Below are 53,629 nucleotides of genomic sequence, written 5' to 3'. Positions count from 1 at the left end.
TTCATGCCGCCCGAGTAGGTGGCCACGCGGCGGTCCTGCGCGGCCAGCAGGTCGACGCGGCGCAGGAGGTCCTGGCCCCGCTCGGCGACGCTGGAGGCGCGGATCCCGTGCAAGGTCGCTTGCAGCTCGACCAGCTCGCGGCCGGTCATCAGGCCGTCCAGCGCCGCCTCCTGCAGGGCGACGCCGATGCGCCGGCGGACCGCGTCGGGCTCGCGCGCCACGTCGTGGCCGGCGACCAGCGCGCGACCGCCCGTCGGGCGCAGAAGCGTGACCAACATGCGGACGGTGGTGGTCTTCCCGGCGCCGTTGGGGCCCAGGAAGCCGTAGACCTCGCCCGGTTCGACGCTCAGATCGACCCCGTCGACAGCCTTCAACCCACCCTTGAACTGGCGCTCCAGCGCGTGCGTCTCGATCGCAGCCATGCGACTGCGGGAGTCTACGGACCGCAACACCCCGGCCCTGTTCGTGTTGAATGGCCTGATGTTCCGCTCCCATCGAATGCTCATTGCCGCCGCCGCTGTGGCTGCCGGTTTGGTGTTCGCGTCGCCCGCGATGGCGACGATCACCGAGATCGGACCGACCGGCGACGCCGCTCCCGGCGTGCCGGCCTGCCCCGATGACTGCATCGCGGTCACCCGCACCACCGGCTACCAAGAGACGACTGCCGCCGGCAAGGACGTCTTCGTGATCCCCAAGAACGGCCGCATCGTGGCCTGGACGATCAGCCTCGGAAACCCGAGCGCGAAGCCGACCACCGACCCGGACACCGGGAAGAAGGGCAAGTCCCAGGTCCAGTTCTTCACCGACAACTACGGCGGCGCCGCCTCGGCCGGGATCTCGATCCTGACCACCGGCATCAAGCGCCGCGCCCGGGTGGTCGCGCTCAGCCCTGTGATCACACTGACGTCCTACTTCGGCAAGACGGTCCAGTTCGCGCTGGAGACGTCGATCGCGGTCAAGAAGGGCGACCTCGTCGCGCTCAACGTCCCGACCTGGGCGCCCGCGCTCGCCGTCGGCCTCCCGAGCACGTTCGCGTGGCGGGCCAGCCGCACGGAGAACTGCTCGGACCCGTCGGTCAACCAGCTGCAGACCTCACAGGCGCTCAACCAGCTGACGCAGTACAACTGCGCCTACAAGACCGCGCGGCTGACCTACTCGGCCACGCTGGTCTCGACGCCCTAGTGCTCTAGACCGTCAACCGCCCGGGCGGCTGCTGCTCTAGCAGGCGCCCGGGTTCTGGTTGCAGAAGTCCTCGAACCCGGCGCCCCCGGCGGTTCCGCCGCCGGAGCTGGTGTCGCCGGTGGTGCCGCCGCCGGCGCTCGTGCCGCCGCCGCTGGACGTGCCGGTGCCGCCCGTGGCGGCGCCGGTCGTGTCCGACGAGGTGCCGGTCGCCGCGCCGGTGGTCCCCGACGAGGTACCGGTCGCGCCGGTCGTGCCCGACGAGGTGCCGGTGGCGCCGGTCGTGCCCGACGAGGTGCCGGTGGCGCCCGTGGTGCCCGACGAGGTGCCGGTCGCACCGGTGGTCGCGGGCGTGGTCGACGTCGTGGTGGTGGAGGTCGTGCTGCCCGACGTGTCGGCCACGGCGACGTCCTCGCCGCTCAGACCGGCCGCGTCCGCCTCGGAGACGGTGATGACCGGCAGGGCGGTGGGGACGTCCTCGGAGACCTGTGTGCCGCCGCAGGCGGCGACGCCCGCGCCCAGGCCGAGCGCGGCGAGTGCGACTGCGAGGTTGCGCGCTCGCATCCGCCGATCCGTCCTAGGAGGCGAGCGGCGCCATGCGGCGGCCGCAGGTGGGGCATTCGTTGAGGTCGAGTTGCGCGAGCTGGTCGCACCAGTTGCAGAAGCGCAGGTTCTCGACCGCCCAGGGCAGTCGCGACTTGCTGGGCGGCAGCGGCAGGACCTTGGCCAGGACCTCGAGCTCCTCGCCCGTGTCGCGATCGACGTAGATCTCGTCGGGCTCGGCCTCGATGATGACTTCACGGCCCGTGGAGGGCGTGCGCATGCGATAACGGGTCAGGCTCATACGGGTCCGGATGATACTCGGACCGGTCAGACGCGCGCGTCGGTGACAGGAAGCACCCACGACGCCGCCGCCTCGGTTAGCATGCCGCGCGTGAGGAGAGGACTTCCCCTGGGGAGGGTCGTCGCGGCGATCGCCGTGGCCGGCGCCAGTGCGTCGCTGGTCGCGTGTGGCAGCCAGTCGGCGGTCAGCTCCAGCGACAACGTCGTGGTCGGCAAGCAGCTGTTCGTGTCGAAGTGCGGCTCGTGCCACACGCTCGCGCGGGCCGGCACGAAGGGCACCGTCGGCCCCAATCTCGACGCCGCGTTCCGCCAGTCGCTGTCGGACGGCTTCGGCCGCTCCGTCGTGCACGGCGTCGTGGCCGACCAGATCCAATATCCGGGCCGCACGTCGCAGATGCCCGCGGACCTGGTCACCGGGGACAACGTCGACGACGTCGCCGCCTACGTGGCCATCGCCGTCGACAAGACCGGCGAGGACTCGGGCCTGCTGGCCACCGCCGTCAAGGCGGCCGGCAGCGGCAAGCCCGCCGTCGAGGCCAACGGCGAGCTGCAGATCAACGCCGACCCGGGCGGCCAGCTCGCCTACGTGACCAACAAGGCCGAGGGCACCGCCGGTCCGATCACCGTGAAGATGGGCAACGAGTCCTCCGTCCAGCACGACATCGCGCTCGAGGGCAACGGCGTGAGCGCCAAGGGCGAGGTCGTCGGCAAGGGCGGCACGTCCGAGTTCACCGTCGACAACCTGGCCGCCGGCACCTACCAGTACTACTGCACCCTGCCGGGCCACCGGGCCGCGGGCATGGAGGGCACGCTCACCGTCAAGTGAGCGCCACGTGTGGCGAGGCTGCCCGTCAGGCGGCGGTGAAGCCGCCGTCGGCCATCAGGATGGCGCCGGTGATGAAGCTGGCCGCGGGCGAGGCCAGGAAGACGATCGCCTGGGCGATCTCGTCGGGCGTGCCCATGCGGCCGAGTGGGTGCTCGGCGGCGATCGCGGCCGCGCGGGCCGGATCGGGGCCGCCGGCCACCCGGTCGACGAAGGCGGTGTCGACCGCGCCCGGGGCGACCGCGTTGACGCGCACGCCGTCGGCGGCGTGCTCGATCGCCAGCTGACGGGTGATCTGGGCGATGGCGCCCTTGGTGGCGGCGTAGGCGCCCTGCTGGGGCAGCCCGATGACGCCGGAGATCGAGCAGGTGTTGACGATCGCCGCCCGGTCGCTGCCGATCAGCGTGGGGAGGGCCGAGCGGCAGTGCACGAACACGCTGCGGACGTTCGTGCGCATCAGCCCGTCCCACTCGTCGTCGGTCGTGTCGACCAGCGCCTTGATGAGAAACCGCCCGGCGTTGTTGACGATCACGTCCAGGCCGCCGAAGCGCTCGTGGGCCAGCGCGACGGCGGCGTCCGCCGTGGCCGCCAGCGTCGCGTCGGCGCACAGCGTGGCCACGCGGTCGCCCTCGAGCTCCCCGACGGCCGGATCCAGGTCCTCGGCCACGACCGCGACGCCCGCGGCGCCGAGCTGGCGCACCACTGCCGCGCCGATGCCCCCGGCCGCACCGGTGACGATCGCCACCGCACCCCCGAGGCCCTCGTGCGCGCGGTCCATGGAGGCGGACCGCCTAGAAGATCGCGCGGCCGAGCAGGACGAGCAGCACGAGCGCGACGACGACGACCAGCGTCCCGATCAGGAACTGGAACGCCTCGCCCTCGGAGCGCAGCGGGTTGATCACAGCAGGTAGACCGTCGAGTACACGACGACCCACATCACGTCGACGAAGTGCCAGTAGATGCCCGGGACCTCCAGGCCGCGGTGCTCCGCGGGGGAGAAGTGCCCCTTGTACACGCGCACCATGACGATGCCCAGCAGGAGCAGGCCGATGAACACGTGCGCGCCGTGCAGCCCGGTCAGCCCGTAGAAGATCGACGCCTGGGCCGATTCCGACGGGGAGAACCCGATGTGGACGTACTCGTTGACCTGGATGAACAGGAAGGTCAGGCCGAGCAGGAACGTCGTCGCGATGCCGGCCTTCATCGCGTTGCGGTTGCCGCGCTTGGTGGCCTCGACCGTCCAGTGCAGCGTGATCGAGGACGACAGCAGGATCGCCGTGTTGACGCCCGCGATCAGCTTGGGCAGCTCGTCGCCCTTCGCCGGCCATTCGTCGCCCGCCACCACCCGGATGAAGAAGTAGGCGGTGAAGAAGGCGCCGAAGACCATCACCTCGGAGACGATGAACAGCAGCATCCCCAGGACCTGCGGCTCCACGCGCGAGGACTGGTTGGCCTCGGGCGGGCCGTGGTGATGCGCGTCGTGCGCGGGAAGGGCGGCGGCTTCCATCAGGCGGCCGCGGTCTCTCGATCGGAGGCGGTGACGTGCTCGACCGGCGCGTCGGTCGCCTTGCGGATGCGCCCGACCAGATCGGCGCGCAGCCAGCCCGAGCGCTCCGGGCCGAGCGTCGACACGACGACCTCGTCGACGCGGAACAGCTGCAGCGCGTTCTTGGCCGCGGTGAACGGATCCGGGTCGGCGACCATGCCGGCGGTCAGCAGCCCCGCGGCCCGCGCCCGGTCCAGGTACTGGCCGAGCTGCCCGCGCGCGCGGTTGACGTGCACGCCCTGGCCGCCCTCCAGCGGGATCACCACGATGAACAGCTTGGGCCGGTCACCGGAGACCTTGGACTTGAGGTGCTCGAGCAGCGTGTCGCTGGACGCGGTGCGGTTGGCCAGCACCAGCACGACGTCGAAGGGGAGGCCCTCCTGGTCGAGATCGGTGACGACGTGCTCGACCGGCAGGCCCGACGCGTCCGACAGGCGCTCGATCAGGTCGCGGCGCATCCAGCCGGAGACCGTCACCGGCTTGGTCGAGACGATGATCTCGTCCGGCGAGTACTCGCGGACGGCGTCCATCGCGGCCGTGTAGGGATCCGGGTCGCCGACCTCGCCGATGACCTCGAGGCCCATCTGGTCGCGCATGAACTTGCGCGCCAGGTCCACGCGCACCTGCGCGGCCTGGTAGACGAAGTCGTCGTAGATGATGTTGCCGTCGCGCGGCGTCGTGCGCGGGACGCAGACGATGAACTCGGCGTCCCCGGCCTCGGCGCGCTTGCGCACGGCCTCGATCAGGTTCGCCCCGCCGATCGTCTCATTGGCAACGACGAGATACCTGGCCACGATCAATCACCTCCCGCAGGCGCCACGGTGGGTGGCGCTGCCGTCGTTTTCACGTCGGCGCCCTTGAAGACACCGTGTACCGCACCAGGTACCCCGTACTCGTACGGGCCGCCCACCACGGTGGGGATCGTGTCGAAGTTGAAGATCGGCGGCGGGGAGGACACCTGCCACTCCAGGGTCATCGCGCGCCAGGGGTTCGCCGGTGCGCGCACGCCCGCCCGCCACGAGGTGACCATGTTGTAGACGAAGATCAGCGTGCTCACGCCGACGACGAACGAGGCGATCGAGATGAACAGGTTCCACCCGGCGTACTGCTCGGCGTAGTCGGCGACGCGGCGCGGCATGCCCTCGATGCCGATCACGTGCATCGGGCCGAAGGTCAGGTTGAAGCCGATGAACGTCGTCCAGAAGTGCCACTTGCCCAGGCGCTCGTCGTACATCCGGCCCGTCATCTTCGGGAACCAGTAGTAGACGCCGGCGAAGATCGTGAACAGCGATCCGCCGAAGAGCACGTAGTGGATGTGGGCGACGATGAAGTACGTGTCGCTGACGTGGATCGTGAACGGGATCATGGCCAGCATCACGCCGGAGATCCCGCCCAGCGTGAACATGGTCAGGAAGCCGAGCGCGAAGAGCATCGGCGTGTCCAGGTGCAGCACCCCTCGCCACAGCGTGGCCAGCCACGAGAAGATCTTGATGCCCGTCGGGATCGCGATGATCGCCGTGGTGATCATCATCGGGACGCGGATCCACTCCTGCATGCCCGAGACGAACATGTGGTGGGCCCACACGGTGAAGCCGAGCACCACGATGGCCAGCAGCGAGAAGGCCATCATCCGGTAGCCGAAGATCGGCTTGCGCGACTTGACCGCGAGGATCTCGGAGATGATCCCGAAGCCCGGCAGCATCATGATGTACACGGCCGGGTGCGAGTAGAACCAGAAGACGTGCTGGTACATCAGCACGTCACCGCCCTTGGCCGCCTCGAAGAAGTTGAAGCCCAGCGCGCGATCCAGCAGCACGAAGAACTGCGACGCGGCGATGAACGGCGTGGCGATGACCACGAGCAGCGAGGTGGAGAAGTTCGCCCACACCAGCAGCGGCATGCGGAAGAACGACATGCCCGGCGCGCGCATCGTGATGATCGTGACCAGGAAGTTCAGCGCGGTGGCGATCGATGACGCGCCCGCGAACTGCACGCCGATCGTGAAGAAGATCTGCCCGGTCGGCGCCTCCGTGGACAACGGCGCGTAGGCCGTCCAGCCGGTCGAGAACGAGCCGCCCGGTGCCAGGAAGGAGAGCAGGAACATCGTGCCGGCCACCGGCAGCAGCCAGAACGACAGCGCGTTCAGGCGCGGGAAGGCCATGTCCGGCGCGCCGATCATCAGCGGCAGGACGTAGTTCGCCAGCCCGGCGAACACCGGGATGATGAACAGGAAGATCAGGATCGACGCATGGACGCTGAACAGCCCGTTGTAGGCGTTCGGGCTGACGAACTGCATCCCCGGCTGCGCCAGCTCCGCCCGCACGAGCATGGCGAACATGCCGCCGACGAGCAGGAAGAAGAACGAGGTCACCGTGTACTGGATGCCGATGACCTTGTGGTCGGTGTTGACGCGGAAGTAGTCCTTCCACGAGTGCGCCCCGTGGCTGGAGTGATCCTCCGGCCGCGTCGGGCGCCCGGCGGCCCAGTAGAACCAGTAGTCGAACGCGCCCAGGCCGATCAGGAAGCCGAACGGCGCACCGATCAACGCGACGGTGAGGACGGCGGTGCCGTCGAGCACCGGGTCCCAGCCGTACAGCGCGCGCACCGCGCACGTGAGGCCGTAGGCGAAGGCGACGCCGAGCAGGATGCCCAGGCCGGCGCGGGGGAATCCAGGGGCGCGCAGGCTCACTGGGTGGCCTCCTTGAGGTAGGCGACGAGCGCGTCGAGGTCCGTGGGGGAGATCGTCTGGCCGAAGTTGCCGGGCATGATCCCCGGGCCGTAGCCGGAGGCGATGTCCTTGTCGGGATCGACGATGTCCTCCTTGATCTCCGCATCGGTGACGCCCTTGAGGACGTCATCGAGGTTCGGCCCGATCTGGCCGTTGGAGTTCGCGGCGGCCAGGGTGTGGCAGCCGCCGCAGCCGTTGGCGTCGAAGATCTGCTTGCCCGCGGCGGTCGTCTCCGACGGGGACGCGCCGGCCGGCGTGGTCGGCTGCTGGGCCTTCTTCAGCCAGGACTGGAACTGGGCCGGCTCGACGACGCGCACGGTGGAGCGCATCACGCTGTGACCCAGGCCGCACAGCTCGGCGCACACGACGGGGTAGGTGCCCAGGCGGTCCGGCGTCACGCGGTAGCGCGTGGTGATGCCGGGCACCGCGTCGATCTTCATCGAGAAGTCCGGCACCCAGAAGTCGTGGATGACGTCGTCGGAGTGGATCGAGAACTGCACCGAGCGGTCCTTGGGCAGCACGAGCTCCGTCGTGCTGAGCGGCTGGGCGCCCGTGATCTCCTTGGGATAGGTGAACGTCCAGGCGAACTGCTGGCCCTTGACGTCGACCTTCAGCTCCTGCGCCGCCGCGGCGGGCGCCTTCTCGATGTCCTCCAGGACGATGTAGGCGTAGACGCAGAGCCCGAGGATCAGCAGTGCCGGCAGCGCCGTCCAGATGACCTCGAGCCGCGTGTTGCCGTGGATCGGCGGCCCGTCCATGTCCTCCTGGCCCGGCCGCATCCGGAAGCGGATGACGGCGGTGATGACGACGGTCATCACCAGCACGAAGATGGGCACGGACGCGATGATCAACACGTCGTAGAGCGTGTGGATCTCGTGCGCCTGGGTCGACGCGATGGTCGGGAACCAGTGGATGCTCAGCCCAAGCGCTATGCCGATGGCGCTGGCGAGCACACCAGCGGCAACCATGATGACAACCGGGTGTCTACGCACAGTGGCAGACCCTCGGGGCCCTCTCTCCCCTCATGGAACGGCACCCTATCTGTCCCTCGCGATGGATGCCAAGTGGCGCAGCCGCGTCCCGATCAGACGGGGGCCAAGCTGCGCCCCATCCGCTGGGCGCGGTACGTCGACGGGGAGGTCCCGTGATGGCGCCGGAACGCCTTGGCGAACTGGGCCGGCTGGCGGTATCCGACGCGACGTGCGACGTCCCGCACGGTCAGCGACCGGCTGGACAGCAGGTCGGCGGCGCGGTCCATCCGCACGCCCGTGAGGTGCTCGCGGAAGGTGGTGTCGCCGATCTCCTTGTAGGCCCGCTGGAGTTGTCGCCTGGATGACGCCACCCGGCGGGCGATGTCGTCCAGTGACAGGTCGGATCCATATTCGTCGGCGACGATGGCCGTGGCGTCGTCGTAGAGGCTCGTCCGGAGCTCGATGGTGGCTGTGCGCTGCATTCGACGGTTCCTACGTCCCCAGATATGGGGATGGATGAATCCGTGTGCGCCACAGGACAACCTTGGCGCGTAGGCACTCGTGTCGAGGATGATACCCTCGATTGGCGAGATCGTGACAAACGATACGAGAGGAGCTCGCGAATGCAGGTGCGCGATGCGATGAGCAGTGTTGTCCTGACCGTCGGACCGGGTCACTCGCTGCGCGACGCAGCCCGGCTGATGTCCGAGCGGCGCGTCGGTGCGGCCGTGGTCATCGACCCCGACGGCGGAGGGCCCGGCATCATCACCGAGCGCGACGTGCTCATCTCGATCGGAGCGGGCCAGGATCCCGACGCCGAGCGCGTCGGCGAGCACCTGACCGCGGAGATCGTGCACGCGAGCCAGACCTGGTCGCTGGAGGAGGCGGCCGCGACGATGGTCCAGCGCGGCTTCCGCCACCTCGTGGTGATCGAGGGCGGCGACGTCGCCGGTCTCATCTCGATGCGCGACATCGTGCGCTGCTGGACGGACGACGGCTCGATCTGCGACGTGCCGGCCGAGGCCCAGCGCTTCGCCAAGGCTGGCGGCTGATCGAGGACGCTCGCGCGGGCGGGTTGCAGCCCGCCCGCGTCAGTGGTGCTCGAGCGGAAGCTCGTTGATGTCGCGGCGGGTGTCCAGCACCCAGCGCACGAGCACCCAGACGGTGATGATCCCGCCCGCGATGGTGAGGATGTGCGTCGTCGTCAGACCGATCAGCGTCATCGTGATGCCGACGGTCAGAAACAGCGGCAGGAACGTCCCGCCAGGAAGGTGGATGTCCTCGCCGGGCGGCGGGACCTCAGGATCGACGCTCATGCTCAGGAACCCACGTAGAGCGCGGCGGCCACGAAGGTCATGCCGAACATGAACACGACGACCGCGGTGGCGATGAGCGCCGTGCGGATGTTCTTGCGGGCGAGTTGACGGTCCATGCGGGTTCAGATCCTATCGGTCTAGCGGCTACAGCCGAACGTCGACCACCATGGCGACGAACAACAGCGCCAGGTAGGCCAGGGAGAAGAGGTAGAGCGTCAGCGCGGAGCGGCGATCGGCCCGGCGCCACAGGCGCACGGCGAGGTAGATGAAGGCGCCGCCCAGGACCAGCGACGAGACGAGGTAGAAGACCCCGAAGCCGTCGCCGCAGAAGACCAGCTGGCTGACCGCGTACAGCGCGAACGTGTAGATCAGGATCTGGCGGCGCGTCTCGCGCTCGCCGCGGGTCACCGGCAGCATCGGGATGTTGACCGATGCGTACTCGTCCTTCATCAGCAGCGCCAGGGCCCAGAAGTGGGGGACCTGCCAGAAGAAGACGATCGCGAACAGGTAGATCGTCGTGCCGTCGATGCCGTTCGTCACCGCGGTCCAGCCGACCACCGGTGGGATCGCGCCGGCGATGCCGCCGATCACCACGTTCTGGGCCGTGCGGCGCTTGAGCCAGATCGTGTAGACGAGCGTGTAGCCCAGGAAGCCGCTGAACGCGAACGCCGCCGTCAGCGGGTTCACCAGCAGCGTCAGCCAGACCAGGGCGAGCAGCTCGAGGCCGAGCCCGAAGGTCAGCGCCGCCCGGGGCGAGATGCGCCCCGAGGGGATCGGCCGGTCCGCCGTGCGCTCCATCGCGCCGTCGATGTCGCGGTCGTACCAGTGGTTGACCGCGCCCGCGCCGCCGGCGCTCATGTAGCCGCCGATCACCGTCGCGGCGATCAGGCCGACCGACGGATCGCCGGCGATCTCCATCGCCGCCACCGTGGTCAGCAGCAGCAGCGACTGGACCTTCGGCTTGGTCAGCGCGACGTAGTCGGCGAGGACGACCTGCCAGTGAGGCCGCGCCGCACGCGCGGCGTTGCGAGCGGCGGCAGCGGCTGCTGGGGAGACCCGGGACGACACGACCGCGGGAAGACTATCCGCGGACGAGCGACTCGGGGGCCGGGACGGACTCCTCCTGGCCCGAGCCCGTCCGGCGCGCGACTTCGCGGCGGATGTCCTTCATGGGCTCGACCGAGCGGATGCGCGGCACCGAGTCGAAGTTGTTCACCGGCGGGGGCGACTCGGTGTACCACTCGAGCGTGTTGCCCTTCCACGGGTCGGGACCCGCGACCGGACCGGTCTTCAGCGAGCGCAGGATGTTGATGACCGTGACCAGGATGCCCAGGCCGAGGATGAACGCGCCGATCGTGGAGATCAGGTTGTACAGACCGAGGTGGCCGACGTCCGGGTACTCGTAGATCCGCCGCGGCATGCCGTCCATGCCGATCGAGTGCTGGATCAGGAAGGTCACGTTGAAGCCGATGTACATCAGCGCGAACGAGACCTTGCCCAGGCCCTCGTTCATCATCCGGCCCGTCATCTTCGGGAACCAGTAGTAGATGCCCGCGAAGATCGCGAAGACCGCGCCGCCCATCAGCACGTAGTGGAAGTGGGCGACCACGAAGTAGGTGTCCTGGAGCTGCCAGTCGACCGGGAAGATCGCCACGATGACGCCGGTGATGCCGCCGATCGTGAACTGCGACAGGAAGCCGATCGCGAAGATCAGCGGCGTCTTGAACTCGATCGTCCCGCGCCAGAGCGTGGCGATCCAGTTGAAGATCTTCACGCCCGTCGGTATCGCGATGAGGAACGAGCTCATCATGAAGAACACGAGCACCACGGTCGGGCTGGGCGTCGTGAACATGTGGTGCGCCCACACGAGCAGGCCCAGGAAGGCGATGACCACGGTGGCCGCGGCGATCGCCTTGTAGCCGAAGATGGGCTTGCGGGCGAAGACCGGGAGGACCTCGGAGATGATGCCGAAGGCCGGCAGCACCATGATGTAGACCTCGGGGTGCCCGAAGAACCAGAAGAGGTGCTGCCACAGCAGCGGCGAGCCACCCTCGGTCGGGTCGTAGAAGTGCGTCCCGAAGTGGCGATCGGTGAGCAGCAGCGTGACCGCGCCCGCGATCACCGGCAGCGCCAGGATCAGCAGGATCGCGTAGACGAGGATCGTCCACACGAACAGCGGCAGGCGGCCCCAGCCCATGCCGGGCGCGCGCATGTTGGCGATCGTCACGTAGAAGTTGATCGCGCCGACCAGCGACGAGATGCCGGTGAGGTGGATCAGGAAGATCCAGGCGTCGACGCCGCCGCCGGAGGAGAAGACGTCGTTGCTCAGCGGCGTGTACATCGTCCAGCCGGCCTCGGGCGGCGAGAAGAACAGCGACGCGTAGAAGACGATGCCGCCGGACAGCAGCAGCCAGTACGACAGCGCGTTGAGGCGCGGGAACGCCATGTCGCGCGCCCCGATCATCAGCGGCACGAAGTAGTTGCCGAAGCCGGCCATGATCGGCACGACGAACAGGAAGATCATCGTCGTCCCGTGCATCGTGAACAGCGCGTTGTAGGTCTGCGGATCCAGCAGCGTGTTCTCGGGCGTGCCGAGCTGCAGCCGGATCATCAGCGCCTCGACGCCGCCGATCAGGAAGAAGACGAACGTCGTGACCAGGTAGAGGATCCCGATCTTCTTGTGATCGGTGGTCGTCAGCCAGTCGAGCAGGCCCGTGCGCTCACGGGACACACCATGCGCCGTGATCTGGGGGACCGGGGCGAGGGTGGGCGTGGTTGCGGTGTCAGTGGCCATTCAGATTCAGGGAGTTGCTTGAGGATCGGCGTCGAGCTTCTTGCGCGAATCGGCAGCTGCCTCGTCCGCGGCGGTGATGCTCGTCTTGAGACGCTCGATGTACGACTCGTACTCGTCCGCGGGGACGGCACGCACCTGGGCGACCATGTTGGCGTGGTTGCGCCCGCACAGCTCGGCGCACTGCCCGGTGAAGACCCCGGGCTTGGTCGCCTTGAACCAGGTGTAGTTGGTGTAGCCCGGGATGGCGTCCATCTTGCCGCCGAGCTGGGGGATCCACCACGAGTGGGCCACGTCCACCGACTGGATGTCGAGCGTGACCGTCGCCCCGACGGGGACGACCATCTCCTCGTAGGAGAAGGGGTTGTTCTGGTTGTTGTCGTCGCCGTCGGGATACGTGTAGCGCCACACGTACTGCTGGCCCGTGACGATGATGTTCAGCGCCTTGCCGTCCTCGGGGACCTTCTTCTCGCCGGTGGCCTGCACGGGGGCGACGAAGGCGGCGGCCTCGGGGTCGGAGTTCTCGGGGTCCCGGATGCCGGGGAGCGCGACGAACGTGACCACCGCGAGGATGACCAGGATCACCGCGGCGCCGACGGTCCAGCCGATCTCCAGGCGCGTGTTGCCGTGGATCTGGGCGGCCACGGCGCCCTTGCGGGCCCGGAACTTGATGATCGTGTAGAGGAGGACGCCCTCGACCGCGAGAAAGATGACGACGCCGATCGCGAACACGATCAGGTACAGCGTCTTGATGCGGTCGGCGTTGGGCGAGCCGCCGGCCTCGGGCCACAGCAGGGCGGCGAAGGCGTTCTGCGTGACGAGCAGGCTGGTCACCGTTGCGGAGAGCAGCGCGGCGGCGAAGGTATGGGAACGATTGAGACGGGCCATGGAGCGGCGGCGATGTTACTGGAGGATCGGCTGGAGAAGCGCCGCGGGTAGGCCGCGTCACTCCCCCCGAAAGAGGGGAATTCGCTTCTGCAGGAAGGCGGTGACGCCTTCTGCGAAGTCCTTGCTGGAGGCCATCTCCTGCTGGATGTCGGCCTCCAGTTCGAGCTGCTCGGCCAGCCCCGCGAACACGCGCGCGTTGAGCTGGCGCTTGCTGCCGGCGTAGGACCGGGTCGGGCCCTGGGCCAGGCGGTGGGCCAGCAATTCGGTCTCCTGGACCAGCTCGGCGTCCGGCACGACGCGGTTGATCAAGCCCCACTCGAGTGCGGTACGGGCATCCAGCCGCTCGCCCAGCAGCGCCAGCTCGGCCGCGCGGGTCACGCCGATGCGCGCCGGCACCAGCGCCGAGGAGCCACCGTCGGGCACCAGGCCGATGTTGACGAAGGCCAGCAGGAAGTAGGCCGACTCGGCGGCGACGATCAGGTCGCAGGCCAGCGCCAGCGACAGGCCGATCCCCACCGCGGGGCCGTTGACGGCGGCCACGACGGGCTTGTCCATGTGCCGCAGCCCGAGGATGATCGGGTGGTAGACCTCGCGCAGGACCTTCTGCAGGTCGGGCAGGCCCTCGGGCGTCGTGTCGCGCCCGGCCAGATCCTTGAGGTCGGCCCCCGAGGAGAACGCGCGCCCGGCGGCGCGCAGCAGCACCGCGCGGACCTGGGGGTCCTCGGCGACGGACAGCACGGCGGCGTTGAGCTCGTCGCCCAGCGCGGTGTTCCACGCGTTCAGCGCCTCGGGGCGATTGAGCTCGATCGTCGCCAGCCCGTCGGCGACCGTGAGGGTGACAGCGGCCATATGCGCCACTCTATGGGGGATGCGACCGCTGATCGGCATCTGCGCCGCCCTCGAACGCGCCCGCTGGTCGGTCTGGGACCTCCAGGCCTACCTGCTTCCGCGCATGTACGTCGACGCCGTGCAGCGCGCGGGCGGCTCGGCCGTCCTGCTGCCCGTCGATCCGGGCTGGGTCGAGGACCCCGACGAGCTGCTCGATCGCCTCGACGGCCTGATGCTGGCCGGGGGCGCCGACATCGACCCGTCGACCTACGGGGCCGAGCGCGATCCGATGACGATCGGCACCGTGCCCGAGCGCGACGCGTTCGAGCTGGCCCTCACGCGCCGCGCGCTGGAGCGCGACCTCCCGTTCCTGGGGATCTGCCGCGGGATGCAGCTGATGAACATCGCCGCGGGCGGCACGCTGATCCAGCACCTGCCCGACTCCCACGGCCACGAGGACCACCGGCGCGTGAGCGGGACGTTCGAGGGCGCCGACCACGACGTGCGCCTCCAGGCGGGCACGCTGGCCGCGCGCGCGGCCGGGGAGGAGCTGCACGCGACCAAGAGCCATCACCACCAGGGCGTCGGGGCGATCGGCGAGGGCCTGCTGGTCAGCGGCCGCGCCACGCTGGACGATCTGCCCGAGGCGATCGAGCAGCCGGACCGCCGCTTCGCGCTGGGCGTCCAGTGGCATCCCGAGGCCGACGAGACCAGCCGCCTGATCGGCGCCCTGGTCGAGGAGGCCGCCGCAGCCCGCCGTGCCTGAGGCGACGTATCCGTTCGGGCGGGCCGTCGCGTCCTTCTACCTGGGCGACGGCGAGGCGAACCTCCCGCAGGCCCGCCCGCTGCTGGCCTACGGCGCCAACGGCTCGCCCGAGCGCCTGGCGGCCAAGCTGCCCGGGATCGCGGTGGCCGCGCTGGCCGCGACGCTGCACGGCTGGGCCGTCGTGCACTCCCGCCACGTCTCGCCCTACGGCCAGGTGCCGGCCACGCTGGTCGCCGCGCCCGGCGCGCGGGCCGCGGTGCACGTGCTGCTGATCGCCGACGCCGACCGCGCAGCCCTGGACGCGACCGAGCCCAACTACGACCTGGTCACGCTGACCGGGCTGGACCTGGAGGTCGAGCGGCTCGGCCGCCTGGACGCCGTCGAGGCCTACGTCGCCAAGTGGGGCCCGCTGCTGATCGACGGCGCGCCCGTCGCGCTGGGCACGCTGGATCAGCCCGCCCTCATCGCAGCAGTCCGCTCGTCCTAGCCCACGCCTCGGTCCGCCGCATGCCCTCGTCGAGGTCCACGCGCGGCGCCCAGCCCAGCAGCTCGCGGGCGCGGTCGTTGGGGTAGGCGGCCCGGCGCGAGACGTACTGGATGGCCTGACGCGAGACGGGCGGCGTGCGGCCGCGCAGCCGGGCGATCGTCTCCACCGCCAGCGCTCCGGCGGTGACCAGCGGCCGCGGCGCGGTCGGGATCCGCCGGCGGCCGAGCATGCGCGCGTGGTGGGCGAAGAAGTCGCGGGCCGCGATCGGGTGTCCGTCGTGGATGGCCAGGCCGAGCCCGGCCGCCGCGTCGGGGGCGCTCACCGCGCGCACGATCGCGTCGACCAGGTCGTCGACGTAGATCGGCGTCATCACGCCGCCGCCGTCCCCGGGCAGCGTGAACTGGCGGGCGCGGATCGTCTCGAGCGGCCGGATCACCCACGGCACCGAGCCCGGCCCGTAGACGTCGCCGGGGCGGATGACCGTGGCGCCACGGCGGCGGGCGAGCTCGTCGGAGGCCGCCTTGGTGTCGACGTAGGGCGCGCCGGTGCGCCGCGTGGGCGCGTCCTCGGCCACGTCGGCGGCGAACTCGTAGCCCCAGGCGGCGACGGAGGAGACGTGCACCACGGGCCGGCCGTCGGCGGCGTCGAACACATTGCGCGTGCCGCCGACGTTCACGCGCACGAAGTCGGCCATCGCGCCCCAGTCGGTGACGACGGCGGCGGTGTGGACGACCGCGTCGACGCCGTCCAGCGCCGCGGCCAGCCCGGCGGCGTCGGTGACGTCGGCGGCCAGGGGCGTCACGCCGGCCGACGGGGCCGGGGCGCGCAGGTCCAGGCCGACGACGGAATGGCCGTCGGCGACCAGGCGCGCGCACACCGCGGCACCGATGAAGCCGGCGGCGCCGGTGACGGCGACACGCGGAAGTGAATCGGTCATGTGCGACAACTATGCTCCCTCGCGCCGTGCGCCTGTCCACTGCCATGAAGGGCGTCGCGTGGGGCGCCGTCGCCGTGGGCTTCGCCGCCCCGCTCGTCAGGCGCAAGCTGCGCCTGAAGCCCCCGGTGGTGGCGGGCCTCGCCGCTACCGCCCCGTTCGCCCTGTGCGTGGTCCTTCCCCGGTCGCGCAAGCGCGACGCGGCCGTCTGCGTGCTGCAGATGTGGGCCTATCTCTCGATGTACGAGATGCCCAACGACGACCCGGAGAAGCTCGAGGCGCGCGTGCACGTGCGCTACCCGGTGGTCATCGATCGGGCGATCGGCCTGGGCGAGCTGCCCGGCGTGCGCCTGCAGAAGCTGTTCTCCAAGCCCGCCGGCCTGCGGCGGATGGACGCGGTGCTGGTCGGCGCGCACTGGGTGTGGTTCCTGGTGCCCCACTCCGTGGTGGCCTACATGCTGATCTTCCGCCGCTCGCGCTTCGAGCGCGCGGCGCTGATGGTCTACGCGGTCTTCGACCTGGGCGTGCTCGTGTACTGGGTGCTGCCCACCGCGCCGCCCTGGTACGCGGCCAAGCACGGCGTGATCGCCGCGCCCGAGGCGGCCGAGCCCGCGCTGCGCCGCCTGATGGTCGAGCAGGGCGAGGCGTTCTGGCGCGACCGCTGGGAGCCGATGTACGACTCGCTGGCCGGCAACCCGCTGGCCGCGATGCCGTCGCTGCACTTCGCCACCTCCGCGATGGCCGCCTTCGTGCTGGCCGACGCGGGCCCGGTCGAAGGGGCGATCGGCTGGACGTATGCGCTCACGTTGGGCTTCGCGCTCGTCTACCTCGGGGAGCATTACGTCGTGGACCTGTTGGCGGGCATGGGGCTGGTGCTCGGCGTGCGCGCGATGGAGCGCCCGCTGACGCCGATGCTGCGCTCGATCAGCCGCGGGGTGAACGCCCTCGAGGCAAGGGTCGCTGGCTGATGGCCGACGAGACACGCGTGCGCGAGCAGCGCCACCAGGAGGAGACGGTCAAGCCGTGGTCGGCCGAGGCCTTCGTGGAGCTCGAGCAGGAGGCCCTCGACGACGAGGAGATGCCGCGGGTCCACATCTCGCGCAAGATGATCGCCGTCGGCGTCCTGTTCGTCGTCACGGTCGTCGCCTTCTTCATCTTCGTCCTGCCGCAGATCAGCGGCCTGGAGGACACCTGGCACCGCATCGAGGACGGCGACCCGTGGTGGCTGGCCGCCGCCGGGGTGTTCGTGATCGCCTCCTTCGGCGGCTACGTGATGCAGTTCGTCGGCGTGTTCGGCCCGGGCGCGCCGCGCAAGCTCACGCCGGGTGAGGCCTACCAGGTGACGATGGCCGCGCTGGCCGCCACGCGGCTGTTCGCCGCCGCCGGGGCGGGCGGCCTGGCGCTGCAGGCCTGGGCCATGCGCCGCTCGGGCATGTCGCGGCGGATGGTCGCCGACCGCACGATCACCTTCCTCGTCGTGCAGTACTGGATGTACACGGGCGCGCTGGTCGTGTTCGGGCTGGGCCTGGACATCGGCCTGTTCTCCGGGCCCGCGCCGTTCGCGGTGACCACGCTGCCGGCGATCCTGGCCATCGTCGCCATGACCATCGCCGGGCTGATCGCGCTGACGCCGACCGACGTCGAGCGGCGCCTGCAGGAGTGGCACGCGCGCGGCAAGGGCGGGCGCCTGTCGCGCCTGGCCGGCAAGCTGGCCACCGGTCCGGCTGCCGCGTCGGCGGGCATCCGCGGCGCGATGGCCCACATGCGTCATCCCGACCGCGCGGTGTGGGGCGCGGCGCTGTACTGGGCCACGCAGATCGCCGTGCTGTGGGCCGCTTTCCACGCCTTCGGCGACCCGCCCTCGCTGGCCGTCCTGGTGATGATCTACTTCGTCGGCATGCTGGGGAACCTGCTGCCGCTCCCCGGAGGCGTCGGCGGGGTGGACGGGGGCATGATCGGCGCCTCGCTGGCCTTCGGCGTGCCCTCCAGCCTGGCGGTCGTGGCGGTGCTCACCTACCGCGCGTTCGCCTTCTGGCTGCCCACCGTTCCGGGCATCATCGCCTACTTCCAACTGCGTCGGACCGTGGCTCGCTGGAAGGCCGAGCCGGTCGTCGAACCGGCCTGAGGTTCGCTACTATACAAAGTGAAGTGACACCCATGAGCGACACCACAGACACCCCCATCGAGAACGTCATCATCATCGGCAGCGGGCCTGCCGGGTACACCGCTGCGCTGTACACCGCGCGCGCGAACCTGAACCCGCTGGTGATCGAGGGCTTCGCCTGGGGCGGCCTGCTCCAGCAGACCACCGAGGTCGAGAACTTCCCCGGCTTCCGCGACGGCATCATGGGCCCGGAGCTCATGCAGACGATGCGCGACCAGGCCGAGCGCTTCGGCACGCGCTTCATCACCGATCTGGTCACCAACGTCGAGCTGGCCGACGAGCCCGGCGGCGTCCACAAGGTGTGGGTCGACGAGGACGAGCTGCACCTCGCGCGCACCGTGATCCTGTCGATGGGCGCCGAGCACAAGAAGCTGGGCGTGCCCGGCGAGGAGGAGCTCGGCGGCCGCGGCGTGTCCTACTGCGCCACCTGTGACGCGGCGTTCTTCAAGGACGCGCACACGGTGATCGTGGGCGGCGGCGATTCGGCGATGGAGGAGGCGATCTTCCTGTCGAAGTTCGCCAGCCACGTCGACGTGGTCCACCGGCGCAACGACTTCCGCGCCTCGAAGATCATGCTCGACCGCGCCGCCGCGATCGACAACATCCACTTCAAGACGCCGTTCACGATCGAGCGCTTCGAGGCCGTCGAGGGCGACAAGCTGCCGACCGCGCGGCTGATCAACACCGAGACCGGCGAGACCGACTCGCTGCCCAACGTGGGCACGTTCATCGCGATCGGCCACGAGCCGCAGTCCGACATCGTGCGCGGCCAGATCGACATCGACGACGAGGGCTACGTGATCACCCAGGGGCGCTCCACGCGCACCAACCGTCCGGGCGTGTTCGCCGCGGGCGACCTGGTCGACCACACCTATCGCCAGGCGATCACCGCCGCCGGCTCGGGCTGTCAGTCCGCGCTGGACGCCGAGTGGTACCTGCGCGACACGCCCCAGGTCCCGACGCCCGCTGGGATGCCCGAGGGCGACCTGGCCGAGGCGCAGTGGGCGCCGTCGGTCGAGCAGTAGCCGCCCGCGCCGAAACGGCAGCCATTGTCGGCTCAGCGTCGCTATGCGACGCCCACCCGACAATGAGCGCCCTCGAGAGCGGCGACGTGCCAGAAACCGCCACCGCTCCGCTTCGGGCGTCGCTCCTCGCCGACGCGGGCGGTGCCGCAGACGCGCGCTTTCTTCGCTGCCCGCCCGGTCGTTGTCCGATCGGTCCCGGATACCGGGCTCGAGCGGACAACGTTCAGGCCGCAGCGCGCGCGCAGGGCGAGGGCGCCGCGCCGGCGATGTCCACGCCCAGCCACTCGGGCACGACCCGGTCGTCGTCCAGCGGGCACCAGGCGCCCTCGCGCTGGCCGTAGGCGGCCTGCGGTCCCGCGGCCAGGCCGCGCACGAGGCGGTCGGCGTCCTCCAGGCGTGAGGCGATCCCGAAGCTGGCCCGCAGCGCGCCGGCCGGAGCGCCCAGGCGGGTGAGCGCCTGGTGGGCGCAGAAGCGCCCGTCGCGCAGGCCGATCCCGTGCTCGGCCGACAGCCAGGCGGCCACGTGGCCAGGCTCGAAGCCGTCGACGGTGAACGTGACCACGCCGATCGCGCCCGGAGCGTCCGGCCACAGCGTCAGGACACGCACCCCGTCCAGCTGGGCCAGGCCCGCGAGCAGGCGCTCGCGCAGGGCCGCCTCGTGGGCCTCGAGCGCGCCGGCGGGCAGGTCGGCCAGCGTGGCGCAGGCCTCGGCCAGGGCGACGGCGCCGACCAGGTTCGGCGTGCCGGCCTCGTGGCGGGCCTCGCCGTCGGCCCAGTCGACGCGCTGGCGACCGACCTCGCGCACCGCGCCGCCGCCGGCCAGGTAGGGCGCGGCGGCGTCCAGCCAGTCCCGGCGGCCGACCAGCGCACCGGCGCCAAACGGCGCGTAGAGCTTGTGGCCGGACAGGGCGACGTAGTCGGCGCCGATGTCCTGCAGCGAGAAGCGCCGGTGCGGCGCCAGCTGGGCCGCGTCGACGGCCACGCGCGCGCCGCGGGCGTGAGCGAGCTCGACGATGGCCTTCAAGGGCAGCAGCTCGCCGGTGACGTTGGAGGCGCCGGTGACGGCGACCAGGGCGACCGGCGTGGCATCCAGCGCCGCGCGCAGGCGCTGGAGCGTCGCGGCGACCGTCGGGCCGGCCTCGATGCAGCGGTGGCGCCCGTCGCGCCAGGGCAGCAGGTTGGCGTGGTGCTCGGTGTCGAGGAACAGCACCTTCCCGCCCGCCGGCGGGACCGCGCGGGCCAGGAGGTTCAGCGCGTCGGTCGTGTTGCGGGTGAAGACGACGGCGTCGTCGGCGCCTGCGCCGACGAACCGGCGCACGCCGCCGCGCGCCTGCTCATACAGCGCGGTGGCGACCTGCGAGGGCAGGCCGGCGCCGCGGTGCACGCTGCCCGCCCAGGGCAGCACCCGGGTGACGCGCTCGGCCACGGCGGCCAGCGCCGGCGCGGTCGCCGCCTGGTCGAGGTTGGCGTAGCGCACGGTCGCGCCGCCCAGCACGGGCACCTGCAGCTCCTCGCCGACGACGGGCAGCAGCCCGCGGGTGGCGACCGGGTACGACAGCACGTCGATGGACGACATGGGTGGACCTCATCTTGTGATCGGGACCCGATCACGCAGGTCCACGGTTTGCCATTGGCCTGGTCTTCACCCGGGGCACCCCATCGCGGAGGAGGGTTGCCGGCCAGCGAGCCGGGGCTTCGCGCTGGCGCTCTTGACCTGTCACGAACGTAGCACGGCAGATCGCGCCGCGCCTTCAGCCGATCTGGACGAGTGTCCGAACTACTTGGGCCGGATCGTGACCTTGTAGCGGCCCGAGCCCTGGTAGGTCTCGGTGCAGGTGTAGGCGACCCAGCCGTCCTTCAGGCAGCGCATCTGGTAGGGCGCCTCCCAGCCGTTGTCGTTCATCTCGACCCGGCCGGCGCCGCCGCCCGGGAAGGACAGCTGCCACGCGTTGTGGCTGACCTGGATCAGGCACTTGCCGTCGTTGCGGATCGTGGCCGAGTAGCCGTGTGCGTCGCTGTCGCTGCCGGGCGTGAAGGTCCCGTACTCCTCGTCGCGGGTGCAGTTGGTCGGCTGGCCCTGGGAGCTGACGACGGCCCGCCCGGCCATGTCCTCGAAGAACAGCGTGCCGGTCTCGCGGTGGTCGCGCAGCGGCTTGGTCGTGACCGCGTCGTCGTCGTCGCCTGCGCCGCGCACGGTCGTGTCGTTGCCGTCGGTGACCAGCAGGTCCTGACCGCCGCCGCCGTCCAGGACGTCGCGACCGCGGGTGCCGACGAGGACGTCGTCGCCGCCGCGCCCGCAGATCACGTCGTCGCCCTTGGTCCCGCGCAGGACGTCGTCGCCGGGCGTGCCCGTGATCGTGCAGCGCGTGGCCGCGTCGCCCCGGCTGCCGGCGGGCCAGATCGTCACCTTGATGACCTGGTCGCCGCGGTAGCTCTCGTTGCAGACGTAGCCGCTCCAGCCGTCGCCGCAGATGAAGCGATAGTCGGTGCCGGTGCCGTCGTTGCCCATCTCGATCGATCCGCTGCCGCCGGGCATGGTCAGCTGCCAGGTGTTGTAGCTCGGCTCGATCGCGCACGACCCACCGTCCCGGGTGGTCATGCCGTAGGCGTGGGACTCGTTGTCGCTGGCCGGCGTGAACGCGTCGTACTGCTCGTCGCGGGTGCAGTTCGTGGGCTGTCCCTGGGACGCCGCGACGCGGCGGCCGGCCATGGCCTGGAAGTGGACGTCGCGCGTCTCGCGCCGGTCGCCGACGGCCTGGGTCGCGTCCGCGGCCAGCGCTGTCGCCGCGCGCTTGATGCGCACCAGCCAGCGACCGCCGCCCCCGGCCGTCTCCGAGCACGCGTACGGCCCGGTCCAGCCCGCGACGCAGCGCAGCTGGTACGGGCCGCCCTTGTCGTTCATCTCGACCTCGCCGCCCCCGCCGGGCAGGTTGACCCGGAAGCGGTAGTAGCTGGGCTGCACCGCGCACCAGCCGCCGTCCTTGATGACCAGCGAGAAGCTCAGCGGCGACGGGTCCTGGTTGGGGTCCAGCGTGAACGGCCCGGTCAGCTCGTCGCGGGTGCAGTTGGTGCGCGTTCCCGCCGTCAGCGTGCCCTCGGTTCCGCCCAGGTCGCCTTCCACGTAGATCGTCTGCGACCACGGGTAGTCGCCCAGCAGCTGCTTGGCCCGCTCGTCGCCCGCGTCGGTGTCGAGCCGGTCGCGGCCCTGGTCGTCGACCAGGAAGTCGTGGCCGCGTCCGCCGTCGAGCACGTCGTCGCCGGTTCCGCCGGCCATGCGGTCGGCGCCGGCGCCGCCGAGCAGGAGGTCGCGGCCGGCGCCGCCGATGATCTGGTCGTTGCCGCCCAGGCCGCAGATCACGTCGTCGCCCGCGGTGCCGCGCAGGCGGTCGTTGCCGGGCGTGCCGGTGATCGTGCAGGCCTGGCGCCAGCGATGCGCGGGGGTGAGGTTGACGACGCGGTTGCCCTGCTCGGTGGTCTCGGTGCAGATCGCCCCGTCAGCGGAGTACTGCTCGCGGCAGTTGGGCTGCCAGTTGGCTGGTCCGTGGCCGTAGTCGACGTTGTTGATCTGGGCCTGCTGATGCGAGCCGTCGGAGAACCGGAAGCTCCACGTGTTCGTGCTGCGCTCCAGCGCGCAACCGTCCGAGGTGCGGATCGTCGCGTCCAGGCCGTACTCCGCCGTCTTCTGGCTGACGGCGTAGTGCTCGTCGCGCGTGCAGTTGGTGGGGTGGCCCTGGTAGGTCGTGTACCAGCCGTCGCCGACCGCGACCTTGGCCTTCAGCTCGACGCGGTAGTCAGCCTGGGCGGCGGAGGCGGCGAGCAGGGCGGCGGCGGTGGCGACGAAGACCGCGGCGCACATCCGTGTGCGGAGCATGCGGGCGAGAATACAGAACGCCGTACAGGATCAGCGAAGGTACAGCGGGTTGGAGAGCACCCAGGTGCGCTCGCGGCCGCCGTGGCGCAGATGCGCGCTGACCCGCCAGACGCCCGCGCCGTCGGCGCTTTGGCGCAGCTCGACCGCGTCGCTCGCCTCGCTGACCAGGTTCCCGTCGCGCCACAGCCGCAGCGTCGCGGCCCGCGGCGCCGTGGCGACGAGCTCGACCGGCTCGGTGAACGGGCGCTCGTCGCCCATGCCGGGGCCGAACGTGAAGCCGGTCGCGTCGGCCAGCGAGTCGCGGGCCAGGAACGCGTGGCCGGCGGCCAGCGCGCCGATCACCGCCTCGGGCGTGACCGCGGCGACGAGCACGTGGGTGCGCAGCAGCGCGAACGAGCGCGCGTAGGACATCGTGCGCAGCCGCACGCGCCCGTTGCGGCGCAGGCCGTACTGGTGCGCGTCCAGGCCGGCGATCGCCGGCAGGCGCCGCTGCCGGCCGATCTCGTCCCAGCGCGCGAGGTTGCGGGCCGGCGGATCGGCCAGGATCGCATCGGGGTCGCGCGCGAAGCGCAGCAGCGCCAGCGGTGAGCGCAGGTACTCCAGCGTGTCGGTGACCAGGCTCCACAGCTCGATCCCGTCGACCGGCGCGCGCAGGTCGCCGTAGGGCGCGGCGCGGCCCGCGCGCCCCAGCACCCAGCCGCCGCGCGAGAACGGATGGGCGGCGAAGCCCACGCCCCCGGCCGCGTGCACGCTCTCCAGCACCGCGCGCGACGTGCGGCGCGCGTGGCGCACCACCTGGTCGGTCCCCAGCGCCAGCAGGTGGCTGCGCTGCAGAGGGGAGACCTCGTGACCGGCGATGACCAGGACGCCGTCGTGCCAGCCCGCCTCGCCCCGGGCGCGCAGATCGTCGTGGTCGGTGACGATCACCACGTCGGCGCCGGTCTCGCGCGCGGCCGCGGCGATCTCGGGGATCGTGCCCGTGCCGTCGGAGTACACCGAGTGCACGTGGATCACGCAGGTCAGCTCACGGGACATCGACGCCTGACCGTAGTGAACGACCGGCGGGCCCCAGCGGGCCCGCCGGGCTCACTCTTGCTAGACGCGCCCGGCGCGCCGGCGGCGGCTGGAGGTCGCCGCGTCCACGACGACGGCGCCCAGCAGCACCGCGCCGGTGACCATGTACTTGACGTCGGAGTCCAACGCGAGCAGGTCCATGCCGTTGGAGATCGAGCCGATCACCAGGGCGCCCAGCAGGGCCGACCACACGCGACCGCGACCGCCGAACAGCGAGGTGCCCGCGATGACCGGGCCGGCGATGGCCAGCAGCAGCAGGTCCGAGCCGCCGGAGGACTGGTTGACCGCCAGCAGGCGCGAGGCGGCCAGGACGCCGCCGCAGGCCGCCAGGGTGGAGGCCAGCGCGAACACGGCGATGCGCACGCGCGCGGTGTTGATGCCGGCCCGCCGGGCCGCTTCCTCGTTGCCGCCCACCGCGTAGATGTGGCGACCGAAGCGGGTGCGCTGGGTGATGTAGTCGAAGATGATCACGAAGCCGACCAGGATCACCAGCGCCAGCGGCAGGCCGCGGTCCTGGTTGACGACCCAGACGGTGGCCAGCACCGGGATGGCCATGGCCACGATGCGCACGAGCAGCACGACGGGCTGGGGCGCCTCCAGGCCGGCCCGGACGCGCATCATGCGCCCGTTGAGGGTCACGGCGGCGAACGCGGCGATCAGGGCGACGGCGATGATCCAGCCGACGACGTCGCTGAAGAACGTGCCGGTCAGGTCGATGATGAACTGATCGTTGATGTTGATCGTGCCGGTGTCGCCCAGCACCCACAGCTGGACGCCCTGCCAGCCGAGCAGACCGGCCAGCGTGACGACGAAGGATGGGATCCCGAACCGCGTGTGGATGGATCCCTGGAACGTGCCGATCAGCGTGCCCGCGATGATCGCGGCGAGGATCGCCGGGACGGCCGGCCAGCCGTGCTTGACGTTCAGCACGGCCATGATCGCCGCGCACAGACCGGACACGACGCCGACCGACAGGTCGATCTCGCCCAGCAGCAGGACGAGCACCACGCCGATCGAGATCATGCCCGTCGCCGCGATCTGCAGCGTCAGGTTGGTCAGGTTCAGCGCGGTCAGGAAGCGGTCGTTGGCGATCGTGAAGATCACCCAGATGACCGCGAGGATGATCAGCACCCGCAGCGAGCCGAACTCGCCCTGGGTGAAGCGGCGCAGGAAGTCCTTGGGCGACGCGGGCAGCGCCTCGACGGTGGTGTCGAGGGGCGCCTCGGGCGTCTCGGGGGCGGGGGCCTCGGTGCTCATCAGGCAGCCGCCTTTCCGTTGTCGTTGATGCGCAGGCCGGTGATGGCGCCGACGACGTCCTCGCGGGACACGTCGGCGATGCGGAAGTCGCCGTTGCTGCGGCCCAGGTACAGGACCGCCACGCGGTCGGCGACCTCGAAGACGTCACCCATGTTGTGGGTGATGACCACGACGCCGAGGCCGCGCTCCTTGAGGCGCTTGATCAGGTCGAGCACCTGGCGCGTCTGGGGGACGCCCAGCGCGGCGGTCGGCTCGTCCAGCAGCACGACCTTCGGCTCGCCCAGCAGCGAGCGGGCGATCGCCACCTGCTGGCGCTGACCGCCCGACAGTGAGGCGACCTCGGTGCGCACGCTGGGGATCGTCGTCGACAGCGTCGAGAGCAGCTCGTGTGCGCGGTGCTCCATGCCCGTCTCGTCCAGCTGCGGGCCGAAGTTGGTCAGCTCGTGACCGAGGAACAGGTTGCCGACGACGTCGAGGTTGTCGGCCAGGGCCAGGTCCTGGTAGACGGTGGCCACGCCGAGGTCCGCAGCAGCCTGCGGACCTCGGACGTTGACGGCCTCACCCTGAAAGCGGTACTCGCCTTCGTCCGGGTCGTAGATGCCCGACATGACCTTGACCAGGGTTGACTTGCCGGCGCCGTTGTCGCCCACCAGGGCGACGACCTCTCCGGCGTCGACAGAGAAGTCGACTCCAGAGAGCGCTTGCACGGCCCCGAAGCGCTTCGAGACTCCTCGAAGCTCCAGGACAGGTGTGGTTTCGGTCATGTCGGGCGGTCTCTCCCTCGTGCGCTAGCTGATGCCCGCGTCGGCGCAGGCCTGCTTGTACTCGGCGGTGCAGATCTGAGCCGCCGTCCAGAACCCATCCTTGACGATGGTGTCGTTGACGTTGTCCTTCGTCACGACGACCGGCTGCAGGAGCACGGACGGGATCTGGCCCGAGCCGTTGTCCGTCTCGCCGTTGACGACGTCACCGCTGGGCGTGTTGCCCTGCAGCAGGTCGAACGCCAGCTGCGCGGCGGCCTCGGCCTCCGGCTTGATGGCCTTGTAGATCGTCATGTACTGCTCGCCGGTGAGGATCCGCTGAATCGCGGCCAGCTCGGCGTCCTGACCCGTCACCGGGATCACCTTGGGGTCCATGCCCGCGGACTTCATCGCGGCGATCGCGCCGCCGGCGGTGCCGTCGTTGGCGGCGTAGACGCCCTTGATCTTGTCCTTGCCGACCGCGGTGATGGCCTGCTCCATCTCGGTCTGGGCCTTGTCGGGCGACCAGTCCGGGGTGTCGTACTCCTTGGCGATCTCGACGCCCTTGGCCTTGAACACCTCGCTGCTGCCTTGCGAGAACAGCTTGGCGTTGTTGTCCGTCGGTGCGCCGTTGATCTTGATGATCGGGCCCTTGGCGTTGCCATCGGCGGCAAGCTTCTCACTCAGCGACGTGCCCTGCAGTTCGCCGACCTTGACGTTGTCGAACGAGATGTAGTAATCGACGGGCGCGTCGGTGATCAGACGGTCGTACGAGATGACCGGGATGTTCTGCTGCTTGGCCTTGGTGGCGATCGAAGCGGCGGACGCCGAGTCGACCGGATCGAGCACGAGGACCTTGGCGCCGTTGGTGATGGCCGCGTCGGCCTGGCTCTGCTGCTTGGACGCGTCCTGGTCGGCGTTGGAGTAGATGATCTCGCAGTCCGGGCAGATCTCCTTCATCTTCTTCTCGAAGTTCGGGCGATCCTGGGACTCGTAACGAGCCGTCTTGGTCTCCGGCAGCAGGAGCGCGATCTTGCCGCTCGTGGTTCCGCTGGAACCGCTGTCGGTGCTGGCCTGGGTGCTCGCCCCGCCAGAGGTGCTGGCGCTGGTCGAGCTGTCGTCGTCGCTGCCGCAGGCACCGAGCGCCACAGCGCTGGCACCGATGGCGGCGATCGACAGAATGGAACGCATGTTCATGGTGTGGGGCTCCTCCTCAGGACCCTGTGGCGGTGAGTCCGCCGGTTGCTTGCATCAGGGGACGGTCGGCCTCGCCGATGGCGAGAGCGACCGCTCCGCGTACTTCTGCCTGGTCACCCAGCACGCCGGTTGAGACCTCGGCGTCCTCCGCTGCCGAGGGGATGGCGTAGCGGCGCAGCGCGCCGCGAAGCGGATCGAGCAACTGGTCGCCGGCGGCACTGAGGTCGCCGCCGACGATGATCCGCGCCGGGTTCAGCAGGTTGCACAACATGGCCACCGCCCGGCCGATGTGCTGGCCGGCGTCCGCGATGACCCGCCGGCACCCGGGGTCGCCCCCGCGCGCCAGCCCGATGACGTCCTCGATGCCGAGATCCGTCCCGTGGGTCCGGCTCAACTGCTCCAGGAGGCCGGGCGTCGCCGCCACGGTCTCCAGGCATCCACGGTTCCCACACCGGCACACGTGCCCGTCCTCATCGACGAGCAGGTGACCGATCTCTCCCGCCGTACCGCCCGCACCGTGATGGATGCGGCCCCCGACGATCATGCCGGCACCGATGCCGGAGCTGACCTTCAGGTAGACGATCTCCTGGGCGCCCTGGCCCGCGCCGAACAGCGCCTCGCCGAGCGCGCCGAGGTTGGCGTCGTTCTCGACGACGACCGGCAGGCCGAGGCGGTCCTCCATCTCCTCGCCGACCCGCACGCCGGCCCAGCCGGGCATGATCGTGCTCGAGCCGACGGCGCCGGTGCGGTGGCTGATCGGGCCGGGCATGCCCAGGCCGACGTTGATGACCCGGTCGCGCGGGACGCCGGCCTCGTCGAGCACGAGCTCCACGAGCTCGGTCGCGGCGGCCATGCTCTCGGCGGCGGACTGGTCGACGTCGATCTCGCGCTCGGCCTGGGCCAGCACGGCGTGTGACAGGTCGGCCACGGCGACGCGCAGGTGCGAGTGGCCCATGTCGATCCCGATCGCCGCACCGGCGGAGCGGTCGAGGGCGAGCAGCACGGGCGGCCGCCCGGCGCCGGCGGTCTGGGCGCTGTCGCGCGGGTCGGAGCCGCCGCGCTCGCTGATCAGCCCGCGGTCGATCAGGTCGGTGACCAGGCTGGACACGGTGGTGCGCGACAGCCCGGTGTGGCGGGCGATGTCGGCGCGGCTGGCCACCCCGCGCTCGAGCAGGACGTCGATCACCCGGAGCAGGTTGTGCTCACGCAGCGATTCCAGCGAGCCAGTGCGGGGGGACAGACCCAAGGCGGTGCGCATCCTCTGCCTCGCGGGGGAATTTGTCAAGGCTCCTGAGTTAAGTCTGCGTTAGGGCGCCGAATATGTGCGAGTTCTGTATTAACGCGGCGTTTAACAAGACCCTGCGTCCGGCTGCGGCTCCTCGCCGGTGGATGCCTATGCTTCGGACGCCGGATGTCCGACCTGTCCCTGCCGGAGACCTCGACGAGCCCGCCCCCAGGCGTTCACGCCCGGGAGCTCTGCGATCGCGCTTCGCTGGGCGGCGTGATGGCCGGGGTGCCGCCGGACCACGACGACGTCGTCGATCCGGTGCTGCTGCGCGAGACGCTGGCCGCCCAGCCGCTGATCGAGCTGGCCGCCGAAGGCGACGGCGACGGCGACGAGCCCGTGCGCTTCCCGCAGATCGCCACCGACGCCAGCGTGCTCGGCGCGATGTTCTCGATCCCGCTCGAGCAGGCCTGGGCGCTGCTGCCGGCCACCGAGCGGCTCGTCCCCGTGCGGGCGACCCCGCGCCGCGCGGCGATCTCGTTCTTCGCCTGGTCGGTGCGCCGCGGATCGCTGGGGCGCTACCACCAGATCGGCGTCGCGGTCCCGGTGGTCCTCGACCAGCCCAAGCCGCCGTCGCCCTCGCCGCCGAACGGCTGGCGTGATCCGTCGATCGGGCTGTACGCCGTCGAGCTGCCGACCGACGACGCGCACGTCGCCCGCGTCGGGGCCGCGTTGGCCGGCCTCCCGCACGTCGTGGGCACCGCGGACGTCAGCGTCGACCTGCGCGGGGGCCAGGCCGGCTTCGTCCTGGACGGCGAGCCGATGGCCCGCCTCGACGTCGAGCTCAACCGCTGGGCGCGCCACCGGCGCTTCGACCTGTCCTTCCAGGCCTACTCGCTGCTCGGCGGCCGCATCGTGCGCCAGCGCTACGTGTCGGTCGGCGACGGCTACCGCGGGCGCCGCGGCGAGGCGCAGATCACGTTCGGCGAGCATCGCCGGGCGCAGCGGTTGGCCCGGTTGGAGCTGAGCCGGCGCCCGCTGGAAGTCCGCGCGCTGCCGCGCGTCAACTGGATCTCGTCCCCGCCCGAGGACCTGGGCGCGATCTAGTGCCCTAGCGGGTGATCGTCGGCCCGCAGGCCTCGATGTCGGCGCGCAGCTTCTCGGCGCGCTCGGCCGTCCAGCGGCCGGTGTTGACCAGCCGGTCGAGCAGCTCGTCGACCTTGTCCAGCGCCTCCTGGGCGGCCGGATCGGCGGTGATGTCCTCGACGAAGAGCAGCGTGTCGGCCGCGTCGCGGAGCAGATCCTGCTCAGCGGGCTGAAGCTTGGTGGGGCCGACGTCGACCAGGGTGGTGGTCACACGGCCGTAGGCCTGGGCGCGCTCGGAGGTCATCGCCCTCTTCACGGTAGCGTGCCGCGGATGCTCCTGCGTGCGGTCGAAGGTGGAGTGGTCGCCATCGGACAGGCATCGCACGCCTGGGTCTCGGGCCAGCTGGCGCGCGCGTGGGACCCGCGGCCGGAGCCCTACGACGCCGTGTGCCTGGCCGCCGAGCAGCACGACGTGGGCATGGCGCAGTGGGATCTGACGCCGACGCTGAACCCGGTGACCGGCCTGCCGACGTCGTTCATCGAGCTGGACCTCGACACGCACGTGCGGCTGTGGTCGGCGGCGCCGGCGCGGCTGCTGACGCAGAGCCGCTACGCGGCGCTGCTGGTCTCGCTGCACGGGTCGCGCCTGTACGCGCTGCGCGACCTGGCGGCGATGCCCGAGCACGAGGCCGACCAGATTCGCGCTTGGGAGGCCACCCAGCGAGTGTTCCGCGCGCGCCTGATCGCCGAGCTGGGCGCCGATCCCGAGGTGCTGCGCGCGCAGCAGGCGCTGCTGTGGTGCTGGGACAGCCTGTCGCTCGGGCTGCTGCTGGGCTGGGAGACGTTCACCGTCGAGGGGGTGACGCTGCGCGACGGCGCGGTGCTCGAGCCCTGGCCGTTGTCGGTGCCCGAGCTGACCGTCGTGTGCGAAGGGCGCCTGCTGGAGGGCCGCTTCGACGATGTCGCGGCGCTGCACGCCGCCCTGGAGTCGGCCGAGCACGTCCCGCTGTCCTTCACGCTGCGGCCGGCCTCGTGATGCGCGTCGACCTCGAGGGCGTCCCCGAGACGATGCTGTGGACGCTGTACATGCGCGCGACCGAGGCGCGCCGTCCGGACGCGGTCATCGTCGATCCCCGCGCGATCGAGCTCGTCGACGCGATCGACTACCCGTTCGCGGAGCGCTTCGGGCGCGAGCTCGGCGTGGCCGGCCAGTGGCAGGCGCTGCGCTCGCGCGTGTTCGACGCGGGCGTGCGCCGCTTCCAGGCCGACTGCCCGGGCGGCACGGTGGTCGCGCTGGGCGACGGGCTGGAGACGACCTTCTGGCGCACCGACGACGGGCGTCAGCGCTGGCTGTCGGTGGATCTGCCCGAGACGGCCGAGGTGCGCCGGGCGCTGCTGGGCGAGGACGAGCGCCGGCGCGTGTGGGCGGGCTCGGCGCTCGACGACGCCTGGATGGACGAGCTGGCCGGCGCGCGCGGCGTGCTGCTGATCGCGCAGGGCCTGCTCATGTACCTGCAGCCCGACGACGTGCGCGGCCTGTTCGACCGGGCGGCGGCGCGCTTCCCGGCCGCCGGGTTCGTGTTCGACACCGCACCGCGCTGGTTCAGCGAGCTGGCCCGGCGCGGCCTCCTGCGCGTGCCCACCACCGGCTACGTCGCGCCGGCGATGCCCTGGGGGATGGACGCGGTCGAGCGCTGGCGCCTGGGCCGGCGCGCGTCGATCGACCGGCTGCGCGAGCTGCACCTGCCGATGGGCCGCGGGGTGACGCTCGGCCTCGCCTACCCCGTGCTGGAGCGCGTGCCGCTCGTGGGCGACGTGACGATGCGCGTGTTCGAGGCGCGGCTGGCGGCCTGAGCCGTCACGGCCGCGCGCCCTCGAGCGCCAGCAGCTGCTGCTTCTTCTCCACGCCGCCCGTGTAGCCGCCCAGCGCGCCGCCGGTGCGCAGCACGCGGTGGCAGGGCACCACGATCGGGATGGGGTTGCGGCCCAGCGCGGTGCCGGCCGCGCGCACCGCGGCGGCGTTGCCCGCGCCGCCCGCGACCGACGCGTAGGTGCCGGTCTGGCCGAACGGGATGCGCGCGGTGGCCTCCAGCACGCGGCGGCCGAAGTCGGTGCGCACGAGGCCGAAGTCGATCGCCACGTCGAAGTGGTCGCGGCGGCCGGCGAAGTACTCGTCCAGCTGGCGGCGCACGTCGTCCAGCCGCGCGGGCGCCTCGAGGACGCGGGGCGACAGGCGGGTGGCCAGGTCGCCGACGACCGCTTCCTCGCCACCGTTGAACTGCTCGTAGGCCAGGCGCACGAGGCCGCGCGGGGTGCGCGCGGCGATCAGGGAGCCCAGCGGGGAGTCGACGCGCGCGTAGGCCACGTCGAGCAGCCCGTGGTCGGCGGCGCGGGCGACGAGGCGCTCGAGCAGCTCGGGCGGTGGGGAGCCGGTGGGGGCGGAGAGCGAGGTCATGGGGTCTGCACCTCCTGGCGCAGGTGCTTGAGGCCGTCGGCGATGCGCCGGCGGGCCGCTTCGGGGGAGATGTGGAGGGCGTCGGCCACCTCGTGGGGCTTGAGGTCGCCGGCGTAGCGCAGCGTGACGGCGGCGCGCTGGCCGGTGGGCAGCGACCGGACCGCGTCCCACAGCGCGTCGTCGGGTGGAGGTGGGTCGTGGACGCCGCGATCGGGGAGCTCGGCGGACGGGATCGCCCGCCGGGCGCGGCCCCGGTGCACGTCGATCGCCTTGCGGTGGGCGATCGTCACCAGCCAGGCCTCGACGTTGGCGTCGGCGGGGAGCTTCGGATAGGCCCGCAGCGCCGACAGCCACGCCTCCTGGAAGGCGTCCTCGGCGTCCTCGCGCCCGGCCGTGGCGACGCACACCCGCCACACGCGGTCGCGGTGGGCGTCGAGCACCTGTTGGAACGGGATCACGGTCATGGAGACGCCCGGCGCACCCAGACCGTGAGGCTCAGGTCGCTTCGCCGCGCAGGACGGCCAGCCCCGAGCGCTCGCCCTTGAAGGCCAGCCGCGGGACCTCGCTCAGCGGCAGCCACTCGGCGGCCAGCTTCTCGTGCTCGTCCAGCCGGAAGACGCCGCCGACCACGCGCGCCTCGAACCCGATGTCGACCGTCCAGCGCCCGTCCTCGCCGTACTGGCTGGAGAAGGCGCCCAGGATCCGCTCGGTGGCCACCGCCAGCCCAGTCTCCTCGGCCAGCTCCCGACGGATCGCGTCGCCCGGCGTCTCACCCGGCTCGACGAACCCACCGGGCAGGTCCCACGATCCGCGGTAGGGCTCCTGGGCCCGCTGCAGGACGAGATAGCGACCCTCGTCGTCGCGCACGAACGCGTACGTCGTGACCGCCGGGTTGTCGTAGTGCACGAAGTGCCCGCGTGGGCAGGCCGGCCGGCCGGCGTCCGGGCCGTCGGCGATGGGCGCCAGCGGCGAGGCGCACAGCGGGCAGAAGCGGTAAGCAGGCGGCACACACCGGATCCTGCCATCCTGCCCCGCCGATGGCCCGGTTCCTGATCGTCGGTGGTGGACAGCGCGCGCTGGATCTCGCCCGAGAGCTGAGCGCGGAGGGACACGCCCCGCGCATGACCACCCGCGACCCCGGGCGCCGCGCGGCGATCGAGGCGGTCGGGGCCGAATGCGTGATCGCCGACCCCGACGTGGTGGGGACGCTGCGCTACGCGCTGGACAACGTGACGATCCTCATGTGGCTGCTGGGCAACGTCGACGAGGAGCCGCTGCACGGGTCGCGCTGGGAGATGATGCTCTCGCGCACGATCGACTCGACCGTGCGCGGCGTGATCTACGAGCGCGGAACCGACGCGGGCGAGGCGCTCACGCGGAAGATGGCCGAGTACAACGGCATCCCGTACGCGATCGTCGACGTCGACGCGGACCCGTGGGTCGATCAGGTGCGCACCGCGCTCGAGGAGCTCCTGCACGCCTGAGTATGATTCGGAAAGGTCGGAAACCTGACCGGATTTCATAGGAGGTCGTTCGTGGGTGAATACGCCAAGGATGTCCTCGTCGACACGCAGTGGGTCCAGGACCATCTCGACGACGACACGGTCCGGATCGTCGAGGTCGACGAGAACCCCGCGCTGTACGCGCAGGCGCACATCCCTGGCGCGATCGGCCTGGACTGGCGCGAGGATCTGCAGGATCCGGTCCGCCGCGACTTCCTCGGCCCCGACGACTTCGCCCGCCTGTTCGGTGGGCGGGGGATCTCCGACGACCACACGATCGTCCTCTACGGCGACGCCTACAACTGGTTCGCCGCTTCGACCTACTGGTACCTGAAGTACTACGGCCACCGCGACGTGCGCCTCGTCAACGGGCCGCGCGAGAAGTGGATCGCCGAGGGCCGGCCCACGACGGCAGCGATCCCTCGGTACGCGCCGGCGACGTTCACCGCTCGGCCGGGTGACGACACGATCCGGGCCTCCCGCCAGGAGGTCATCTCGATCGCCGACGGCGGCCCCGGCCGGCTCGTCGACGTGCGCTCGCCGGAGGAGTACTCGGGAGAGCTGCTGACCGCCGTCGGCTACGAGGACGAGGCCGCCCTCCGCGGCGGGCACATCCCCGGCGCTGCCTCCGTCCCGTGGACGAACGCGGTCGAGCCGGACGGCACCTTCCGCTCCCACGAGCGCCTGGAGGAGATGTACGGCGGCAAGGGCGTGCTCAACCGCGAGCCGATCGTCACCTACTGCCGCATCGGCGAGCGCTCCGCCCATACGTGGTTCGTCCTGCACGAGCTGCTCGGGCGCGAGGACGTCAAGAACTACGACGGATCCTGGGCCGAGTACGGCAGCCTGGTCGGCGTGCCGATCGAAGTCGGCGCGCCGTTCTGATCAGCAGCGCACGCCCGAGGCGGCCAGCCGCTCACGCGTCTGGCGGTCGCCCTCGGTGAGTCCGGCGCTGGCCGCCTGCAGCACGACCTTCGGCTCCGAGCCACGATCGATCTGCGAGCGCACGAGCCGCAGGCGCAGCGACTGGGCCAGCAGCGCCCGCACCGCCTCGGCCTGCGGGTCGTGCTCGTGGCCCTGGGGCAGCCCGTGTGCGGCGCCGGCCGCCAGCTGCTCGGCGTCGCGCACGCGGCGCTCGACGTCGTCACCCGGTCCGTGCAGCGCGGCGTCGCCCGCCGCGGCGCCCGCGCAGGCCTGAGCCGTGCGCTGGCCGCTGGTCTCGTCGTCGCTGCCGCAGGCCGCCAGCGTCGCGACCAGCGCGACGGCCGCCACCGCAGCGGCGGCCGCTCTCACGCGGCGGCCTCGGCGTCCAGGACGGGGGCCAGGCGCGTGAGCAGGTCGCCGAGCATCCGCGCGGTGGCGCCCCAGATCAGGTGCTCGCCGATCACGTAGGTGTCGGCCATGAACGGCATGCCGCGGCGGATCAGGCGGCGGCGCTGGAACGCGTCGCGCAGCTGGGTCAGCGGGAACTCGAGCACGGCGGCCACCTCGCGCGGTGACATCGTCCAGGTCAGGCCGGCGTCGATCAGCCCGACGAACGGATAGACGGCGTAGTTGGAGACGATCGTCGGGGTGGGCTGCAGCGCCCCGACGAGCTGGACGGCGGTGGTGGGCAGGCCGATCTCCTCCTCGGCCTCGCGCAGCGCGGTCACCCGCAGGTCGGTCTCGTCATCGTCCTGGCGCCCGCCCGGGAACGAGATCTCGCCCGCGTGGCGGCGCATGTCCTCGCGGCGCTTGGTGAAGACGGCATGCAGCCGGCCGCCGTCGACGTACAGCGGCACCAGCACGGCCGCGTCGATGCGGCCGTGGACGTCCAGGGCCGCCGCCTCGGCGGGGTCGAGCAGGAGCGACGAGAGGTGTGCGGCGAGCTCGGTCAGGCCGTGAGTGAGACGGTCTCGACGCGCTCGTTGAACATGACCTCGCCGTCGAGCGTGCGGTGGATCGGGCACTTCGCGGCGATCACCTTGAGCTTCTCGACCTGCTCGGTGGGCAGCGTGTCGGGGAGGCGCACGACGAGCTCGAACTTCGTCGGCGACCCACGCTCGGCGGGCTGGTACTCGCAGGTCACCTCCATGTAGCCGACGTCCCAGCCCTTGCGCTGTGCGTACATCTCCATCGTGATCGCCGTGCACGAGGCCAGCGACGCGGCCAGCAGCTCCTGCGGGCTGGGGCCCGTGTCGTCTCCACCGGCCTCGCGGGGCTCGTCGACGGTGACGCGATGATCGCGAACGTGAACGGTCTGACGCATCGTGCCGGTGCGCCGGGCGGTGGCCTTCATGCGATCCATCGTACCCCCGTGCCCGGGGCGGCTATGCGAGGGAGCTGAACAGCAGTCCGGTCGGCAGCTTGGGGAAGAAGTAGGTGCTCTTGGGCGGCATCGACTCGCCGCTCTCGGCCACCTCGACGACCTGCTCGACGGGCGTCGGGCGCAGCACGAAGGCCAGGTCGAAGGCACCCGATTCGACGAGCTCGCGGGCCTGCTCGGCCGTGCGCGCGTACCCGAAGCGGTGCAGGTGGGAGATGTCGTCGTCGGTCAGCTCCAGGGGGCCCTTGAGCAGGAGGGCCTCGAGCACGGCGGCGTCCAGCCGGCGATACGGCGCGGTGTGGTCGGCCAGCGCGTCCTCGGCGATCTGCTGGTCCTTGAGCGTCAGCGTGAAGGGCTGGCGGAAATGCGCGTCGATGTAGCCGACGCTGAGCGGGCCGCCATCGGGACCGGGGGCGAGCGCGTCGGCCTCGGCGACCTCGAAGTCCGCGCGCAGCGTGTGGGCCAGCGCCTCCTGCTGGGCCGCCGTCGTCTCCTTGACCAGGCGGTGTGTGGGGAAGATCGTCAGCCCCGGGTCCTGGAGCGCGACCAGGCACATCAGCACGTAGCGGTGCTCGCCCTCACCGCCGATCTCCTCGGCGTAGGCGCGCGCGGTCTCGTAGCGGTGATGGCCGTCGGCGATCAGCAGCTCGGCGCTGTCCAGCGCCGCCTGCACGTCGGCGATCGTGTCGGGATCGGTGACGCGCCACAGCTCGTTGTGCGTGCCCTCGTCGTCGGTCGCCTCGCCCCACGGCGCGGTCTCGGTGCTCGGCGCCAGCGCCTGCCAGGCGCGCTGCTCGGGGTCGCTGTACAGGCTGAAGATGGGGGACAGGTTGGCCCGGGCCGCGCGGGTCAGGCGCAGTCGGTCCTCCTTGGGACCGGGGTGCGTGCGCTCGTGCGGGCGGATGCGCCCGGCGCCGTAGTCGGTGACGCGCACGCGGGCGAAGAAGCCCTGGCGGGTCAGCGCGCGGCCGTCGGGACCGGTGTAGGACTGGCGCAGGACCCACAGCGCGGGCTCGTCGTCGCGCACGACCGCGCCGTCGGCCTGCCACTGCTCCAGCAGCGCGGCGGCGTGCGCGTAGATGTCGCCGCCGGCGGGATCCTCGGGCAGGTCGATGTTGACGACGTTGTAGGGCGAGCGCGCGACCAGCGCGGCGCGCTGCTCGGCGTCGATCACGTCGTAGGGCGGCGCGATCACGTCGCCCAGGGCGCCCGCGACGGCGGGCTCGTAGCGCAGGGCGCGCAGGGGCTGGATCTCGGCCATGGGGTTACGTGCGCCTTCCGAAGTCGGTGGTGTAGGTGGCGGCCGTCTGGTCGCCGACGTCCTGCGGGGCGCCGGGCGCCACGCCGACGCCGATCTCGCGCAGGTTGCCGTCCAGGATGTTGCGCCGATGGCCGCTGGAGTGCATCCAGCCGTCGACGATCTTCGCGGGCGTGCCCATCGAGCCCGAGCCCCAGGCGATGTTCTCGGCCAGCGCGCGCCACCCGGTGTAGCCCACCCGCTGGACGCGATCGTCCAGCTCGCTGCCGTCCGGCGCGGTGTGGTCGAAGAACCGCTCGCGCACCATCTGCGCCGAGAACGCGGTGGCCGCGCGCTGCAGCCTGAGGTTGGAGCGCAGCGGCGTCAGGCGCGCGGCCCGGCGCTGCTGGTTGAGCAGGCACAACGTGGCGCTGCGGATCAGCTTCAGGTTGTCCGCCGACGGGATCGTGTCGCTGCCCGCACAGGTCGCCGCAGGGGCATTCGCCGGGGCGACGAGCGCAACGACGATGACCGCAACAGACGCGGCAAACGAGGAGCAGCGGGCCATGCCCGCTGCACGCTATCGAGGCTCGCCGCTCACTTCACGCGTGGGCGTCTGCCGGCGTTCCTCGTCCTCGTCGTCGGGGTCCTGGCCGAGGCCGGCGATCCCGTCCTTGAACTCGCGCATCCCGCGCCCGAGCGACTTTCCCACCTCCGGCAGGCGCTTGGGCCCGAGCACCACGAGGGCGATGACCAGCACGACGACCAGTTCCAGCGGACCGATGTTGCCCATGCGAACCTCCCGCACGATCGAGCGGCCCGGGGCGGAACCGCTCGCTTGACGCTACGCCGGCGCCTAAGGCCAGGCTCACGGTTCGCGAAGGCGCGATGATGAGGCGCGCCTGTCTCGCCGATGAGGACCGCGGCACTACGGCGTCGTGACCGGGATCTGCATCGTCGCGGTGCCGGCCGTCCATTCGTCGCCGCCGCGGTTGCGCGCTGCGGACCTCGTCGCGAACCCGCGAGGGCGAGTGGGGTCAGGCTTGACGAACATCGTCTCCGAGGCCCCGGTGCTCTCGTAGCCGGCGCCCCCGATGAGCTGGAGTCGCATCGTGCAGCGAAACGGCCAGCTTGGAGCGTCCGGCCGGGATCGACACGTCACCTGCTTGATCCGCGGCGGCATCGCGCTTTCCACGGTGCCGGCCTCCCGTGCCTCACGTGCCCTGAGGTCGCTCCACGCCACGATGCGGGCGGCCATCGCCTCTGATTCCGCCGTGACCTTGAGCGCCGACCTGGTGGCGTCGGCGCTCGCGCGGGGGAGGGTGCCTGGGGCCGAGCTCGGGCCCTGTGCGCCACATCCGGTGATGGAAGGATCAGGACACAGGCCAGGCCGAGCGAGCGCATCGGCGCGACTGTAGTCAGCACTACCGCTGGTCCAAAATGCAGGGTGCCCGATCCCAAAGTGGCGGGTGACGGAGCGGACGCTGCTGCCGATACTGCGGTCATGCTTCGCCGAACCTGCGCCATCGCCGTGATCCTGGTCCTCGCGCTGCTGGGCACCGCCTCCGTCGCACAGGCCGAAACCACCGTGTTCCGGGGACTTGGGTGCGGCACGCACCATTTCGAGCGGACGTTCACGATCCCGTACCGGACCCAGCTGGTGTTGTACGTCCACCACTACCCCGGGCGCTGGGGGCAGATGACCGTCACGAACTCCGCCGGGCGCGAGGTCTGGTCGTTCCGCCAGTCCTACGCCTGGATCGAGGGGTTCTACGGCGTGTGGTCGGAGAGCCTTCCCGCAGGCGTCTACAGCGTCAACTACTGGTCCGACAACCTCGCTCAGGCGCAGTCGCTGTGCCACGGGACGCTGCTCGCCAACTGACCACGCCAGCATGCGCGGCCGCCGGTCCGACCGGGGTCACCTGGCCGACAGGATGAAGTCCGCGCAGCGCTCGCCGATCATGATCGCGGGGGCGTTGGTGTTCGCCCGGGGGATGCGCGGGAGCACGGAGCAGTCGGCAATCCGCAGGCCGTCGAGGCCATGGACGCGCAGTCGCGCGTCGGCGACCCCTGCGTCCGGATCGCTGCTCATTCGCGCGGTACAGGACGGGTGGTAGGTGTGCTCGCAGTGAGCACGGAGCCAGTGCTCGAGCTCGTCGTCGGTCTGTACGTTCGGGCCCGGGGTCAGTTCGTCGCCGAGTAGCGAGGCCAGTGGTTCGGTCGCTGCGATTTCTCGCGTGATCCGCACCGAGCGCATCACCGCTTCGATGTCTGCGCGCTCGCTGAGCATGTTCAACAGCACCGCCGGCTTCTCGCGTGGATCGCTGGTTCGCGCCCACACGCGCCCTTCGCTGATCGGGGACCAGTAGGAGGCGTTGATCGCGATCGCGGGCGCGGTGTGGGTCGCGTGGACGCCGAACGTCTCCCACCAGGTGTAGGCCGGCGCGAAGATGAGTTGCAGATCGGGGCCATCCAGGCCGTCACGGGAGAGCACGTGGGCGCATGCGTGGACGGCCGATGAGGCGAGAACGCCTCGCCGCAGCGCGGCCCAGCGCACGACGTGCTTGGGGTGAGGGGCGTCGAACAGCCCGATCTCGGCGCCCGGGCGCAGTTCCCAGTTGTGGAAGACGAGCGGATGCTCGGCGAGATGCGCACCGACGTGCGCGTTGTCGATCACCGCTTCGACACCGATGGACGCGAGATGGTGAGCGTCGCCGATCCCCGAGAGTTGCAGGAGGTGCGGGGTGTTGAAGGCCCCGGCGCTGAGGACGACGTCGCCCCGGGCGCCTGCCGCGCCGCGGCGGCCGAAGCGCTCGTACTCGATGCCGATCGCCCGGCGGTCGCGGATGACGATTCGCCGGACCAGCGCGCGCGTGAGGATCGTCAGGTTCGGCCGCTTGGCGGCCGCGTCGAGATAGGCGCGCGCGGTGCTCCAGCGCCGGCCGCGGTACACGGTCTGCGGCGTGGGGCCGCTGGTGGCAGCCTCGCTGGAGAGGTCGCCGCCGACCGGCACACCGGCTCCACGGGATGCAGCCTGGATGTACGCGTCGGTCAGAGCGCTGGGCTCCTCGCGAGAGGTGATGTGCACCGGCCCGTTGTTGGGGCCACCCCGCCATCGGGACAGGAGGGTGACGCTGCTCGATGCGCTCGAAGATCGGCTGTACGTCGGCCCAGCTCCAACCGTCGATTCCCCACCCGTCGTAGTCGGCGGGGTTGCCTCGAACCCAGATCATGGCGTTCATCGAGCTGCAGCCGCCCAGCACCTTGGCGCGCGGCTCGTAGATGCGGCGACCGTCACAGGAAGGCTCCGGCTCGGTCTCGTAGGCCCAGTCCGCCTTTGACAGGTACTGCTTGGTCGCTGCGGCGGGTGCGGCGTGGTTGGGCGTCCGAGAGGTGCCGCCGGCTTCGACGAGCAGCACGCTGCGCCGCGGGTCCTCGCTCAGCCGAGCGGCAACTGCCGCGCCAGCGGAGCCGGCGCCGATGACGATGTGGTCGTACGTTCTCACGGCACCATCCTCCACTGGCCCGCGTCTGCGTGCGATCTGGCGGTCAAGCGGGTGGCGCATCCGTTCCCGGGGTTGACAGTCCCGCGCTCGCCGACCATAGTGCAAATCGATTTGCAAACCGATGTGGACAGCACCATCACCATCGCCGATGTGGCCCGGGCCGCGGGCGTGAGTGCAACCACCGTGTCCCACGTGGTGTCGGGGAAGCGCAAGGTCGCCGAGCGCACCGCGCAGCAGGTGCGCGCCACCATGGACGAGCTGGGCTACGTGCCTCACCATGCCGCGCGCAGCTTGCGCCGCGGCGCCTCGCAGACCCTCGGGCTGCTGGTTCCGGACATCGCCAACCCGTTCTTCGCGGAGCTGGCGCGCGGGGTGGAGGACGCCGCAGACGAGGCCGGCTATCGGGTCGTTCTGTGCAACACCGACTTCAACGTCGACCGCGAGCAGCGATCGTTGGACGTGCTGCGCGCCGGCGGCGCCGACGGCCTCATCTGGGCGCCCGCGCGCACGCCGATGGGCCAGGGGCCCGTCGGAACGCCGCCGCGGCTGCCGATCGTGCTCGTCGATGAGGCCCGCCTTGGCGACCCGCACGACGCGGTTGTGTCCGACAACCGGCTCGGGGGCCGACTCGCCGCAGACCACCTGCGCAATCTCGGCCACCGCGACATCCTGGTCGTCGACGGCCCGGAGCACTCGCCCAGCAACGACGACCGCCGCGCCGGGTTCGAGGCGGCGTTCGCCGGCATCCCCGGCCGTCGAGCGTTCCGTCGCGGCGACTTCCGCGCACCAAGCGTCGCGCCGCTGATGTCCGCGGAGCTGGCGGCGGGCGACCGCTGGTACTCGGCGATCTTCGCCGCCAACGACGTGATGGCCGTCGCGGCGATGAACGTCCTTCGCGCCCATGGCGTCCGCGTGCCCGACGACGTCTCGGTCATGGGGTACGACGACGCCCCCCTGGCCGAGCTCGTCCATCCGGGGCTGAGCACGATCCGGCAGCCCGTCCACGACCTCGGTCGCGTCGCCGCCCAGCGACTCCTCAAGCACCTCGGCCCTGACCGGCCAACTCAGCCAGAGCGGATCGAGCTCGGGGTCGAGCTCGTAGTCCGGCAAAGCACGACCCAGGAAGCCAATCCCGCATGAGCACTGACCCTGCAACGTCTGTCTTGTTCCTTGGTGAGTCGTGGGTCACCCACGTCATCCACCAGAAGGGGTTCGACACCTTCAACACCGTCGACTACACCGAGGGCGCGACCCGACACATCTCCGGCCTGCGTGCCGCCGGCTACGAGGTGACGTACCTGCCGGCGCACGCGATCGGTGGCGGCTTCCCACAGACCGCTGAGGAGCTCGCGGGCTACGACGTCGTGGTGATCAGCGACGTCGGCTCCAACACGTTCCTGTTGGGCACCGACACCTTCGTCCATTCGAAGGCCGGTCCCAACCGCCTCGAGATGATCGCCGGCTACGTCGCCGCGGGTGGCGCGCTGCTGATGATCGGCGGGTACATGTCGTTCACTGGCATCGACGCGAAGGCGCGCTATGGCCAGTCCCCGCTGGCCGACGTGCTTCCGGTCACGATGCTGGACTACGACGACCGCGTCGAACGTCCCGAAGGGATCAGCCCAGCGGTTGTCGATCCCGGGCACCCTGCCCTGGCCGACGTGACCGGTGAATGGCCCGCGCTGCTCGGCTACAACCGCCTGCAGGCCCGCCCCGAGGCGACCGTCCTGGCCACCGTCGGCGATGACCCGCTCCTCGTCGTCGGCCGCTACGGCGACGGCGCAACCGCCGCATTCGCCTCCGATCTGGCCCCGCACTGGGCGCCGCCGGAGTTCGTCGACTGGCACTCCTACGACGCGCTGTGGTCTGGCGTCCTGACCTGGCTGGCCCAGCCGACAACGTCGGCCGTCCCGGCCGCCTAGGGGAGCTGTGTCGACCACGGGCAACAGCGCCGGCTCGCGGCTGACCCTCGAACCTGCGGCGACGGGGGTCCGGGCGATCGGCGTCATCGTGCCCGATCTCGCCAACCCGTTCTTCGCGGAACTGGCCAGCGCGGTTGATGCCGCCGCGCGGGCGAGCGGCGCTGAGGTGGTGCTGTGCACCACACGCTTTCAGCGGGCCCGCGAGCGCGACCACATCGACGCGCTCAACCTGGCGTCACTGGACGGCGTCGTTCTCAGCTCGGGCCACGGTCAGACGCTGGGCGTCCACGAAGCGCTCGCCAGCGCGCGAGAGCTCGTCGTCGTCGACGAGCGCCTTGCTGCGCTGGACGCGCCATTCGTGGGTGCCGACAATCGCGCCGGCGCTCGCGCCGCGGCGCGCCACCTCGTCGACGCGGGTCATCGGCGCATCGGCGTGATCGCGGGACCCGTCGGCCTATGGACGTCCAACGAGCGCGTCGCCGGCTACCTCGAGGAGCTCTCGGCGGCAGGCGTCAACCCGGAGAACGTGCCCGTCGCGGCTGGTGACTTCCGCGTGGAAGGCGGCGAACAGGCCACCCATGAGCTGCTGACAGCGCACCCCGACCTGACGGCGGTGCTCGTCGCCAACGACCTGATGGCGCTCGGCACCCTGCGTCACTGCAAACAAGCCGGACTCGACGTGCCGCGCGACCTCAGCGTCGTTGGCTTCGACGACATCGACCAGGTCCGCGTCGCGACCCCCGCGCTCACCACCGTGCGCCAGTCCGCTCGGGATCTCGGACTGCTCGCCGCTTCCGCGCTTCTGATGCGGCTCGCTGGGCATCACGACGCGGTGCCGCAGACGCAGATCATCGATACACGACTCGTGCAGCGCGGCAGTGTCGAAGTGAAAGGTGATGGCTGACCGATGGCCGATGAGCCAGCCGAAAGGACCTTCCCGATCGTCCGCGTCGCGTCAGGCGACGCGTTCGAGCGCGGCCGCCTGCTCGGAGAGGCGCTCAAGGACCGCATCCGTGTCTCCATCGAAGGTCACTCTGAGACGTTCGCGCACTACACCCGTAAGTCGTGGGGGCAGATCCGGGAGCTGGCCAGCGAGTTCGCCGCGCCGATCGCGACGTACGACCCGGAGATCCTCCTCGAGATGAAGGGCATCGCCGCTGGCTCCGGACGCAAGCTCGGCGACATCCTCGCGCTGAACTGCCGCAACGAGATCATGTTCGGCGTGGGGGCGATCACGCCGCCGGAGTGCACCACCTTCTACGCCGGTCCCACGGCGACCGCCGACGAGCATGTCCTCCTCGGGCAGAACTGGGACTGGCGCATGCGCGCCGTCGAGACCACGACCGTGATCGAGATCGACCAGGGACCGCTACGACCGTCGTTCGTGATGCTTCCCGAGGCCGGTCTGGTCGGCAAGATGGGCTTCAACGAGCATGGCCTCGGGGTGGTGCTGAACATGCTCGTCACCGACTTGGACGTTGGGGAGCGAGCCGTCCCCATCCACGTCGTTCTGCGCGGCATCCTGAACTCGCGCACCTGCGAAGAGGCGCTGGCCGCGATCGTCCGCCAGCGCCGCGGGGCTTCCGCGACGTACACGATCGCCGCAGCCGATGGCACCGCGATCGCGGTGGAGGCCGGGCCGGGAGGGGTGGAGACGGTGTTCGTGCTGCACCCGCGCGACGGCATCCTCACGCACAGCAATCACTTCGTCGGCGACACCGGATTCGTCGATGTCGGTCGCACCCGCTGGCCCGACTCGCTGGAGCGCATCGGCGCGATGCGCGAGCACCTCGACGCGCACGACGCCATCACCACCGATCACATCAAGAGCGCGTTGCGCGACGAGACCGGCGGGCCGGGGGCGATCTGCCGGTCGCCGAACCCCCACGATCACTACGTCGAGGCCTCGGCGACGGTGGCGTCGGTGATCATCGACCTGACCCGCCTGCGGATGGAAGTGGCCTACGGCCGCCCATCGGAGAACGACTACCGCGAGCATCAGCCCGCATTCGCCGACGCGGTCTCGGCGCGATGACCGCCTACCGCGCGGTCAACCCGTACACCAACGAGCCGATTCGCGAGTACGCCCAGCACGACGACGCGTACGTCGAGCGGGCGCTCGTCGCTGCGCACGCGCTCTATCGGTCCGCCTGGGCGCAGGAGGACCTCGACGCCCGGCGCGCCGTCCTGGCCCGCATCGGCCATCTTCTGCGCGACCGCGCCGAGGACATCGCCCGCACCATGACGCTGGAGATGGGCAAGCTCATCGGTGAGAGCCTCGGCGAGATCGGCCTGTGCGCGTCCATCGCCGACCACTACGCGGAGCACGGCCAGTGGCTGCTGGAAGCCACGCCGTACGAGACCGCGCTCGGCTGCGCCAGCGTGGAATATCGGCCAACCGGCGTGATCGTCGCCGTCGAGCCTTGGAACTTCCCGATCTACCAGCTGATCCGCGTGCTCGCGCCCAACCTCCTGCTCGGCAACCCGGTCCTGCTCAAACACTCCGAGCTCGTGCCCGGGTGCGCACAGGCGTTCGAGCGACTCGTCGCGGACGCCCGCGCTCCCGCGGGGGCCTACGCGAACCTGTTCATCACGCACGACCAGGTCGCCGGCCTGATCGATGACGATCGCGTCCAGGGCGTGGCCCTTACCGGCTCCGAACGCGCCGGCGCGGCGGTCGCACAGGTTGCCGGGCGTGCGCTGAAGAAGACCACCCTCGAACTCGGCGGCAGCGACGTGTTCGTCGTGCTCGACGATGCCGACGTCGATGACGCGGCTCTCGCAGCAACGATCGGGCGGCTGGGCAACAGCGGACAGGGGTGCACGTCGGCGAAGCGCTTCATCGTCCAGGAGAGCGTCGCGGAGGGCTTTGTCGAGGCGGTCACCCACCGTTTCGCTCAGGCGCAGCCCGGCGATCCACTGGACCCCACGACCACGCTGGCTCCGCTTGTCTCACGTCAGGCCCGTGACCGCCTGCGGACCCAAGTCGACGAGGCGATCAGCCACGGGGCGCGCGTCCTCTACGGCAACGAGCCGATCGACCATCCCGGCAACTTCCTGCAGCCGACGCTCCTGGGCGACATCAGCCGCGAGAATCCGGCCCACGCCCAGGAGTTCTTCGGGCCGGTCGCGCAGCTGTACGTGGCCGCCGACGACGACCAGATCGTGCGCGTCGCCAACGACTCGCCCTACGGACTGGGTGGGGCCATCTTCAGCCAGGACGTCGAGCGGGCCACCCGCTTGGCTCGCCGCATCGACAGCGGCATGCTGTTCATCAACAAGATGTTCGGGTCCGTGCCGGAGCTGCCGTTCGGCGGCATCAAGCGATCCGGGTTCGGACGCGAACTCGGGGACCTCGGCGTACGCGAGTTCGCGAACGCCAAGCTCGTCATGATCAGCGAGAGCGGCCCGACCTTCGGCTGAGAAACGCGAACCGTTTCTACGATCAGCCGAGGTTTCTTGACACGACCGCCCCGAAGGCTAGGCTTGAAACGTATAAAGTCGCGAACTACGCGACGGTTGCGTCCGAGTCGGAGGGGCGAACAGTGCAGAGCACATTGAAGGAAGCGCAGCGTTGACTGACGTCGCTGGGTCGGCTTCGTCGGAGCACGTGGAGAGCGACGGCACCCCGCGCCGGCCGACGATGAAGGACGTCGCACGGCACGCCGGCGTGTCCGTGAGCACGGTCAGCTACGTGCTGAACAACAGCGGGCCGGTTGCCGAGACGCGCCGCGCCCGGGTGCTCGACGCGGTCAAGGTCCTCAACTACATCCCGAACGAGTCCGCTCGCAGCCTCAAGCGCCGTTCCGCATCGACGATCGGCCTCGTCGTGCCGGACCTCGCCAACCAGTTCTTCGCGCTCGTCACCGAAGGCGTGGAGCGGGCCGCAGCCGAACGCGACGTGCTCGTCGTGCTGTGCGCACCGGAGGCCACCAACCGCCCCGCGTCGCACTACGCCAAGCTGCTGCGCAGCCAGCGCATCGACGGGGTCGTGTACCTGTCTGGTACGGCCACCTCGCCCAGTCTGGTGCTCGAGCTGGCCCAGTCCGGGCCAGTGGTACTCGTCGATGAGCGCATCGCCGGGTTCGAGTTGCCGGCGGTTGTCTCCGACGGGCGGCGCGGCGCGCGCGAGATCGCCTCCTACGTGCTCGAGCAAGGGCATGAGCGCCTCGCGATCATCGGGGGACCATCCGTCCTGTGGACCAGCGAGCAGCGCCTGGCCGGCTACCGCGAGGCGCTGGCCGCGGCCGGTCTGGACCCTGACGCGGTGCCGCTCCACGTCGGTGACTACCAGCAGGCGTCGGGCGCCGCGCTTGCCGCGAAGGCCCTCAGCGGCCCGGCGGACAGCCGCCCGACCGCCCTGTTGTGCGCCAACGACCTGATGGCCATCGGTGCGCTGGAGCACTGTCGCGCGAGCGGGCTGCGCGTGCCCGATGACATCAGCCTCGTGGGCTTCGACGATCTGCCCATCTCGAGCCTTCTGACGCCGGCCTTGACGACGGTTCGCCAGCCGGCTCGCGAGATGGGCGCCCGCGCCGCGAACCTGTTGTTCGAGGTGCTCGCCAACGGGTCGCAAGACCAGCGGGTCGCCCCGCTCCCGGCGACCCTGCAGATCCGCGACTCGGTGTCCCCGCCGCAGTCGTGACGGAGGGTGTACGGGGCCCAGGGAAATGCGATTCGTGGGAGTATTGACGGCAGAAGTAGAATCGTTAATACTTTGGGGGCCAGCAGACCCCAAGGTCGGCGCTGAGCAGACGAAGAACGCGCGAGAGGGACGAAATGAGCCGTAGTAGAAACGATACGACCGTCAAGGAATCCCGGTCTTGAGCGACGCCGACCAGCACTACGACCCGACCGCTCCGGAGGCGCGTCGCTACCCGCGGGTGATCCCAGACGACGAGATCGCTGCGCTCCCACGCTGGGACCTCGACGGCGGCGTCGCCACCACGGTGTTTCTGTCACGCGAGCGCGACGACGCCCGCTACTTCCGCCAAGGCCTCTACTGGCTCGACGCCGACCTCGCCGGCTACGAGTGGACCCAGAACAACTACGACGAGGCCCTCTACTGCATCGAGGGCCTGCTCCGCCTGCGGGTCCGTGACTCCGCCGGACGCGAGGTCCTGCTCGAGGCGGCGCCAGGCGAGAACGTGTACCTGCCTGCGGGCTACGCCTATGGGTTCGAGGCCAGCGGCGTCGAGACCCGGGTGCTGTGGACCAGCGGCCCGTCGCCGCGGCCCGGTCTGCGCCTGGCCAAGGGCGAGGCAATCCCGGGCGCCAAGGAGTACAGCAACGCGTTGAAGGCTTCGAGAGGTGACGTCTGATGGCTCCGACCCTGGTCGGCGAGAAGCGCTGGCACTACCTGTCGAAGGCGAAGACCATCCGGATCGCCAGCACCGAGGAGGACGGCAGCATCTATCTGTCTCCGGTGTGGCTCGTCGTCCGCGACAAGCGGATCTTCATCCCCATCGACGCGGCCGGGCGTCACGCGGTCAACGTCCTTGCGCGCCGGCCACTCGCCGGGCTGGTCGATGCCGGCGACGAGTACTCGACCGTGAGCGGCGTGCGGATCGTCGGTCACATGCGGCCCATCGACGATGACGACACCGCGCTGTTCGACGAGCTGCAGCAGATGATGTTCGACAAGTACTTCGGCGTCGGGCATCCCCACGCCTACGCGTACTTCGAGATGGGGGAGATGGCCGGGCGCCGCTACTTCGAACTGGTCCCGGAGAAGATGGTCGGTTGGGACATGCGTGAAAGCGCCCTCCCGCTGAGCTTCGAGGCGCGCACGCTGCCGCCGCACGTCGTCGACCGCCACGTCGGCGACACGCAGTGAACGATCGACAGCCATTCGCGCCGGTGACGGCCGCGAGGAAGGACGAGGACGCGCAATGAGCGCTGGTGAGAGCAAGGTCAACGTCTGGACCCTGACGGGCATGGAGTTCGTCGGCGTCGGCCCTGACGGCGCCGACCCGGTCCAGTCGAGCCCCGTCAAGCTCGAGGGCTGGTGGGCCGGTTACCTGGACTATCTGGGCACCGAGTTCGAGTGGACCCAGGAGACCGACGAGCTGCTCTTCGTGATCGAGGGCACGATGACCCTCACCCATGCGGGCACCGACTTCGTGTCCGGCCCCGGGGACGTCGTGCTGATCCATGAGGGCAGCCACCTGACCTTCGCCGGCACGAAGGACTGCCGCGTCGCCTATGCCAACGGCTTCCCCAACGGCGGGCCCGACGATCCGGTGACGGTCTGGACGAAGCAGGACGCCGAGTCCATCGCGGCCGCCGGTGATGCGATCGATCAGCGGATCTTCTCGTTCGCCAGCGGGTCCGCCGGCTACCTCGACCTGCACGGCAGCGATGTCGCGGCCGAGACCAAGGGCGACGAGTTCATCTGGGTCACCGCCGGCCGCGTCGAGTTGACCGCCGGCGAGAGCTTCCACTCCCTCGGCGTCGGAGACTTCGCGTTCGTGCGCAGCGGCGTGAGGCTCACGCTGGGTGGGACTGACGACGCGACCCTGGCCTACTACCGATACGCCCCGAGCTGATCGAGGAGCACCACATGAGCACCGTTCAGACCAAGAGCGATGGCCGCGAGGCGATCGAAGCGATCCCGGAACGGCCCCGCCGCTACCCGCGCAAGAGCACGTTCGAGCAGATCTCGACGATGCCGCGCATCGAGTACGCCAAGGGCTGCGCCAGCGCCGTCTTCGTCTCCACGGAGAAGGACGACTCTCGCTACTTCACCCAGGGCATGTGCTTCCACGAGCCCGACATGGCGGACTTCAAGTGGGACCAGACCCGCTGGGACGAGGGCCTCTACTGCGTGAAGGGCAAGCTGCACCTCCATGTCGTCGACGCGGAGGGCAACGAGACCGACATCCACGTCGATGAGGGCGAGCACATCTTCGTGCCCGCGGGCTACACGTACACGCTGAAGGCCACCGGGGTCTTCTCGATCAACTACTGGACCCTGTCGCCCATCCACCAGTTCGGCCTGAAGTTCGACACCGACGACGGCCCCGAGTATCACGCGACGCTGAAGAGCCTCCGGGACGCCTAGGAAGCGAGAGACACCATGGCAACGATGGATCAGATGATGGGGCTGTTCGTGCCCCTCGAAGGACGCACACTGTGGGCGTACCTCGAACGTGCCCGCGTGCTGCGCCTCGCGACATCAGTGGACGGCGGGCCCATCTACGTCTCACCCCTGTGGTTCGCAGCGCAGGACCAGACGATCTACGTCCCGCTGTCCGACGACGACCGCCACCGGGCGAACATCGACGCCGGCGCGCAGGTCTCCGGCGTCGTGGACGTCGGCGGCGACGAGCTCACGACGATCCAGTCGGTCTCGTTCAGCGCGACAGCGGAACGACTGGACGATCTCGACATGGCCACCGAACTGCTCGAGCTGATCGTCGGCAAGTACATGTACATCGGCCATCCCTCGGTCGAGCACTACGTGAACCTCGGGCGCACCTCTGGCCGCGCCTGGTACCAGCTGACGCCGGACGTCACGGAGACGTTTGACATGCGTGCCGCGCCGCAGCCGGCGATCCAGGAGCGTCGCGTCCTGCCGGAGAAGCTCATCTCCGCATAGCTGTTTCACGACACCGATCGGTGAGGCGCGAACCGTTTTTGGTTCGCGCCCATCACCAGCCACTGACGGCGCATCCGGACCGCGCATCTGCGGTCCCAAGGCGCTTATCGCACAGTTTGCGTCGACCGCTTACCGGCGCAAACCTGGCTCCTTGACAGGGATTTCGGCGTCTGGCACCGTTCTTTTCGAAACGATTCTATCCATCCTGAATGCCCCCCTCACCCGCTCATAGACCGCTCGACCGCGAGCGCGTTCGCTGATGGCTTCGACCTCCGTCTGGCGCTCGATCCTGCTGTCGCTCGCCCGCAAGCTCGGCTTCTACGCCGTGACGCTGTGGGCCGCGCTGACGGTGAACTTCGCCATCCCGCGGCTCATGCCCGGCAACGCGATCGACGGCTTCATGGGACGCGTCCAGGGTCGCGTGCAGGGCGATGCGCTCAACGCGCTCAGCATCACCCTCGGCGTGGACAACCACAGCAGCCTGCTGTCGCAGTACTTCTCCTACCTGTCGGCGGTGGCGCACCTGGACTTCGGGACGTCGCTGACGTTCTTCCCCGAGCCGGTGTCACAGGTCATCGGCGACAGCCTGCCGTGGACCATCGCCCTGGTCGGCATCAGCACGATCCTCGCGTTCATCATCGGCACCCTGTTGGGGATCGTCGCGGGCTGGAAGGGCAAGGCCTGGGACAGCGTGCTGACGCCGTTCGGTGCCTTCGCCTCGTCGATGCCGTACTTCTGGTTCGGCCTGATCGTCGTGACGGTCTTCGCCATCAACCTCGGCTGGTTCCCGTCCTACGGCGGCTACGACCCGACGATGACCATCGGTTGGAACGCCGACTTCATCGGCAGTGCCATCTCCCACGGCATCCTCCCGGCGTTCACGATCGTGGTGACCGCGATGGGCGCGTGGCTCGTCGGGATGCGCAACATGATGGTCAACACGACGGGCGAGGAGTTCATCACCGTGGCCCGGGCCAAGGGTCTGCGCAACCGCCGGGTCATGTTCTCCTACGCGGCCCGCAACGCCCTCCTGCCCAACGTCGCCGGCTTCGCGCTCAGCCTCGGGTTCGTCGTCTCGGGCGCGATCCTCACCGAGGTTGTCTTCTCCTACCCGGGCATCGGGCAGGTGCTCTACCAGGCGATCGCCAACCGCGACTACCCGCTCATGCAGGCGGTGTTCCTGATCATCACGATCACGGTGCTCACCGCGAACCTGCTCGCGGACCTCTGTTACATCTGGCTCGACCCGCGCGCCCGGGGAGGCCGGTCATGAACATCAAGGCCAAGGTCGGGGTCGTCGGCCTGGCGATCATGGTGCTGATTGCTCTGCTCGGGCCGACGGTCGCTCCCTACGACCCGAGCGCGTCAGGCCCCGACATCCTCCAGGGCCCGTCCTCGTCCCACTGGTTCGGCACCACGCAGCAGGGCCAGGACGTGTTCTCCCAGTTCCTGGTCGGCGCCGGGCCGACCATGCTCGTCGGCTTCCTCGCCGCGGCCATCGCCACCGTCCTCGCCGTGATCGTCGGTATCCCGTCCGGCTACTTCACCAGCTGGGTGGGTGAGTTCCTCACGCTCGTGTCCAACGTCTTCCTGGTGCTTCCGACGCTGCCGCTGCTGATCGTGGTGGTGGGCTACTTCCCCGACGCCGGCAGCGCGTTCCTCGGCGCGGTGATCGGCCTGACCAGCTGGGCGTTCGGTGCCCGCGTCGTGCGCGCGCAGACCCTGACCCTGCGCTCCCGCGACTTCGTCGAGGCGGCTCGTGCGACCGGGGACAGCTGGCCGCGCATCCTCACGTACGACATGCTGCCCGGGCTGCTCCCGGTGATCACGGCGTCGTTCCTGTTCAGCGTGGCGTACAGCATCCTCACCATGACGGGGCTGCAGTTCCTCGGCTTGACCGACCTCACCAAGTGGTCGTGGGGCACGATCCTCTACTGGACGCAGAACAACGCCGCGTACCAGCAGGGCGCGTGGTGGTGGTACGTGCCGCCGGGCCTGGCCATCGCGCTGGTCGGGTTCTTCCTGGCCCTGATCAACTTCGGCGCTGACGATCGCTCGAACGCGCGCCTGCGCCGGCCCTGGGCCGATCGCCGGCGCAACCGCGAGATCGCCGAGGCGGCGATCACCCCGACCACCACCCTGGCGATGGCCGAGACCTCGGGAGCAGTGGGAAATGACGACTGACAGCGTCCTTGAGCTGCAGGACGTGAGCGTCGAGTTCGGGTCGGGCTCGACCGCGGTGCGGGCGGTCAGCCAGGCCAACCTGTCGCTGCGCCGCGGCGAGATCTTCGGCATCGCCGGCGAGTCCGGCTCGGGCAAGTCGACGCTGATCTACGCGATCGCCCGTACGCTCGCGCCCGCCGGACGCGTCGTGTCCGGCCGCGTGCTCTACCGCCCGCGAGACGGCGAGGAGATCAACTTCCTCGACCTCAAGGGCGACACGCTGCGCGTCCTGCGCTGGGCGAGCATCGCGATCGTCCCGCAAGCCGCGATGAACGCGCTCAACCCGGTCCTGTCCATCGAGACGCAGCTCACCGACGTGCTCAAGGCCCACGGGATCGGCGGCAGCAAGAAGGAGCGACGCGCCCGGGCCGCGGAGCTGATGGCGCTGGTCGGCATCTCGCCCGACCGCATGGCCGCCTACCCGCACCAGATGTCGGGTGGGATGCGCCAGCGCGTGATGATCGCGATGGCTCTCGCGCTCGACCCCGACGTGCTCATCCTCGACGAACCCACGACGGCGCTGGACGTCGTGACGCAGCGTCAGATCATCGAGGAGATCCTCAGCTTGCGCGAACGCCTGGGCCTGTCGATCATCTTCGTCACCCACGACCTGTCGCTGCTGTTCGAACTGGCCGACCGTGTCGCGGTCATGTACGCGGGCAACCTCGTCGAGATGGGCGCGGCGTCCGTGGTTCGCGACGCGCCATTGCACCCCTACAGCCGCGCGCTGAGCGCGTCGTTCCCGACACTGCAGCGGGCCCCGGACGACCTCGCGCGCCTCCCGGGGTCGCCCCCGGACCTGCGCGCGATCCCCAGTGGCTGCGCCTTCCACCCGCGCTGCGCCTACGCCGCTGATGCCTGTCGCACGATCGTCCCGCCCCTGGAGAGGCCCGCCGGCCTGGTCGGCGACCCGCACGCCGTCGCCTGTCATCTGCACGACCCCGAGATCGACATGCCGCGCCCCGCGGACGCGCCGATCCTGAGCAGCGAGGAGGTTCGATGAGTCAGCCCATCCTCGAGACCCGGGACCTGACCAAGGAGTTCCGGGCCAGCCGCGGCCTGAGCGGCGCGGTCGTCCATGCCGTCTCGGACCTGTCGCTGCGCGTCGAGACCGGCTCGGTCACCGCGGTCGTGGGGGAG

The 53,629-nt window shown here is 70.5% G+C and carries 63 protein-coding genes, 1 pseudogene and 1 riboswitch (2 of these 65 cut by a window edge); of the genes and pseudogenes, 29 read left to right on the top strand and 35 right to left on the bottom strand.

Features of this window, described 5'->3' with window-relative positions; translation table 11 throughout:
* Positions 1–422 carry the start of an ATP-binding cassette domain-containing protein gene (locus ACZ5UI_RS12885; RefSeq protein ID WP_464197588.1) on the bottom strand. Its footprint begins 538 nt before the window's first position, so 422 of the gene's 960 nt are visible here — the first part of the coding sequence; it begins with the start codon at positions 420–422; its stop codon lies off the left edge, out of view.
* Positions 423–552: 130 nt separating this feature from the next.
* Between ACZ5UI_RS12885 and ACZ5UI_RS12880 the strand changes: the two genes are divergently transcribed.
* Complete coding sequence (locus ACZ5UI_RS12880; RefSeq protein ID WP_464197587.1) at positions 553–1,182, top strand: hypothetical protein; 630 nt, start codon at positions 553–555, stop codon at positions 1,180–1,182.
* A gap of 36 nt (positions 1,183–1,218) precedes the next feature.
* Here ACZ5UI_RS12880 and ACZ5UI_RS12875 read toward each other — a convergent pair whose 3' ends face one another.
* A complete protein-coding gene (locus ACZ5UI_RS12875; RefSeq protein ID WP_464197586.1) occupies positions 1,219–1,743 on the bottom strand; it encodes a hypothetical protein in 525 nt (174 codons plus the stop codon).
* 13 nt (positions 1,744–1,756) lie between these two features.
* Positions 1,757–2,023, bottom strand: a complete 267-nt coding sequence (locus ACZ5UI_RS12870; RefSeq protein WP_464197585.1) for a hypothetical protein — start codon at positions 2,021–2,023, stop codon at positions 1,757–1,759.
* Between the two features lie 90 nt (positions 2,024–2,113).
* On the opposite strand from ACZ5UI_RS12870, the gene ACZ5UI_RS12865 reads away from it, so the two are divergent.
* A complete protein-coding gene (locus tag ACZ5UI_RS12865) occupies positions 2,114–2,848 on the top strand; it encodes a plastocyanin/azurin family copper-binding protein (protein ID WP_464197584.1) in 735 nt (244 codons plus the stop codon).
* Between the two features lie 25 nt (positions 2,849–2,873).
* Here the strand turns inward: ACZ5UI_RS12865 and ACZ5UI_RS12860 are convergent, their stop codons facing one another.
* From ACZ5UI_RS12860 to ACZ5UI_RS12835, 6 genes are all read right to left on the bottom strand, one after another.
* The gene (locus ACZ5UI_RS12860; protein ID WP_464197583.1) at positions 2,874–3,623 is read right to left on the bottom strand and encodes an SDR family NAD(P)-dependent oxidoreductase; all 750 of its coding nucleotides are present in this window, start codon (positions 3,621–3,623) and stop codon (positions 2,874–2,876) included.
* A 120-nt stretch (positions 3,624–3,743) separates the two neighbouring features.
* Entirely contained in the window at positions 3,744–4,352 is a 609-nt protein-coding gene (locus ACZ5UI_RS12855; RefSeq protein WP_464197582.1) for a cytochrome c oxidase subunit 3, read from the bottom strand.
* Positions 4,352–5,185 (bottom strand): hypothetical protein, encoded by an 834-nt coding sequence (locus tag ACZ5UI_RS12850; RefSeq protein WP_464197581.1) that lies wholly within the window; start codon positions 5,183–5,185, stop codon positions 4,352–4,354. The genes ACZ5UI_RS12855 and ACZ5UI_RS12850 overlap by 1 nt, the downstream gene beginning before the upstream one ends.
* A 2-nt stretch (positions 5,186–5,187) precedes the next feature.
* On the bottom strand, positions 5,188–7,080 hold the full coding sequence (gene ctaD / locus ACZ5UI_RS12845) for a cytochrome c oxidase subunit I (protein ID WP_464197580.1): 1,893 nt from the start codon (positions 7,078–7,080) through the stop codon (positions 5,188–5,190).
* A complete protein-coding gene (coxB, locus tag ACZ5UI_RS12840; protein WP_464197579.1) occupies positions 7,077–8,072 on the bottom strand; it encodes a cytochrome c oxidase subunit II in 996 nt (331 codons plus the stop codon). Before coxB (ACZ5UI_RS12840) ends, ctaD (ACZ5UI_RS12845) begins: the two co-directional genes overlap by 4 nt.
* A 131-nt stretch (positions 8,073–8,203) precedes the next feature.
* Positions 8,204–8,572, bottom strand: coding sequence for a helix-turn-helix transcriptional regulator (locus ACZ5UI_RS12835; RefSeq protein WP_464197578.1), 369 nt, complete (start codon positions 8,570–8,572; stop codon positions 8,204–8,206).
* 141 nt (positions 8,573–8,713) lie between these two features.
* Between ACZ5UI_RS12835 and ACZ5UI_RS12830 the strand changes: the two genes are divergently transcribed.
* Positions 8,714–9,142: a CBS domain-containing protein gene (locus ACZ5UI_RS12830; protein WP_464197577.1), complete on the top strand. Its 429-nt coding sequence runs from the start codon at positions 8,714–8,716 to the stop codon at positions 9,140–9,142.
* Positions 9,143–9,181: 39 nt separating this feature from the next.
* Here the strand turns inward: ACZ5UI_RS12830 and ACZ5UI_RS12825 are convergent, their stop codons facing one another.
* The 5 genes from ACZ5UI_RS12825 to ACZ5UI_RS12805 form a co-directional block, all read right to left on the bottom strand.
* Positions 9,182–9,406 carry a hypothetical protein gene (locus ACZ5UI_RS12825; protein ID WP_464197576.1) on the bottom strand — a complete coding sequence of 75 codons (225 nt, stop codon included), beginning with the start codon at positions 9,404–9,406 and terminating at the stop codon, positions 9,182–9,184.
* A gap of 144 nt (positions 9,407–9,550) precedes the next feature.
* Complete coding sequence (locus ACZ5UI_RS12820) at positions 9,551–10,474, bottom strand: heme o synthase (RefSeq protein ID WP_464197575.1); 924 nt, start codon at positions 10,472–10,474, stop codon at positions 9,551–9,553.
* A 13-nt stretch (positions 10,475–10,487) separates the two neighbouring features.
* Positions 10,488–12,200 carry a cytochrome c oxidase subunit I gene (gene ctaD, locus ACZ5UI_RS12815; RefSeq protein WP_464197574.1) on the bottom strand — a complete coding sequence of 571 codons (1,713 nt, stop codon included), beginning with the start codon at positions 12,198–12,200 and terminating at the stop codon, positions 10,488–10,490.
* 6 nt (positions 12,201–12,206) lie between these two features.
* On the bottom strand, positions 12,207–13,031 hold the full coding sequence (coxB, locus tag ACZ5UI_RS12810) for a cytochrome c oxidase subunit II (protein ID WP_464197573.1): 825 nt from the start codon (positions 13,029–13,031) through the stop codon (positions 12,207–12,209).
* Positions 13,032–13,142: 111 nt separating this feature from the next.
* Positions 13,143–13,934 (bottom strand): enoyl-CoA hydratase/isomerase family protein, encoded by a 792-nt coding sequence (locus ACZ5UI_RS12805; RefSeq protein WP_464197572.1) that lies wholly within the window; start codon positions 13,932–13,934, stop codon positions 13,143–13,145.
* Positions 13,935–13,953: 19 nt separating this feature from the next.
* Here ACZ5UI_RS12805 and ACZ5UI_RS12800 point away from each other — a divergent pair, with 19 nt between their 5' ends.
* Together ACZ5UI_RS12800 and ACZ5UI_RS12795 are read left to right on the top strand one after the other, a co-directional pair.
* Positions 13,954–14,679 (top strand): gamma-glutamyl-gamma-aminobutyrate hydrolase family protein, encoded by a 726-nt coding sequence (locus ACZ5UI_RS12800; protein WP_464197571.1) that lies wholly within the window; start codon positions 13,954–13,956, stop codon positions 14,677–14,679.
* A complete protein-coding gene (locus tag ACZ5UI_RS12795) occupies positions 14,672–15,166 on the top strand; it encodes a hypothetical protein (protein WP_464197570.1) in 495 nt (164 codons plus the stop codon). The genes ACZ5UI_RS12800 and ACZ5UI_RS12795 overlap by 8 nt, the downstream gene beginning before the upstream one ends.
* Here the strand turns inward: ACZ5UI_RS12795 and ACZ5UI_RS12790 are convergent.
* Positions 15,141–16,103: an NAD-dependent epimerase/dehydratase family protein gene (locus ACZ5UI_RS12790; RefSeq protein WP_464197569.1), complete on the bottom strand. Its 963-nt coding sequence runs from the start codon at positions 16,101–16,103 to the stop codon at positions 15,141–15,143. The two genes, ACZ5UI_RS12795 and ACZ5UI_RS12790, sit on opposite strands and share 26 nt — an antisense overlap.
* Before the next feature lie 26 nt (positions 16,104–16,129).
* On the opposite strand from ACZ5UI_RS12790, the gene ACZ5UI_RS12785 reads away from it, so the two are divergent.
* The 3 genes from ACZ5UI_RS12785 to trxB are packed head-to-tail and all read left to right on the top strand — an operon-like array spanning position 16,130 to position 19,289.
* A complete protein-coding gene (locus tag ACZ5UI_RS12785; RefSeq protein ID WP_464197568.1) occupies positions 16,130–17,068 on the top strand; it encodes a phosphatase PAP2 family protein in 939 nt (312 codons plus the stop codon).
* Complete coding sequence (locus ACZ5UI_RS12780) at positions 17,068–18,225, top strand: lysylphosphatidylglycerol synthase transmembrane domain-containing protein (protein ID WP_464197567.1); 1,158 nt, start codon at positions 17,068–17,070, stop codon at positions 18,223–18,225. The genes ACZ5UI_RS12785 and ACZ5UI_RS12780 overlap by 1 nt, the downstream gene beginning before the upstream one ends.
* Before the next feature lie 32 nt (positions 18,226–18,257).
* Positions 18,258–19,289 carry a thioredoxin-disulfide reductase gene (trxB, locus tag ACZ5UI_RS12775; RefSeq protein WP_464197566.1) on the top strand — a complete coding sequence of 344 codons (1,032 nt, stop codon included), beginning with the start codon at positions 18,258–18,260 and terminating at the stop codon, positions 19,287–19,289.
* A gap of 223 nt (positions 19,290–19,512) precedes the next feature.
* Here the strand turns inward: trxB and ACZ5UI_RS12770 are convergent, their stop codons facing one another.
* The 7 genes from ACZ5UI_RS12770 to ACZ5UI_RS12740 all read right to left on the bottom strand — a co-directional run bounded on the left by ACZ5UI_RS12770 (position 19,513) and on the right by ACZ5UI_RS12740 (position 28,674).
* A complete protein-coding gene (locus ACZ5UI_RS12770) occupies positions 19,513–20,865 on the bottom strand; it encodes an aminotransferase class V-fold PLP-dependent enzyme (RefSeq protein ID WP_464197565.1) in 1,353 nt (450 codons plus the stop codon).
* A 39-nt stretch (positions 20,866–20,904) separates the two neighbouring features.
* Positions 20,905–21,004: riboswitch (SAM riboswitch) on the bottom strand.
* 62 nt (positions 21,005–21,066) lie between these two features.
* Positions 21,067–23,160, bottom strand: a complete 2,094-nt coding sequence (locus ACZ5UI_RS12765; RefSeq protein ID WP_464197564.1) for a calcium-binding protein — start codon at positions 23,158–23,160, stop codon at positions 21,067–21,069.
* 30 nt (positions 23,161–23,190) lie between these two features.
* Entirely contained in the window at positions 23,191–24,195 is a 1,005-nt protein-coding gene (locus tag ACZ5UI_RS12760; RefSeq protein ID WP_464197563.1) for a CehA/McbA family metallohydrolase, read from the bottom strand.
* Positions 24,196–24,255: 60 nt separating this feature from the next.
* A complete protein-coding gene (locus ACZ5UI_RS12755) occupies positions 24,256–25,491 on the bottom strand; it encodes a sugar ABC transporter permease (protein WP_464197562.1) in 1,236 nt (411 codons plus the stop codon).
* Positions 25,491–26,255, bottom strand: a complete 765-nt coding sequence (locus tag ACZ5UI_RS12750; protein ID WP_464197561.1) for an ATP-binding cassette domain-containing protein — start codon at positions 26,253–26,255, stop codon at positions 25,491–25,493. Before ACZ5UI_RS12750 ends, ACZ5UI_RS12755 begins: the two co-directional genes overlap by 1 nt.
* A 24-nt stretch (positions 26,256–26,279) precedes the next feature.
* Positions 26,280–27,428 carry a sugar ABC transporter substrate-binding protein gene (locus tag ACZ5UI_RS12745; protein ID WP_464197560.1) on the bottom strand — a complete coding sequence of 383 codons (1,149 nt, stop codon included), beginning with the start codon at positions 27,426–27,428 and terminating at the stop codon, positions 26,280–26,282.
* Between the two features lie 16 nt (positions 27,429–27,444).
* Positions 27,445–28,674 (bottom strand): ROK family transcriptional regulator, encoded by a 1,230-nt coding sequence (locus ACZ5UI_RS12740; RefSeq protein ID WP_464197559.1) that lies wholly within the window; start codon positions 28,672–28,674, stop codon positions 27,445–27,447.
* A gap of 165 nt (positions 28,675–28,839) precedes the next feature.
* Between ACZ5UI_RS12740 and ACZ5UI_RS12735 the strand changes: the two genes are divergently transcribed.
* Positions 28,840–29,760 (top strand): hypothetical protein, encoded by a 921-nt coding sequence (locus ACZ5UI_RS12735; protein WP_464197558.1) that lies wholly within the window; start codon positions 28,840–28,842, stop codon positions 29,758–29,760.
* A 4-nt stretch (positions 29,761–29,764) separates the two neighbouring features.
* On the opposite strand, the gene ACZ5UI_RS12730 is transcribed toward ACZ5UI_RS12735, so the two are convergent.
* On the bottom strand, positions 29,765–30,043 hold the full coding sequence (locus tag ACZ5UI_RS12730; RefSeq protein ID WP_464197557.1) for a hypothetical protein: 279 nt from the start codon (positions 30,041–30,043) through the stop codon (positions 29,765–29,767).
* A 27-nt stretch (positions 30,044–30,070) separates the two neighbouring features.
* Between ACZ5UI_RS12730 and ACZ5UI_RS12725 the strand changes: the two genes are divergently transcribed.
* A complete protein-coding gene (locus tag ACZ5UI_RS12725) occupies positions 30,071–30,775 on the top strand; it encodes a DUF3891 family protein (protein ID WP_464197556.1) in 705 nt (234 codons plus the stop codon).
* Positions 30,775–31,593: a class I SAM-dependent methyltransferase gene (locus ACZ5UI_RS12720; protein ID WP_464197555.1), complete on the top strand. Its 819-nt coding sequence runs from the start codon at positions 30,775–30,777 to the stop codon at positions 31,591–31,593. The genes ACZ5UI_RS12725 and ACZ5UI_RS12720 overlap by 1 nt, the downstream gene beginning before the upstream one ends.
* A 4-nt stretch (positions 31,594–31,597) precedes the next feature.
* On the opposite strand, the gene ACZ5UI_RS12715 is transcribed toward ACZ5UI_RS12720, so the two are convergent.
* From ACZ5UI_RS12715 to ACZ5UI_RS12705, 3 genes are read right to left on the bottom strand one after another with little or no spacing between them, the layout of a single operon-like run.
* The gene (locus ACZ5UI_RS12715) at positions 31,598–32,194 is read right to left on the bottom strand and encodes a methylated-DNA--[protein]-cysteine S-methyltransferase (protein WP_464197554.1); all 597 of its coding nucleotides are present in this window, start codon (positions 32,192–32,194) and stop codon (positions 31,598–31,600) included.
* Positions 32,191–32,658, bottom strand: coding sequence for an RNA polymerase sigma factor (locus ACZ5UI_RS12710; protein ID WP_464197553.1), 468 nt, complete (start codon positions 32,656–32,658; stop codon positions 32,191–32,193). Before ACZ5UI_RS12710 ends, ACZ5UI_RS12715 begins: the two co-directional genes overlap by 4 nt.
* Positions 32,659–32,689: 31 nt before the next feature.
* Positions 32,690–33,202: an NUDIX hydrolase gene (locus ACZ5UI_RS12705; RefSeq protein ID WP_464197552.1), complete on the bottom strand. Its 513-nt coding sequence runs from the start codon at positions 33,200–33,202 to the stop codon at positions 32,690–32,692.
* A 29-nt stretch (positions 33,203–33,231) separates the two neighbouring features.
* On the opposite strand from ACZ5UI_RS12705, the gene ACZ5UI_RS12700 reads away from it, so the two are divergent.
* Both ACZ5UI_RS12700 and ACZ5UI_RS12695 read left to right on the top strand, forming a co-directional pair.
* Complete coding sequence (locus tag ACZ5UI_RS12700) at positions 33,232–33,678, top strand: hypothetical protein (protein ID WP_464197551.1); 447 nt, start codon at positions 33,232–33,234, stop codon at positions 33,676–33,678.
* A gap of 51 nt (positions 33,679–33,729) precedes the next feature.
* Complete coding sequence (locus tag ACZ5UI_RS12695; protein WP_464197550.1) at positions 33,730–34,581, top strand: sulfurtransferase; 852 nt, start codon at positions 33,730–33,732, stop codon at positions 34,579–34,581.
* Here the strand turns inward: ACZ5UI_RS12695 and ACZ5UI_RS12690 are convergent, their stop codons facing one another.
* The 7 genes from ACZ5UI_RS12690 to ACZ5UI_RS12660 form a co-directional block, all read right to left on the bottom strand.
* Entirely contained in the window at positions 34,582–34,989 is a 408-nt protein-coding gene (locus ACZ5UI_RS12690; protein ID WP_464197549.1) for a hypothetical protein, read from the bottom strand.
* Positions 34,986–35,483 (bottom strand): NUDIX hydrolase, encoded by a 498-nt coding sequence (locus tag ACZ5UI_RS12685; protein ID WP_464197548.1) that lies wholly within the window; start codon positions 35,481–35,483, stop codon positions 34,986–34,988. Before ACZ5UI_RS12685 ends, ACZ5UI_RS12690 begins: the two co-directional genes overlap by 4 nt.
* A gap of 86 nt (positions 35,484–35,569) precedes the next feature.
* Complete coding sequence (locus ACZ5UI_RS12680; protein ID WP_464197547.1) at positions 35,570–35,974, bottom strand: OsmC family protein; 405 nt, start codon at positions 35,972–35,974, stop codon at positions 35,570–35,572.
* 31 nt (positions 35,975–36,005) lie between these two features.
* Positions 36,006–37,262 (bottom strand): DUF1015 domain-containing protein, encoded by a 1,257-nt coding sequence (locus ACZ5UI_RS12675; protein ID WP_464197546.1) that lies wholly within the window; start codon positions 37,260–37,262, stop codon positions 36,006–36,008.
* 4 nt (positions 37,263–37,266) lie between these two features.
* Positions 37,267–37,806, bottom strand: coding sequence for a CAP domain-containing protein (locus ACZ5UI_RS12670; RefSeq protein ID WP_464197545.1), 540 nt, complete (start codon positions 37,804–37,806; stop codon positions 37,267–37,269).
* Positions 37,807–37,818: 12 nt separating this feature from the next.
* Positions 37,819–38,046, bottom strand: a complete 228-nt coding sequence (tatA, locus tag ACZ5UI_RS12665) for a twin-arginine translocase TatA/TatE family subunit (protein WP_464197544.1) — start codon at positions 38,044–38,046, stop codon at positions 37,819–37,821.
* A 120-nt stretch (positions 38,047–38,166) separates the two neighbouring features.
* Entirely contained in the window at positions 38,167–38,496 is a 330-nt protein-coding gene (locus ACZ5UI_RS12660; RefSeq protein ID WP_464197543.1) for a hypothetical protein, read from the bottom strand.
* 246 nt (positions 38,497–38,742) lie between these two features.
* Here ACZ5UI_RS12660 and ACZ5UI_RS12655 point away from each other — a divergent pair, with 246 nt between their 5' ends.
* Complete coding sequence (locus tag ACZ5UI_RS12655; protein ID WP_464197542.1) at positions 38,743–39,120, top strand: hypothetical protein; 378 nt, start codon at positions 38,743–38,745, stop codon at positions 39,118–39,120.
* Positions 39,121–39,156: 36 nt separating this feature from the next.
* Here the strand turns inward: ACZ5UI_RS12655 and ACZ5UI_RS12650 are convergent, their stop codons facing one another.
* The gene (locus tag ACZ5UI_RS12650) at positions 39,157–40,326 is read right to left on the bottom strand and encodes a GMC family oxidoreductase (protein ID WP_464197541.1); all 1,170 of its coding nucleotides are present in this window, start codon (positions 40,324–40,326) and stop codon (positions 39,157–39,159) included.
* Positions 40,327–40,435: 109 nt separating this feature from the next.
* Positions 40,436–40,804: pseudogene (locus ACZ5UI_RS12645) on the bottom strand (GMC family oxidoreductase N-terminal domain-containing protein); the annotation flags it as partial.
* Here ACZ5UI_RS12645 and ACZ5UI_RS12640 point away from each other — a divergent pair.
* The 15 genes from ACZ5UI_RS12640 to ACZ5UI_RS12570 form a co-directional block, all read left to right on the top strand.
* Positions 40,796–41,884 carry a LacI family DNA-binding transcriptional regulator gene (locus tag ACZ5UI_RS12640; protein ID WP_464197540.1) on the top strand — a complete coding sequence of 363 codons (1,089 nt, stop codon included), beginning with the start codon at positions 40,796–40,798 and terminating at the stop codon, positions 41,882–41,884. The pseudogene ACZ5UI_RS12645 and the gene ACZ5UI_RS12640 overlap by 9 nt on opposite strands.
* Positions 41,881–42,666 carry a glutamine amidotransferase gene (locus ACZ5UI_RS12635; RefSeq protein ID WP_464197539.1) on the top strand — a complete coding sequence of 262 codons (786 nt, stop codon included), beginning with the start codon at positions 41,881–41,883 and terminating at the stop codon, positions 42,664–42,666. The genes ACZ5UI_RS12640 and ACZ5UI_RS12635 overlap by 4 nt, the downstream gene beginning before the upstream one ends.
* 7 nt (positions 42,667–42,673) lie before the next feature.
* Positions 42,674–43,570 carry a substrate-binding domain-containing protein gene (locus ACZ5UI_RS12630; protein ID WP_464197538.1) on the top strand — a complete coding sequence of 299 codons (897 nt, stop codon included), beginning with the start codon at positions 42,674–42,676 and terminating at the stop codon, positions 43,568–43,570.
* 3 nt (positions 43,571–43,573) lie between these two features.
* Positions 43,574–44,701 (top strand): C45 family autoproteolytic acyltransferase/hydolase, encoded by a 1,128-nt coding sequence (locus ACZ5UI_RS12625; protein ID WP_464197537.1) that lies wholly within the window; start codon positions 43,574–43,576, stop codon positions 44,699–44,701.
* Positions 44,698–46,089, top strand: coding sequence for an aldehyde dehydrogenase family protein (locus tag ACZ5UI_RS12620; RefSeq protein WP_464197536.1), 1,392 nt, complete (start codon positions 44,698–44,700; stop codon positions 46,087–46,089). The genes ACZ5UI_RS12625 and ACZ5UI_RS12620 overlap by 4 nt, the downstream gene beginning before the upstream one ends.
* A 187-nt stretch (positions 46,090–46,276) precedes the next feature.
* Entirely contained in the window at positions 46,277–47,311 is a 1,035-nt protein-coding gene (locus ACZ5UI_RS12615; RefSeq protein WP_464197535.1) for a LacI family DNA-binding transcriptional regulator, read from the top strand.
* 178 nt (positions 47,312–47,489) lie between these two features.
* Positions 47,490–47,987: a hypothetical protein gene (locus ACZ5UI_RS12610; RefSeq protein ID WP_464197534.1), complete on the top strand. Its 498-nt coding sequence runs from the start codon at positions 47,490–47,492 to the stop codon at positions 47,985–47,987.
* On the top strand, positions 47,987–48,502 hold the full coding sequence (locus ACZ5UI_RS12605) for a pyridoxamine 5'-phosphate oxidase family protein (protein WP_464197533.1): 516 nt from the start codon (positions 47,987–47,989) through the stop codon (positions 48,500–48,502). Before ACZ5UI_RS12610 ends, ACZ5UI_RS12605 begins: the two co-directional genes overlap by 1 nt.
* Before the next feature lie 55 nt (positions 48,503–48,557).
* The gene (locus ACZ5UI_RS12600) at positions 48,558–49,214 is read left to right on the top strand and encodes a cupin domain-containing protein (RefSeq protein WP_464197532.1); all 657 of its coding nucleotides are present in this window, start codon (positions 48,558–48,560) and stop codon (positions 49,212–49,214) included.
* A 14-nt stretch (positions 49,215–49,228) separates the two neighbouring features.
* Positions 49,229–49,729, top strand: coding sequence for a hypothetical protein (locus ACZ5UI_RS12595; RefSeq protein ID WP_464197531.1), 501 nt, complete (start codon positions 49,229–49,231; stop codon positions 49,727–49,729).
* A gap of 15 nt (positions 49,730–49,744) precedes the next feature.
* Complete coding sequence (locus ACZ5UI_RS12590; protein WP_464197530.1) at positions 49,745–50,266, top strand: pyridoxamine 5'-phosphate oxidase family protein; 522 nt, start codon at positions 49,745–49,747, stop codon at positions 50,264–50,266.
* Positions 50,267–50,525: 259 nt separating this feature from the next.
* Positions 50,526–51,539, top strand: a complete 1,014-nt coding sequence (locus ACZ5UI_RS12585) for an ABC transporter permease (RefSeq protein ID WP_464197529.1) — start codon at positions 50,526–50,528, stop codon at positions 51,537–51,539.
* Entirely contained in the window at positions 51,536–52,450 is a 915-nt protein-coding gene (locus ACZ5UI_RS12580) for an ABC transporter permease (RefSeq protein WP_464197528.1), read from the top strand. Before ACZ5UI_RS12585 ends, ACZ5UI_RS12580 begins: the two co-directional genes overlap by 4 nt.
* Entirely contained in the window at positions 52,440–53,492 is a 1,053-nt protein-coding gene (locus ACZ5UI_RS12575) for an ABC transporter ATP-binding protein (RefSeq protein ID WP_464197527.1), read from the top strand. Before ACZ5UI_RS12580 ends, ACZ5UI_RS12575 begins: the two co-directional genes overlap by 11 nt.
* Positions 53,489–53,629: the 5' portion of an ABC transporter ATP-binding protein gene (locus ACZ5UI_RS12570; RefSeq protein ID WP_464197526.1), read on the top strand. 891 nt of this gene lie beyond the right edge of the window; only the first 141 of its 1,032 coding nucleotides appear in the window; its start codon is at positions 53,489–53,491; the stop codon falls past the right edge of the window. Before ACZ5UI_RS12575 ends, ACZ5UI_RS12570 begins: the two co-directional genes overlap by 4 nt.

It is taken from the genome of Conexibacter sp. JCM 18997, assembly GCF_055391915.1.
The sequence above is the reverse complement of the archived record's forward strand: the minus strand, read 5'-3'. Positions and strand labels throughout refer to the sequence as shown.

Bases quoted from the DNA above. Each gene is read 5' to 3' on its own strand.
- ACZ5UI_RS12670 (WP_464197545.1), bottom strand. From the start codon at position 37,806: ATGGCCCGCTGCTCCTCGTTTGCCGCGTCTGTTGCGGTCATCGTCGTT.
- ACZ5UI_RS12870 (WP_464197585.1), bottom strand. From the start codon at position 2,023: ATGAGCCTGACCCGTTATCGCATGCGCACGCCCTCCACGGGCCGTGAA.
- ACZ5UI_RS12855 (WP_464197582.1), bottom strand. From the start codon at position 4,352: ATGGAAGCCGCCGCCCTTCCCGCGCACGACGCGCATCACCACGGCCCG.
- ACZ5UI_RS12590 (WP_464197530.1), top strand. From the start codon at position 49,745: ATGGCAACGATGGATCAGATGATGGGGCTGTTCGTGCCCCTCGAAGGA.
- ACZ5UI_RS12710 (WP_464197553.1), bottom strand. From the start codon at position 32,658: ATGACCGTGATCCCGTTCCAACAGGTGCTCGACGCCCACCGCGACCGC.
- ACZ5UI_RS12745 (WP_464197560.1), bottom strand. From the start codon at position 27,428: ATGAACATGCGTTCCATTCTGTCGATCGCCGCCATCGGTGCCAGCGCT.
- ACZ5UI_RS12700 (WP_464197551.1), top strand. From the start codon at position 33,232: ATGGCCCGGTTCCTGATCGTCGGTGGTGGACAGCGCGCGCTGGATCTC.
- ACZ5UI_RS12760 (WP_464197563.1), bottom strand. From the start codon at position 24,195: ATGTCCCGTGAGCTGACCTGCGTGATCCACGTGCACTCGGTGTACTCC.
- ACZ5UI_RS12655 (WP_464197542.1), top strand. From the start codon at position 38,743: ATGCTTCGCCGAACCTGCGCCATCGCCGTGATCCTGGTCCTCGCGCTG.
- ACZ5UI_RS12790 (WP_464197569.1), bottom strand. From the start codon at position 16,103: ATGACCGATTCACTTCCGCGTGTCGCCGTCACCGGCGCCGCCGGCTTC.
- ACZ5UI_RS12735 (WP_464197558.1), top strand. From the start codon at position 28,840: ATGTCCGACCTGTCCCTGCCGGAGACCTCGACGAGCCCGCCCCCAGGC.
- ACZ5UI_RS12725 (WP_464197556.1), top strand. From the start codon at position 30,071: ATGCTCCTGCGTGCGGTCGAAGGTGGAGTGGTCGCCATCGGACAGGCA.
- ACZ5UI_RS12800 (WP_464197571.1), top strand. From the start codon at position 13,954: ATGCGACCGCTGATCGGCATCTGCGCCGCCCTCGAACGCGCCCGCTGG.
- ACZ5UI_RS12675 (WP_464197546.1), bottom strand. From the start codon at position 37,262: ATGGCCGAGATCCAGCCCCTGCGCGCCCTGCGCTACGAGCCCGCCGTC.
- ACZ5UI_RS12585 (WP_464197529.1), top strand. From the start codon at position 50,526: ATGGCTTCGACCTCCGTCTGGCGCTCGATCCTGCTGTCGCTCGCCCGC.
- ACZ5UI_RS12730 (WP_464197557.1), bottom strand. From the start codon at position 30,043: ATGACCTCCGAGCGCGCCCAGGCCTACGGCCGTGTGACCACCACCCTG.
- ACZ5UI_RS12770 (WP_464197565.1), bottom strand. From the start codon at position 20,865: ATGTCGTCCATCGACGTGCTGTCGTACCCGGTCGCCACCCGCGGGCTG.
- ACZ5UI_RS12680 (WP_464197547.1), bottom strand. From the start codon at position 35,974: ATGAAGGCCACCGCCCGGCGCACCGGCACGATGCGTCAGACCGTTCAC.
- trxB (WP_464197566.1), top strand. From the start codon at position 18,258: ATGAGCGACACCACAGACACCCCCATCGAGAACGTCATCATCATCGGC.
- ACZ5UI_RS12605 (WP_464197533.1), top strand. From the start codon at position 47,987: ATGGCTCCGACCCTGGTCGGCGAGAAGCGCTGGCACTACCTGTCGAAG.
- ACZ5UI_RS12660 (WP_464197543.1), bottom strand. From the start codon at position 38,496: ATGGCCGCCCGCATCGTGGCGTGGAGCGACCTCAGGGCACGTGAGGCA.
- ACZ5UI_RS12780 (WP_464197567.1), top strand. From the start codon at position 17,068: ATGGCCGACGAGACACGCGTGCGCGAGCAGCGCCACCAGGAGGAGACG.
- ACZ5UI_RS12625 (WP_464197537.1), top strand. From the start codon at position 43,574: ATGGCCGATGAGCCAGCCGAAAGGACCTTCCCGATCGTCCGCGTCGCG.
- ACZ5UI_RS12600 (WP_464197532.1), top strand. From the start codon at position 48,558: ATGAGCGCTGGTGAGAGCAAGGTCAACGTCTGGACCCTGACGGGCATG.
- ACZ5UI_RS12715 (WP_464197554.1), bottom strand. From the start codon at position 32,194: ATGACCTCGCTCTCCGCCCCCACCGGCTCCCCACCGCCCGAGCTGCTC.
- ACZ5UI_RS12580 (WP_464197528.1), top strand. From the start codon at position 51,536: ATGAACATCAAGGCCAAGGTCGGGGTCGTCGGCCTGGCGATCATGGTG.
- ACZ5UI_RS12635 (WP_464197539.1), top strand. From the start codon at position 41,881: ATGAGCACTGACCCTGCAACGTCTGTCTTGTTCCTTGGTGAGTCGTGG.
- ACZ5UI_RS12835 (WP_464197578.1), bottom strand. From the start codon at position 8,572: ATGCAGCGCACAGCCACCATCGAGCTCCGGACGAGCCTCTACGACGAC.
- ACZ5UI_RS12595 (WP_464197531.1), top strand. From the start codon at position 49,229: ATGAGCACCGTTCAGACCAAGAGCGATGGCCGCGAGGCGATCGAAGCG.
- ACZ5UI_RS12805 (WP_464197572.1), bottom strand. From the start codon at position 13,934: ATGGCCGCTGTCACCCTCACGGTCGCCGACGGGCTGGCGACGATCGAG.
- ACZ5UI_RS12755 (WP_464197562.1), bottom strand. From the start codon at position 25,491: ATGAGCACCGAGGCCCCCGCCCCCGAGACGCCCGAGGCGCCCCTCGAC.
- ACZ5UI_RS12860 (WP_464197583.1), bottom strand. From the start codon at position 3,623: ATGGACCGCGCGCACGAGGGCCTCGGGGGTGCGGTGGCGATCGTCACC.
- ACZ5UI_RS12825 (WP_464197576.1), bottom strand. From the start codon at position 9,406: ATGAGCGTCGATCCTGAGGTCCCGCCGCCCGGCGAGGACATCCACCTT.
- ctaD (WP_464197574.1), bottom strand. From the start codon at position 12,200: ATGGCCACTGACACCGCAACCACGCCCACCCTCGCCCCGGTCCCCCAG.
- ACZ5UI_RS12875 (WP_464197586.1), bottom strand. From the start codon at position 1,743: ATGCGAGCGCGCAACCTCGCAGTCGCACTCGCCGCGCTCGGCCTGGGC.
- ACZ5UI_RS12575 (WP_464197527.1), top strand. From the start codon at position 52,440: ATGACGACTGACAGCGTCCTTGAGCTGCAGGACGTGAGCGTCGAGTTC.
- ACZ5UI_RS12750 (WP_464197561.1), bottom strand. From the start codon at position 26,255: ATGACCGAAACCACACCTGTCCTGGAGCTTCGAGGAGTCTCGAAGCGC.
- ACZ5UI_RS12765 (WP_464197564.1), bottom strand. From the start codon at position 23,160: ATGCTCCGCACACGGATGTGCGCCGCGGTCTTCGTCGCCACCGCCGCC.
- ACZ5UI_RS12720 (WP_464197555.1), top strand. From the start codon at position 30,775: ATGCGCGTCGACCTCGAGGGCGTCCCCGAGACGATGCTGTGGACGCTG.
- ACZ5UI_RS12830 (WP_464197577.1), top strand. From the start codon at position 8,714: ATGCAGGTGCGCGATGCGATGAGCAGTGTTGTCCTGACCGTCGGACCG.
- ACZ5UI_RS12620 (WP_464197536.1), top strand. From the start codon at position 44,698: ATGACCGCCTACCGCGCGGTCAACCCGTACACCAACGAGCCGATTCGC.
- ACZ5UI_RS12880 (WP_464197587.1), top strand. From the start codon at position 553: ATGGCGACGATCACCGAGATCGGACCGACCGGCGACGCCGCTCCCGGC.